This window comes from Pseudoalteromonas sp. 0303 (genome assembly GCF_013349995.1).
Classification (GTDB): Bacteria; Pseudomonadota; Gammaproteobacteria; order Enterobacterales; family Alteromonadaceae; genus Pseudoalteromonas.
In genome coordinates this window covers 1-57,671 of sequence record NZ_JABVXF010000005.1, presented here as the reverse complement: position 1 = coordinate 57,671, position 57,671 = coordinate 1, and the positions used below count along the sequence as shown (strand labels likewise).

The window sequence follows — 57,671 nt, the reverse complement described above, 5'->3', positions numbered from 1 at the left end:
TAATAGTGCCACTACCCCCATAAACAGCCCGGGCGTATGTTCAGCAAATCCTAGTTCTGTAATGCTATAAAGCGGCAGTGCCGATGAATACATAATATTGCCCGTTGAACCAAGCATAATAGCTAAACCCAACAACCAAAATGATAAACTCGCTGCGGCTGCAGGCTCTCTGCCATGTTGTGATTTTTTAGCGCTGTAGTCAGGAATAAACTTAAATGCAAAGATAAGTGCAACCAAGGCACACACCGCAGCAAAGTAAAACGAGCGGCTAAACTCGCCTCCAGCGGCTAACAAATAACCAAGCGGCGGGCCGCCGACCCAAGCAAAGGAAATAGCTGCACGTAAACGGGAATTAAAACTGGTAATGTCGATGTTCTGTTGACGCCCCGCCCATTGTCTTGCCACGGTCATCATTTGCGGAATTGCCGCATTGCCCATCGCAAGAAACAACACGCCTGCGAGCAATACTTGCCAAAATGCAGTGGCATTCGCAAAGGTCACTAACGCACACACCATACCTGATACAGCCACCATAAATAACTTTCGCGCACTGGTGCCTTTATCTGCCATGCCACCTAACCACTGACTAATAACTAACCCAGTAATAGTGACCGCCACCATATAAACACCTAAATACACGGGCGGTGTTTGCAGCCCTTCGACAATGAATAAGCTCATCAATGGGTTAACAAATGCCCCCATTAACCCGGTTAGCATACTTAGAAGAATAAAAATTACACCATGCTGTTTCAGCAATGCTTTCACTCACAACCCCACATTAATACGACACGTGAATAGATATTTAAAGGGCGCAAATTATACACAGTTTTAGCGAAAACTTCATTTTGTAATACAAATTAAATTAAGTATACCAATGATAGCTTTAAACTATCACCCGATAGAAACAATCAGTTTTACCAAATAGGCAACATCTTCATATAATGTCTGCAACAAAACGCCAATACCTTGGTGACTTATGAAGAGGTTTATTATGAAATTTAATCGCACCGGCTTGCTTTACTTACGCAATATAAGAAAGCAAAACAATGAGAAGGCACTGAGTTGAACTTTTTACACAATTCTTCATCGAAATAAATACTTATAGCATTCAGTTAATTAAGTTTTATTTATGAAATGGATTACTTTCTCCAAGTGCGCTTATTCTCTTATTGTTTTAGCCGCACTGATTACCCTAGTCATCACAATTGATAATTTTGACAGTTCAAAAAGTCTGCCAATTGGTTTTGTTTTATGGGGTATTTCGCCTTATTTATTAATAGCGTGGATGGTTGAACATAGTAAAACAAGAGTGACACAAATCGCCACGTTTATTGTCACTATAATGTGTGTCTTATTTGGTACTGTGACCTTAGGTTCAATCTATTTTTCTCATGATGCACAATCAGCACTGGTGTTTCTTTTTGCGCCATTATGGCAATGGCTAGGATTATTAATACTTTGTATTCCTCTGTATTTTATGAATAAATATACTAAACAGTCTCAAGAAACGAAATGAATAAAAAGAACACTATAATATTAAGTATGGACTTAGCCACACTTACCAATAGTTTAAAGTTATATAAGAATATCTGACAAAGCTCAAAGTTTGTCATTAAGTAGTTTGTAAAAACGTGATGTTACGCCGTTCGTCCAACCAAACCCTTGTTGTACTGTGTATTCGCCACCACCTGCACGGCTAACTAATTCACACACATTGTACTTTTCAAGGAGACACTTATCCTCTGCAAAGCGCATTTCGATCATACTCACCCAGTTTTTCATGATCGCCTGTGCCTCGCTGACGAAACCATATTCAATTAAACCTTTTACAGCGAACCATTGCAGAGGCGCCCAGCCGTTAGGGCTATCCCATTGCTGTGATGTGCTACACAATGTTGTCACTAAACCACCGGGTTTTAAAAACTCATTCATCAGTTTTCGCTTCACTTGTTGAGCTTGTTGTACAGATGCAGCGCCTACAAACAAAGGAACAGCCATTGCCATCGAATCGACACTGCTTTGCTGATTGAGTCTAATGTTGTAATCACGATAAACACCCGCCTCAGAATTCCAACAATAGGTATTAATTGCATCTAAGCGCAGTGTAGCCAGCTCAGCAATAGAAGCACTCTTTTGTTCTTCACCAAGTAACCGGTAAAATCGAGATAATGTACGCTCTAAGTTATAAAGTAAGCTATTCAAATCTACCGGTATAATATTGGTTGTTTCAATGCTTTTTAAGTCATTATGATCACAAAGCCAACGGCTACTAAAGTCCCAGCCAGATTCGCATGCAGCACGAATATGTTGAAAATAACTTTGTTGCTGCTCAGTTGTTAGCCCTTCAGCGTCATGTAAATCTTCTTTTAATGATTCTGGACGAGGTGTTGCCGCACTATCCCAATAGCGGTTTAAAATAGCCTTATTAGGCATTTTTACAACACGCCTAATAGCAGGCGTTTCAATGCTAAGGTCGTTACAGCCTTGCATCCAAAATTGATACTCAGCTTCAAGTGCTTTTACCGCGTTTGCCAGCCAAGTTAAATCTGCTTCTTGTTTATATTTAGCGTCCCATAGCATCGCTATCATTAACGCCAAAACAGGTGGTTGCGAGCGAGAGCTATAATAAACTCGGTTACCATTTGGAATACAGCCATTACGCTCTTGTAGGTCTATAAAGTTATTAACCATGGCTTCAATGGTGGCTAGGTCGCCACAATCTTCTAGACCCAAGGCTGTAAAATAACTATCCCAATAATAAATTTCTTGAAAACGACCACCCGGTACAATGTAGTCAAACTGCAAGGGCATTAGTGAACTTGCTAAATCAGTATCTGCATTGCGATGCAAATGCGGCCATAAATCAAGAATATACTGTTTAACCGAAGTGGTATCTAATTTCGCAGTCGGAATAGACTGATCAGCAAACACAAAGTTCGACATAACAAATTCACGCAGCGCATCACCTTTTAAAGGGCCTACAAGTTGATATAACTCACAAGTACGTTGCCAAGATAAGTTTGGCACTGCATCGGCAAACATTTTTGAATCAGCAAACACTTCTGCTAGCTGTACGTCTTTAAATAATTGGCTATTAACGAAGTTCATGACAATCCCTTATTCTGCGCTTGAAGCCGCTTGATACTGTGGTTTTAGGGTAATTTTCTTAAAGATTGAAACGGTGATTAATAGCAAGGCTATTGGCACTAATGTGAGATAAAACGCATGCTGACCGCTAAATTTATCGAATACAAAGCCCGTAATAATTGAGCCTGTTGTTCCACCTAATGCTGAAAAAACCACAATTAAACCTGTCATAGCCGCATGCTTGTGTTTAGCAAGTGAACTCAGCATCACAGAGTTAAGTAACGGGTAAATCGGTGCCATAAAAAAGCCAATCAACGGCAGCATGTATGCTGCAAAAGGCACATCAAACACACTTTTCACTTGACTACCATCTACATCGTGAGTCAAAGGCAGCACCAATAATACGAGCACACCCATAGCGACCAAGCAGCCCATTAATAAACTAAACCAACTAATAAACCTAAGTACTTGCCCTGCTACCAAACGACCAAGCGCTAACGCAGCTGCAAACAAACTAGCAAGTTGGATACTGACATCAACAGGCAATTTTAAAACTTGGTTATTAAAGGTCGGTAGCCAAGTGCCCACGCCTTGCTCTATTAGTACATACATAAATGCACTAACAACAAAAATAAGCACCAAGGGTTGGTAAGTCAGCTTTAACATGTCAATAAAATCATGAAGCTGAGATTGCTGATTAGTTTTTAGTTCTGGCGATTTTATTGGTGCCGCAAGCACAGAAACAAACGCCACCGCAACAATCGCTGCAAGCAAGTAATAAACATTCAACCAGTGGCTACTTTGCGGGTCATCAGCGTCTATAAATAACGCAAAAATCCAATAACCCGACAGCACACCTAGCATAAACCCCCCTTCAATGGTGTTTAATAATGCTGAATGTTTATTAGCATTATCAGTCACTTGACCAATAACAGAGTAAACAGAGATTTTCATTACAGCAAAGCTGCAACCAATTGCGGCAAAGAGCGCTTTTAATACCCAAAAGTCGGCAATGCTCGGAACAACCAAGCACATCACTGCAACCAGTAATAAAGCGCCAAGCATGGCAATTTTATAGCCTATACGAGGGATAAATGACGCCACTAAAAATGACACAATGGCAATACTAAGATCCTTAAATCCTTCAAGAACAGACGCCTGAGTTTTGCTTACATCTAAGCTATTGATTGCTTGTAAAATAACAGTGCCCACACTATTAAGCATAATAGCAAAGACAAAATAGCTGCATGCCAGCGCGATAGTTATTCTTATAGGATTCATTCACTTCAACCTATGATTATTTTTATTCAGTCTAGTTTAGCGCAAAACAAAATGCAAACGTTTGCATTTAAAATTACACATATTGCTAACATTCAATAGGCTTAGCGCTGGCTCGACTGCCTATTTACTAGTTCTATTTCAACAACTTGAGATTCTACCGACTGCCCTGCTAACTGGGCTAACAACTTTTCAACAAGAATAACTGAAGCGCGTTGAGTATTTTGTTTAATACTCGACAAAGAAGGATGACTGATATCCGCCATGGCAATATCATCAAAACCAACGAGTGCAACATCAGTTGGAATACTAATGTAACGCTCTTTCAGAGCTTTCATCGCACCAAAAGCCACCATGTCACTACATGCCATAATGCCATCAAAGTACAGCCCTTTTTCTACCAACAATTGGTTAATTCCTTTATAAGCAGCACTACTAGTAATATCGATAGAAACCACGTGAGGAGTGGCTTTGGCTTCATTAATAGCATCTAAATAACCACGGTGGCGTTCACTAATTTCAGCGTGCCCAGGGTCACCTAAAAACAATATGTTTTTAGCGCCATTTGCCAATAAGTGCTCAGTCGCTAGGCGACCGCCTAAATAATTATCGCTGCCAACAATTGGGTAACTGCTGGGTGTTTTTGGATCGCCCCAGACAACTAAAGGAACACCAGCACTCGCTGCAGCTTCAATATTTGCTTGGCTTTTACCTTGGCCGACCACAATAATGCCATCGGCACGGCGGCTATTAATAAAGTAATTTGCCCAATCATCACTGGCCATAAACGAATTAGAAAGTAATAACTCTAAGCCAAATTTATTTAGCGCTAAATTTATTTCACCAACAATTTTAAGTAAGAAAGGGTCGTTAATAGACTGTTCTGTATCACCATCGAGGTTAATAATAACCGCAACAACATTGGTTTTTTGGGTGCGAAGGCGGCTAGCAGCCGTGTTTAAACTAAAGTTATGTTTTTTTGCTAACTGTTGAAGCTTGTCGCGAGTTTCCTTTTTTATCAATGGGTTATCATTGAGCGCACGGGAAACTGTCGACGTAGAAACACCGGCTAATTTCGCAAGATCAGCTAACTTTAATTTTCTATCATTCATGATACTGAAACACTGCTTTCCTTTAAAACATATGCTGGCAATATACCACCATTTCGACCAAATCGCTGCGCCAAAGAGCATAATATTTTTTCAGTAAGCAAAACAGACCAACTCACCCTGTGGGTAAAAAAAGGACAAAAAATTGAAAAAACAAATTGCAAACGTTTGCATAAATCTTTATGGTTTATAAAAGCAAGGTGTTAACAATTGCAAAATATTCGCTAATACATTGCTTTCAACAACATAAAAAATGGGAACACACAATGACAACTACATACACACGCAGTGCGCTAGCCTCTGCAATTTTGCTAGCTTTGAGTGGCCAAACAGTTATGGCCGAAGAGCAAACTGAGCAACCAGCTAAAGAAAAAGTAGAACGAATTATTGTATCTGGTACACCTGCAGGTATTGGCGTACGTAAAATTGATGCTGGCTATGCAGTAACCAATATAGATGCAGATCAAATTGTTAAATTATCGCCAAAAAGTACAGCTGATTTATTCAAAGCCGTGCCGGGTGTGTGGGTAGAAAGCTCGGGTGGTGAGTCTGGCGCGAACGTATTTGTACGTGGTTTCCCTGGTGGTGGTGATGCACCATTTTTAACATTAAGCCTTGAAGGTTCGCCAATTTACCCTGCGCCTACTTTGTCATTTTTAGAAAACTCGTCGTTATTCCGTTTAGATGAAACTATCGAAACGATGGAAGCATTACGCGGCGGTCCCAACCCTGTTGTATCAAATGGCCAACCAGGTTTAACAACTAACTTCCGCCTTAAACGTGGTAGTGAAGATACCGAAGGTGTATTCAAATACACAACTTCAGATTATGACCTACAACGCATTGACGCTATGGTTAGTGGTGAGATTTCTGATGACTTATTCTTTATGGTGGGTGGTTATGTTAAAAGCTCTCCAGGTATTCGTGATGCAGGTTTCACATCAGAGAAAGGCAGCCAGTTCACAATTAATATCACTAAAGAATTAGAAAACGGCACCATTAACTTATACACACGTCAAACCGACGACCACGGTGCTTGGTACTTACCAACACCACTTAATGTTGACGGTGTTGACGCAAGCTACACGCAGCTGGGTACTTTAAATCGCCAAGCGACTATCTACACAGGCGCAAATAATGACGAGCAACAGATCGACTTAGGTGAAGGCCGTGGTTGGAAAGGTCATGTTTCTGGCGGTAGTATCAAACTTGAATTCGATAACGGTTGGAGCTTCACAGATCGCTTCAACATCACCAAAGGTGATGCAAACACGTATGGCTTAGTCCCGGCAGGCTCTGCAACAACCGTTGGTGCAGTGGCTGATAACGGTGAAACAGCAACAGGTGCAGTAACTGGCACAGAATACGATGCAGACACAGCGGTTCAACAACTTGGCCGTTGGGTGGTATTAAAAGAAATTAGCGCATTCACCAATGATTTAGCATTTGCTAAAAAGCTTGATAATTTATCACTGGCCTTTGGTTATTACACAGCCAGCACATCAGCAAATGACTGGTGGAGCTTAGGTAACACAGCGTATCACGTGCTTGAAGCAGGCGGCGAAATGCTAGACGGCATCGAGTGTAATGCAAGTGTTGATGGTTGTGACTTCAACTACGATATCAACTCTACAGGCGATGCACGCACCAATGCCTTTTACACAACGGCTCAATATAAACTCAACGATGACTTTACACTTGATGCCGGTGTTCGTTTTGAAAACCACGAAGTGGAATACTCGGTTGATGAAGGTCTTGATGGCGTAATCGATAAGTCTGTTCAATATGACGAAAGCAAAACATCGTGGACAACGGGTATCAACTACTCAATTTCCGATGATATGGGTGTATTTGCTCGCGTAAACCGTGGTTACAAAATGCCTTACTTCGATGACTTCCGTGACAACTTTGATGCATACGAAGGTGGCGAAAAGCTAATTAAAGAAGTAACACAAGCCGAGTTTGGTTATAAGCTATTAACTGATAGCACCGATTTCTATGCAACATTCTTCACTAACGAAGTAAAAGGTGACACCTTTGTTCGTCGCCCTGGTGTACCAGCTGAAATCTTAACCAACGAAGCATACGGTATTGAGCTTGATTATAACTACAACCACGAATCTGGTTTCTCAGTTAACTTAAACTCAACGCTTCAAGAAACAGAAATCACAGAAAGCCCAAGCAACGAAGGTAACGAAAGCCAACGTCAGCCAAAATGGCAAGTACGTGTAACACCAAGCTATGACTTTGAAGTAAGCGATATGTATGCAACCTTATACGGCACAATCTCAGCGGTTGATGATCGTTGGGGCGACAACGAAAACACAGTTGTGTTAGAAGGTTACGAAAAAGTAGACATTGGTTTAATTGTTGAGCCTATGGAAGGTATTAAAGTGCAATTAGCGGTTGATAACTTAACTGACGAGCAAGGTATCACTGAAGGTGACCCTCGTAATGCTGATGCACCGAATGGTCGTTACATTATGCCTCGTACTACACGCTTGAGCATTAGCTACGAGTTTTAAACTCTCCTAACTCCCTTGGTTGTTATGCAATCAATACCCAAGCCACAGGGTTTTATAACCTGTGGCTTTTTTGTTTTACAATCAAGAACTGTAAATGCTCTGCTAAAGACTTATGTGATTCAAGAGTAAAATGCACACCTTCTTGCTGGCAAGGCATAGCTATTGCTTTGATATCCAAAAACAGAGTTTGCTGTTTCACACACACTTCAGAAAAAGCCTCAACTAGCTCGCTAGACTTTGCAGCCGCTCCAGCATAAATAGATTGATACGCGCCAACCTCATACACCGCCGGCGGGCTTAGTATCATTATTTTGGGTAATTCGCGGTGCAGATAGTAGTTTTTTATATCTAAAATGAATATTTCGAGGGCTTTGGCAATATCAGCAGCCGACAGTGCAAAACGGCGCTTTAAATCATTCGTGCCGAGCTGAATAACAATCACATCTAAATGATAAGCCGCTAAGTAAGGCTCTAGGTATTTAATGCCCAGTTTATCGCCACTGAAAGGCGGGTCGTTCACCAGTGTACGATTAGGCTGGCCGGCTTCAATAACTTGGTAGCCGGCACCTAATTTAATACCCAGTAAACTAGGCCAGCGCTCATCGGCAGCAAAGCGCTTACCATCGACGGGGGAAATACCATAGGTATTTGAATCACCAAAACATAAGATATTCATTAGAATGGATTCAATGTGTAACCTTGCTGCTGCAACTGTGCATGCGCGGTCATTGCCGATAACGCCATTTGCACACCAGGAATAAGCTGTTGCTGCTTTACCTTCATGTGCGTTGCGGACTGCCCACACACATACACAACGGTATTATGTGCCAACAATTGTGAGATCAATTGCTGATTTTTATTGTCGCTATCAAAGCGCTGTTTATAAAAACTGTTTTCCAGTACATCAACACTTGCGCCACCATGCACAACTAAAGCAAGTTGAATGTTCTCAGGCTTCACACCATGGGCTATATGCATATTAATGAACCGGGCTAATGAGTTCATTTTGTTATTCTGCGCCCCTTTTTCTGCCGCATCAGCTACATCAAACGCCACTTTGAAAACCGTTTGATCAGAGATTGCTGCATGATTTGGCACATCATAATAAAAACCAAAACCTTTAATAGCAGGCTCAGCTTGCTCTGCATGACTAAACGAAGATAATAAGGCTAAAGATAAACCTAACAGTGTTGATTTCATATAAGTTCCTGTTGTTTTTACTCTAGCCTACCTTGTTTAAACCCGTTTAACTAGCATCAATATGTTGGTGCGCAGTAAACTTCATGCCTAAGTAATTAAAGGTGTTTTTAAACATCTCGATAAACGCGTTAGGTGCGTGTGCAGATCCTGCATTTGAGAGCAATGAAAACTGCTTTTCACGCAATGTTCTCAGTTTTGGCCTGAGTGTTTCATCATCCATGTAATCAGTGATCCGGTCTAAAAATGCTTTAAACTGCGGTGTGGTGTTATACCAATACACAGGTGATGCCAGCACCCAGTGTTGATAATTCAACAGCGCTTCAAATACCGCATAAAAGTCATCATTTTTATATTGCTTATTGTAGCAATAAGGCGAGATAACATAGTCATCTAGACATACTACATCGCCGCCATACTGCGCTTTATAATCATTAACTTGTAAGCTCGTGTTGCCCTTTTTTCGCGCACTTGAATAAATAATTACCGTATTTGTTATTGGTTTTTGTTGCATGACTATCACTCCTTTTTTATGATGTGCGCAGCGTAAAACCTCAAGCTAACTTTAGGTCAACACCTTGGAGCAAATTATGTCAGATAAGAAACTTATTGATGCAAACCTAGCGGTTGGCTTTGTGGCAAAACGCAGTGGCGTAAAAGTTTCGACCTTGCATTTTTATGAGTCGAAAGGGCTTATTCGCAGCTGGCGTAATAACGGTAACCAGCGCCGCTATAAACCCGATGTATTGCGCCGAATTGCCGTAATAAAAGCTGCGCAAACCATGGGCATAACTCTTGAAGACATTAAACAAACGTTAAGCACCCTACCCGAGCAACGCACACCCACTAAACAAGATTGGGCAGCCCTTTCAAAGGTCTGGCAAACGCAATTAGATGAACGCATTCAATACATGCAGCGATTGCGCGAGCGCGTTAACGGTTGCATTGGCTGCGGCTGTTTATCAATGGCTAAATGCCCTATCTACAACAAAGATGATTATTTAGGTGAAGAGCACAGCGGCGCTGTGCTGTTAGAAAGAGATTAATACGCGACTGTTTGTGCTCTTAAATTAACTGCAAATAATACAGTGACGACAGTGCACTGCCATTAACAATAATTGTTAACCAAAGTACGGCAATAAAACTGCGTTTTTTAGATTTATGTCTTAACCATTGCTGTGCAATTAATGAACCTGGCCAGCCGCCAATTAACCCTAAAATATGCAGTGTACGCTCAGGTACTCTTATCACATGCTCGCCATGTTGCATCGCTAAACGTTTATCCCAGCCATATACCAAAAAGCTTATTAAGCTGGCTACGCTGTAGGTGCCTGCAATAAAGTAGGTAATATTAAGTTGCCACGATACCAACCATAGCAGCGCTAAAAACAACAATGAAAATGTTATTAATGTTTTCTTAATCAACGAATTATCACCTATACTCTGCAAAACAAATTAATTTTATCGGGGCGCTATTATGGCATACCTAAAATCACTTTTACTATCAATCTGCCTATGTTCGCTTTCTGCTATGGCAGCAGATCAACAACTTGATGACAAGCTAAAAGTGTTTGAGCCTTACTTAGGCACGTGGCAGTCAGACTTTAATGTCGCAGCAGGTAAGCCTGCCGTGCAAGATGTGAGTAGCTGGCAACGCGCGCTAAATGGCACGGCGATTAAAACCATTCACTCTATCAATGAAGGTGAATATGGTGGTGAGTCGATGATTTTTTGGGACAATAAAAAGCAGTCTTTAGTGTTTTATTACTTCACTACGGCAGGTTTTTATACCCAAGGCACTATGAATGTACTTAGCCCTACTCAATTTGTTGCTTATGAAAATGTAACGGGTAATAAAGAAGGGATCACTAAGGTGAAATCGACAAGCGAGTTTAAAGACAACAGCTTTGTGGTGTCGACCTCTTACCTTAAAAAAGGTCAATGGACAAAACCCGATACCCGAACTTACACCCGCAGCGAAAAAACAGTTAAGTTTAAATAAAAGCTTTAAAAAAGGGTAAGGCGTTTATCACCTTACCCTTATATATTAATGTCTAAAGTCTGCCATTAATGCTGGGATCCCTGGCAACATACCCACCATTGCCATCACGCTTGTTAAAATAACAAACATTACTAATGGAATGATCCAGCGGCTCATTGGGGTTAGTTCAGAGCTTCGTTCTTTACAACCAATTAAGCCCAGATTGTCGAGCAACATAGTTAATGACCAGCCAAATGCAGGATTCACTAAAGTAGATGAAAACACCACAATAGCAGCCGATTGCGTAGTTTTACCTTCGCGGGTCATTTCCATACCCGCTTCTAGAAGTGGGATAAACACACCAACTATTAGCGCGACGCATAACACGGGTTGCCAAATAGCTAAATCCATTGGGTAGCCCCAAATACTGGCAATAATACAAAATAATGCCGTTAACACCGCTCCGGCAGGAATTGGGCGTTTAGCGATAGCTGCTGGCACGATGTAGGTCCCCCATGAAGAGGTAAAGTTAGAGCCGCCTAACAAAGAACCAAACGTTTGGCGAATTGAAGCACTGAACATGGTATCGTCAATGTTCATTTGTACTTTTTCTGTGCGTTCTGGGTAACTAATTTTTTGGAATACTTGATGTCCTAAAAAGTCAGGTGACCACATGGCAACCGCAAGCACCGCGAATGGCAATACCACAACAAAGCTCTCTAGGGTCGGTAAACCGAGCATCCAACCAGTGTTTTCACCCCACCAATACATTGGGTTCATATTTGGTAAACCCGGTGCGGTTTTAAACTCAAATGGCGCACCCAGTAAAAAGGCGATTAAACCGCCAAGTAAACAACTTAATGGCACAGCTAACCAACGCTTTTTGTAATGCTCAAGTAAGGCATACAACACGATTGTCGATAAGATCACAATGAAAGCAATATGGGTCATATCAATACCCTCAGCCCATGCAAACAGCTTTTTAACCTGCGAAATAGTGCCAATAAAACCAAGGTAGAGCAGTAAACCACCACACACGCCTCGGCTGGTTAACCCCGCCAGTAAACTTCCGCCTTTACTAAGTGCCAGTAACAGACCAAACGCCCCTATCAGTAAACCGAAGGCCATTGGGTGGCCACCCGCAGCAACCACTATCGGAATCAAAGGAATAAGCGGCCCATGCGTACCCGCTAAGTTTGCTGTTGGTAAAAAGAAGCCTGAAAATAATAAAATGAAGATCGATACAATTAACAGCTCATAGCGCACGTTTTCTAGAATAAAGCCTTCACCTAAGCCTAGTGGCGCTGCAAACGTTGCAGCAATTGCACCCACCATGACCACCTTGCCTATGGTGCCTGCCATGGCAGGGATAGAGTCTTCTAATTCAAACCGATAATCACGAAACGGTAAGTTAGGACGCCAGCGCTTAGGCTGCATAATTTGTAATTCGTGTTCAAGGTATTCGTCACGACTCGAAAATTCACTACTTGGTTTATGAAGTGCTTGATAGCTTTGCTGGTCGGTATGAGTATCCGATCCTTGTTCAGCAGGCGTTGTTGACGCTGATTGCTGCCTCGTATTCATGAGTTCTCCTACTGCCTATCTTGAAAAATTGTGTGAGTTTTTATTATGCAGTTAGGGTAAAGCAGCCAGATACAAAACACGATTAGGCAAAAGGTCGGGTATGAATTTATAAAATAGGTGTTTTTAATAAGTTGAGAGCCTCATAAAACACACTCAACCAATTGATAATTAATGGTTTATTTAGATTTATCGCTTTTAAAGAGTAAGCTTTGGATTGTTTTTTAAGCACATTAACTATTAGTCTAATAAATTGTATGAATAGCAAACAATGAAGCTATTTGCTCGGAGAAAACAAGCATCACGCTTGCTTGGCGCGCGAAACAAGTTTCATGCCTAAGTCTAAGGTTTACCTTTGCGTTGTGATTTATCATTCATGACTAAAGTCATTCCTGCGAGAGATAGAAACGAGGAGCGAGGTACGAGTCTGTAGCTGCGATTTTACATCGCGTTTTTCTCGAACCTAGCCCCTTTACTCTTGTAACTAGCAACTATTTCGTCTTCAACTTATTCAACTCATCATCTTGTTGTGCAACGAGTGCATTGAGGGTTTGGCTACCATCTCCGGCTTGTGTAGATAGCTCAGCTAGTTGCGATGCGGCATCTGAAATTAACGTCAGGTTGCGGTTTATCTCTTCTGTGACTGAGCTTTGCTCTTCTGCAGCCGTTGCAATGTGAGTAATTTGCTGCGTGATTTCATCCACTTTGACGACAACTTCGTGTAATGCATCAAATGCAACGGAGGTTTCATCTACCGCGGTTTGTGCACGCACAACACCTTGTTCAATTACTTTAGAAGCGTTACCTACTTCTAGCTGTAAGCTGTCGATTAGGCCGCTAATGTCATCGGTTGATGAACGTGTTTTTGAAGCAAGCGCCCTTACTTCATCAGCCACCACCGCAAAGCCACGGCCTTGTTCACCGGCCCTTGCCGCTTCAATTGCCGCATTCAGTGCAAGTAAGTTTGTTTGCTCTGCAATTGTTCTGATCACATCTAAAATTTGTGTAATGTCGTTACTGCGTGCCGCAACTTTTTCAACCGCTTGATTGGCCTCTTTGATTTCATCTGACATGGTTTTAACTTGGGTAACCGCAGACGACAAGCTCGATTCACTGCTCACAACAAGGCTGTTTATTTCATCGGCTTGTTGCGCTGACTGCTCTGAGGCTCTTGCTACTTCGAGTGCTGTCGCGCTCATTTCATTCATGGCGGTTACTACGCTCTCAATTTCTTGGAACTGAGCTTGAACGTTGTGTTTAGTATCAACAGCAACACTGGTGGCTAATTGGGCCTGCTCTTTGGTTTGCGTTGATACATTCTTAAGCTCACCAATTAAATCGCGTAATTTAGCAAGAAATGCATTAAAGCCTGTAGCCAGTGCGATTAGCTCAGCGTGGGTATCAACATGCAAGGTTTGAGTTAAGTCACCTTCAGCACTGGCAAGGTTATCAACACGCTGTTGAATTTGCTGTAATGGAGCCACAATGGTACGGATCACTAAGGTCATGATCACAAAGGCGGCACCAGCAATAATAATACCTGTAACCAAGATTAAACCGCCTAGTGTATTGGCATTTTCACTCATGCTATTTGCCAGTGCATGGGGCCCTTCAAGGGCAAGCTCAGCAGGTACTTCAATCAATAAGTTCCACTGTGTTTTTGCAAGCTTTATGCTAATTGGGTAGTTAACTAAATACTGATCACCAACTTTAAATACACCACTTTGTTTTTTTGCTTTAACGTAATTGTCTAAAGTGCTTTTTGCCAACGCCTCTTTTACCGGTCTGCCTAGCTTATCTTTGTAATGGCTACTACCAACCACTAAATCGAGTGAACTTAGCAAGGTGACACGGGCTTTACCGTTATATAGCTCTTTTGAGAGCTTTTCGGTCATGCTTTGAAATACAGGCAGGGTTAAATCAACCCCAGCAACACCAATAAATTCGTTATCACGAAGAATGGGCACAGTTAAAGAGGTCATCATTTCTGAATACCCTGGGGTGATTTCGTATAAGTAGGGCTCCATTATACAAGGCACTTTGGTATCCTTTACACACAAGTACCACTCAGCTTCCCGCTGGCCAAATTCATTGAGCGTATCCACATATTTTTCAGCTACATCGTCAACCACTTGTTGCTCAATTACGCCGTCTCGGCTGCGCGTGAAATAAATTTCTAGTGTGCCAACGCCTGCTACAGAATGATCATACCCGCTGATAAAATTAGCATCACGGCCATCAAACGCATTTGCTTCAAATTGCGAGTAGATAGATGAAAGAATATCATTTTTTTGTAATAGAGAGCGATTCAACTCAACTACAGCATCGCGGGTTAAGGTAGCTGCCGCATCGTTGTCACCTAAGATAGCGGCAAATGAATAAGGCACTCGGTACGCTTCATTAATAAACCCAGCAACTTGTTCACCATATGCGGCGGCATTTGAGGCGAGCTTGTCTTCAACTTCAGCAACAATCAGCTTTTCTGATTGCGCAGCTAGCTGCTGGTTGCTGCTTGACAGCTGCCACCATAAAACACTTGATAAAACAAACACAGTAATAAAAATACTGCCTACCGTAAGCCATAATAATTTTTTCGCTAATGCTAACTGCCGCATCGACATTTCCTGTTTTTATTGTAGGTTTACTAATAGTTTAGACCATTTGCATGACTACACAGAGACAATTAGAAAAAAAGTATGAAGTTTTGCTGTAATTAAGCTGCTTTGTTAAGTTAGCTCAAGTTTTGCTGCCATTCGGTGGGTGACATACCAAACCATAATTTAAAGCGACGACTAAAAATCGACAGCTCCGCATAGCCTAAACGTAGTGCTAAGTCGGTCATATTGATATGCTTTTGTTGTAATAGCCGCATTGCCTCTGACTTTCGTACTTCGTCCAACAATTGTCGATAACTGGTATTATGCTCAGTTAATATTCGCTGCAGCTTTTTGGGGTGTAGCCCTACACTTTTGGCCGTATTTTCTTTATTACACTCACCGGTTGCTAGCAACATTTTCATCGCACTTTCTATTTGCAGCATTTCATCGGGGAGTTTATTAAGGCGTTGTAGCTCAAGTTGGTCGGCTATTAGGGTGTCTAAAATGGCATCATTGAGCTGGGGTTTATAAGATAAAAATGCGCTTGAAAAATAAATCGCATCTACGTCACTGTTAAACTCAACCTCGCAATTAAGCACTTTATTAAATAATGGCCGCTGTTTCACCGCGACAGATTGCCTTAAACACACTTTATCTGCACGCCATTTCGGGCCAACTAATTCTTTTAATATTTTATTGACCAAACACACTGCCAACTGTGATTTTTGCTCAAACTCGTGTTTTTCGTCAGACAATCTGACAAAACGTACCTCACAACTTGTTTGCCCAAACAGGGCAAGGTTTAGCACAATGCCTTCGGCATGCAGGTATATGTATTTTTGGGCAACATTAAGGGCATCAAGAATCGTAGGTTGGCGCGACATGTAAGCACCAATCAAGCCCACAGTACTCATACTTTGTGATGCGCCAAGCTTTAAGCCAAAACATGGCTCGTCACACGCTTGGGCAGCAAGTTCAAGTAACTCAAGATAATGAGCGTAAACAACAAAGCTGTCTGGGTCGCGTAATTGTGCGGGTAAAATACCTGCTTTCTCCAACAAAGTAATTGGATTTACGCCATATTGCCTCACTAAATTCTCAAACCCAGCTAAACTAGAAGAGCGAATTAAACTTTCCACGCAGTGTGCCTTTTGTCCTAAAGAGTCATTTCAGTGTCCTAAAAAGTCAAATCAACTGCAAGTGATTTATTTATGCTAGAACAAACTCTGACAAACAGAACATACAGATGAACATTGCAGCAAAACCAGTAAGCATCGACAACATTTTAATGGCCGACTTAGTCGCGCAGCGCAGCCACGCTAAAGCTGAGGGTATTGAAAGCTACCAGCAAAGACGTGAACACTTACTTGCGTTAAAAGCTATGATCACTGAGAACCAAGCACGTATTATCGAGGCCATTAATCAAGACTATGGGAATCGCTCTCGCCATGAAACCTTACTTGCCGAAATCATTAATGCCTGTGCAGATATCAATAGCACGTTAAAGCACCTTCAAAAGTGGATGAAATTGCAAAAGCGGCATGTTGATCACCGTATGTATTTAGGGGCAAAAAACCGAGTTATTCCCCAGCCGCTAGGTGTTGTAGGGTTAATTGTGCCGTGGAATTTCCCGATAAATTTAGCCTTTAGTCAATTAGCCGCAGCATTTGCAGCAGGTAACAAGGCGATGGTTAAAATGTCTGAAAACTCTCGGCATTTAAGTGCGCTTTTAGGTGAGCTAGTGGGCAATTATTTTAAGCCCGAAAAGCTGCAATTTTACTGTGAGACTGGTGAAGTAGGCATCGCCTTTTCAAAGCTTACCTTTGATCATTTAATGTTCACAGGCTCAGGTGAAACCGGTAAAAAAGTGATGGCTGCCGCAGCGCAAAATCTAACGCCTGTAACCCTTGAGTTAGGTGGTAAATCTCCTGCTGTGATTGCTACTGATTACCCGATGCAAAAAGCTGTAGAGCGCATCATGTATGTAAAGCAAATGAACGCCGGGCAAATTTGTACCAATGTTGATTATGTATTTGTGCATCAGTCTCAACTTGCGCTATTTATCGATACAGCAACTCGCTGGGCGAAGAAACATGTGCCAGATATCCATAGCCAAGATTACACAGCCATTATTGATGACCGCGCATTTAAACGCCTTACAAACTGTATTGAAGAAGCCAAACAACTTGGCGCTGACGTTATTACGCTTAGCGACCAAGTGGCAGATGCCAACACGCGAAAACTGCCACTGACATTAATTTTAAACAGCAATGACAGTATGAGCATTGATACCCGCGAGACATTTGGACCTATTTTAATGGTAAAAACCTATCAAGACTCGCAGCAGGTCGTTGATTATATTGCAGGGCGAGATAGGCCTTTAGCGTTTTATCCGTTTAGCTACAACAAACAGCTTATTAACTTTTATATTGAGCAGGTGATGTCGGGGGGTGTAAGCGTTAACGATGCCCTGTTTCATGTCGGTCAGCACGACTTACCTTTTGGTGGCGTAGGTGCCAGTGGTATGGGGCATTACCATGGCTATGAAGGCTTTTTAACCTTTTCAAAATTACGTCCGGTGTTTTATCAAGCCAAGTTTTCAAGCGTGAAATTTTTAATGCCGCCTTACGGCAGGTTTGCCGATAAGCTTTTAGCCTTTTTGAGTAAATTAAATTCATAACAATAAACACCAACAGGTGATAATAATGCAGCAACACACATTTGATTTTGACCAAATTATTATAGGCTCTGGATTTGGCGGCTCTGTGAGTGCGCTTCGCCTAAGCGAAAAAGGCAACCGAGTTTTAGTACTCGAAAAAGGCCTACGCCGCGACGATAAAGAATTTCCAAAAACCAACCTAGATATCAAAAATTATATGTGGCAGCCAGAAATTGGCCTAAAAGGCTGCATTCAATTTTCGTTTACCAGCAAAGTCACTGTGCTGCATGGTGTGGGTGTGGGTGGTGGCTCACAAATTTATGCCAATGTGCACCTTATTCCTGATGATGAAGTATTTCAATCTCCAGCGTGGACACGCATAAAATCAGACTGGAAAGAAAGCCTAATGCCCTACTATGGCCTTGCACAGCGCATGTTAGGCAGTGCCAAAAATACCTATACCAATGTTGCCGATCACACACTAAAAGAGATTGCAGAGCAGATGGGCCAAGGTGGCTCATTTAAAACCGTGAACACTGGGGTGCTTTTTGCAAAACCCGGCGAAGCCTATAACAAAGAGCTACCCGATCCATACTTTAATGGCGATGGTCCAAGACGAAATACCTGCCATTACTGTGGTAGCTGCATGATTGGTTGTCGCCATAATGCCAAAAACACCTTAATGAAAAACTATCTGTACTTTGCCGAGCGCAATGGCGTAGAGATAAGACCCAGCTCTGAAGTAATCAAAATCACCCCGCTCAATGCAGATGGCAGCGCCGGATACAAAATTAAGATTAAAGATACCAGTCATCGCAATAGCCATATTTATACGCTAACAACACGTGGCGTTGTGCTTAGCGCAGGGGTCATGGGCACCGTGCCTTTGCTTTTAAAAATGCGCGATAAAGACAAAACATTGCCCAATATGTCAGCTTGGCTAGGCCAGCAAATTCGTACTAATTCAGAAACACTCACCACCGCGAATAACACCACCAAAAAAGTTGATGATGGCGTTGCGATCAGCTCATTTATTTCGGTCGACAAAGACACCAATATTGAAATTTGCCGGTTTAGAGAAGGCGCCGATGGCACATGGCTATATTTACCTTACGTTCCTATGGTGACTGGAAAAGGCCTCAAGCGTATTGCTAAGTTTTTACTGAATACACTGCGCCATCCAATAAAAACAGCCAAAGTCTTGCGGCCAAAAGGTAAAGCCCGCAGCTCAATTCTATTTTTGGTGATGCAAAAATCCGAGGCGTTTATTCACCTAGAATGGCGACGTAAATGGTATCGATTATTTAAAAACGGCATTACTGCGGTGCAAAAAGACAATGACACGCCGCTTAGTGTTAGTTTTCCAAAAGCAGAAGAAGCAACCAAACTCTACGCCGAAAAACTGGGTGGCGTGCCGGGGTCTGCCTTATCTGAAGTGCTCTTTGGTGCCCCGATGACGGCGCATATAATGAGTGGAGTCGCCATGGGGACTGATGCTTCTAACGGCGTAGTTGATAGCTCTGGAGAAGTGTTCGGCTATCAAAACCTACGAGTTATTGACGGCTCAATCATACCGGGTAATTTAGGGGTAAACCCATCATTAACCATTACCGCATTGTCTGAATACGCAATGAGCCAAGTGCCGGTATTCGATGCAGCCCGAGCAAGCAAGATAAAGCCAATACAATTTAGTGAACCACGCGAAGGCCAAGTATCAGCGCTTACTGGTTCAGGTGATTTAGCAAAATCGATTGCTGAAAAACAAAAAAGCCGTGCATAAAGCACGGCCTATTTTGATAAATAGCGATTAGATCACTGATAATTCGACAGCAATGTTACCACGCGTTGCGTTTGAGTATGGGCATACTTCGTGCGCTTTATTAACCAGTGCAAGAGCGGTGTCTTTATCCAGATCACCTACCGATACCGCAAGCTTAACAGCAATACCAAAACCACCTTCGATAGGACCAATAGATACTTCAGAGTTAATGTGAGTATCAGCTGGTAATTTAACTTTTGCTTGGCCAGCCACTAACTTTAATGCACCGATAAAACAAGCCGCGTAACCTGCTGCAAATAATTGCTCAGGATTTGTACCTTGACCATCATCACCACCTAACCCCTTAGGAGTTGATAGTGCCACATCTAAACGACCATCATCTGATTTTGCTGTGCCTTCACGGCCACCTGTTGCTGTTGCTTTTGCTGTGTATGCGACGCTTTGTAGTTCTTTCATGATTACTCTCCTAATTGAGTGAAAATATATTTTGCATGCAAAATATATTAGATCAGCTTTTTCGGGATTGCAAATACTTTGTATGCAAATTAAAATACACGTATTGAATTTTGAGGATCGAGCATGAAATACCCACAACTAAAATTAGATAACCAGCTATGCCACCGCTTATATATGGCATCGAATGGGATTGCCCGTGCGTATCGAGATTCTCTCAACCAATTAGATTTAACCTACCCGCAATACGTAGTGATGATGGCGCTGTGGGAAGAAGATCAGATCAGCATTGCTGAATTACTTGAAAAAACCGCCATTGATGGCGGTGCGATGACGCAAATTTTGAAAAAAATGAGCGATAAAGCATTGTTGTCGATCACCAAAGATAGCCAAGATAAACGCAAACGACTCGTGCAGCTCGAAGCCAAAGGCAAGGCGATGCAAGATCAAGCCGCCGATATACCGTCGCAAATTCGTTGTCGCTTCCCAAGCATTAACGAACAACAAGCACTGCAACTGATTGAATTACTCGATTTAGTAAATAGTGATCTTAATTAACAAAAATTATTTGAAAGTGAATTTGGATTACACCGCTTTTTAATAAAACTAGATGCGCTATAGTGTTTAAAACTCATCAATACGGACACCATCATGAAAGCATTTGGATACACAACAGCAACCCCAACGTTATCGGACTCATCACTACAAGCGATTGAATTACCTGATCCCGTTGCGACAGGTCACGACATTCTTGTAGCCGTAGAAGCAATTTCAGTAAACCCCGTTGATACTAAAATTCGCGCTAATGTGTCACCAGACACTGGCTACAAAGTTATTGGCTGGGATGCAGTGGGAACCGTTAAAGCTGTTGGCGACAAAGTTTCGTTATTTAATGTCGGTGACCGTGTGTTTTATGCTGGCGACTTAACGCGCCAAGGTAGTAATGCTGAGCTGCAACTTGTTGATGAACGCATTGTCGGTCTTGCACCAACAAGCCTGAGTAATAGTGAAGCAGCCGCCCTGCCATTAACCAGTATTACTGCGTGGGAGTTATTGTTTGACCGTTTACAGATTGAAAAATCTAAAAACAATAAGCCAGCCTCTGTATTAGTGATAGGTGCCGCAGGTGGTGTAGGCTCAATTTTAGTGCAGCTTGCCAAACAGCTTACCAATTTAACCGTAGTTGGTACCGCCGCACGAGAAGAAAGCGCCAACTGGCTTAAAGACTTAGGTGTTGATCATGTGCTTGATCATAGCAAAAACCTTAACGAGCAACGTCTTGCGGCCGACTTGAAGGAATTTGATTACGTAGTGAGCTTAACGCACACCGATCAACATCTTGATAGCATTATGGAAGTGATCAAGCCACAAGGTAAATTGGCACTGATCGACGACCCTGCAAGCTTTGATATTTTAAAGTTAAAGCGTAAAAGTATTTCGTTGCATTGGGAGTTTATGTATACCCGCTCAATGTTCCAAACCGAGGATATGATTGCCCAGCATCAGCTTCTTTCAGAGCTTGCTAGCTTAGTTGATAACGGCACAATCAAAACAACATTGGGTGAGCATTTAGGTAAGATAAACGTAGCAAACCTTGTTAAAGCCCATGGGATTTTAGAATCTCACAAAGCTCGCGGAAAGCTTGTGTTGGAAGGGTTTGAGTAACGAAGGGAAAGTTACGAGGTACGAGTTGCGAGGGGAAAGTTAGCGAGAGTAAAGTTTCGAAAAACGAGATACGAGCTGCGAGCAGCGATTTCACATCGCGTACTTCCTCGTTCAATAATACAAACACGCATCATTAAAGTGCATTACTGCACTTACCTTTCACTATTTTAGTGCCTGTTTTTAGGGACGCCCTTACCACCTAACATTAACCAATTGATTTTTAATGCATTTAAATTTAATAAAGGTTTGGCACAGATCTTCCAATAGTGAGTATGAACTGGCACTAACAAGGAGACTAACGTGACTAACTTCTTTCACACTCTTTATCTACTTTGGCGATTAGACATCAGCACATGGCATATGCATGAAGCAAACGATCCGCATAATGTTGCTGATTTGGAGCGTCGCTATGTTAAATAATGACCCCGCATTTATTGAAGCACTTAAAAAAATTTCGGTTCACCAACTGACAATCACCGAAGCGTCTGAGCAGTACGACATTCCTAAGCGTGTGTTATACAAAGCCGCACGACAGCAACAAGTTAAACAGAACAAACAAAAAGCGTATTTAATTGCCACTCAGAAGCGCCTTCAACAAAGTCTACGTAATGTAGAAATGGAGTTAGCTAGCTTCAGCTAAATAACTTCTGTATGGTTAAAATACACGCACAATAATGATGGATTAAGTATGCACGCAGTAGAAGTAAACTTTGATGGCTTAGTGGGGCCTACTCACAATTACGCGGGATTATCGTATGGCAATGTCGCTTCACTAAGTCACGCCTCTTCGCATTCAAACCCCAAAGAGGCCGTGCTACAAGGCCTTGAAAAAATGAAGGCGATGCACGAATTAGGCCTAGAACAAGGTATTTTTGCACCCCATGCTCGCCCCGACATTAATGTGCTAAAGCGTTTAGGTTTTACAGGCAGCGATAGCCAGATTATTGAAAAAGCATTTAAAGCCGACCCTATTTTACTGCGAGCTTGTTACAGTGCATCGGCCATGTGGACAGCCAATGCTGGCACTATCTCGCCTTCAGTCGATACGCTTGATGGCAAAGTGCACTTTACGGCTGCTAACTTAAATAACAAATTCCACCGCTCGTTAGAACCCGTTACAACTACGGCTTTATTAAAAGCCATGTTTAACGATGAGCGTTACTTTAGCCATCATATACACTTACCTGATCAAGGCTTTTTTGGTGATGAAGGTGCCGCAAATCATAATCGATTATGCGACAGCCATGCAGATGCAGGGCTTGAGATCTTTGTTTATGGGGCAAGTAGCTTTAATAGCGCCTTACCAAAACCCGTTAAATTTCCTGCAAGACAATCTCTTGAAGCTTCGCAAGCAATTGCTCGTTTACATCAACTAAAGCCAGAAAATAAGTTATTTATTCAACAAAATCCTGATGTGATAGACCAAGGTGTCTTTCATAACGATGTAATCGCTGTGGCCAATGGCAATGTACTTTTATGCCACGAACAAGCGTTTTTGCATCAAGCTGATACGCTAAAACAGATTAAACAAGCTTACCTAGGCAACAAGCCGCTACATATTATTGAAGTGCCAACCAATAAAGTGAGCATTACAGATGCTGTAGGCAGCTATTTATTTAATAGCCAATTAATTACCTTAAGTGATGACAGCATGATGCTGGTTGCACCTAAAGAATGTCAGCGTAATCAAGCTGTTCACGATTACATTCAAGAAATGATTTTGGCAGATAACCCAGTTCAGCAAGTGCGCTTTTTTGACTTGCGCCAAAGCATGCAAAATGGCGGTGGCCCTGCTTGTTTACGCTTGCGTGTAGCGCTCAACACTGACGAACTCGCAGCGGTCAATCCGGGTGTACGATTCAGCGAAGAAAAATATAACCAATTAGTAAGTTGGGCGAATAAGCATTACCGTGACTCTTTAAGTAGTGACGACTTTGCCGATCCAATGCTTTTAACCGAAAGCTATCAAGCACTTGATGAGTTAACCAATTTACTTAATTTAGGCTCTGTGTATCCATTTCAACAAGAATAAGTAATGAAAATTAAAGCTGTACACTCTATTAAAGGGGTGTCTAAATCACTCAATAGTTTACTGATTGATAGCGTTGCCAGTGGCGCATCAATCGGCTTTATTGCCCCGCTATCATTACAGTCAGCACATGACTACTGGCAAGGGGTCGATGGCGATTTAGCAACGCCTTACCGTAGGCTTTATCTGGCCCTTGATGGTGATACGGTGATTGGCTCAGTGCAGCTTTCTTTGTGCGCTAAAGCCAATGGCACTCACCGCGGCGAGGTAGAAAAGCTCATGGTACACAGCGAATATCAAGGCAAAGGAATTGCAAAACAATTGATGAATAGCCTAGAAACCGACGCCCGTATCTTAGGTATTCAATTATTGGTACTTGATACCCGTCAAGGTGACTCTGCTTCATATTTGTATCGCAAACTCGATTATATTGAAGCTGGCACTATTCCTGGTTTTGCGAAAAGTTCATCCGGTGAATTTGACGCAACGGTGTATTTTTATAAGCAGGTCGCCTAGATCTGCTTTTATAGCCCATTGATATAATCATAAAGTCGACTAATAAAAATCTATAAAAGTACTAAACTAGTACTGCGGATTTTTATTAGGAGCGATAAATGGCGCTATCAATACAGCAACGGGTACTTTTTCTAGCCCTACTTCCCCCCCTACTCATTGCAATAATGCTGACACTCTACAATTATGTGCAGTCAAAACACAGTGGTGCGCAAACCGTTGAAAGTTTTGCTACACAAATGGAAAACGACCGAAAGGCCGAAGTCAGTAACTATCAAAAAATTGCCATGAGTTCGATTGCTCATCTCATCGCACAAGATGATGGCTCTAATACTGAACAGCTGCAAAACCAAGCAAAAAGCATATTGCGTAATTTGCGTTTTGATGATGCTGGCGATACAGGCTATGTATTTGTTTATGATGTAAAAGGTGTCAATATTGCCCATGGCGTTAACGCCTCACTTGAGGGTAAAAACCTATATGATTTTAAAGATCCTAATGGGGTTTATCTGATACGAGAGCTGATTGATGCTGCGAAGAAAGGCGGTGGTTATGTGCAGTATTCTTGGAAAAATACCAATGGCAGTGTAAACCCTAAACTCGGTTATGCCGCTTTGGTCCCAAAATGGAACTGGGTGCTCGGAACCGGCTTTTGGATCAGTGGCCTTGAGCAACAAGTTGCAGTAACAGAACAACGGGTTAATGAAGGTATCGATAATGCCTTTATAAACACCGTTATCGCTTCAGTATTTGCAGTTGCAATTACCGCAGCGATTGCAGTGGTAGTATCGCGCAGTATTACTAGCCCTTTGCACACAACCGTACTAGCAATGAACGATATATCACAAGGTGATGGCGATTTAACCCAACGTTTAATGGTGAAACGAGACGATGAACTGGGCAAGCTTGGCAGTTCGTTTAACCGCTTTGCCGATGACGTTGGTAAGATGGTTATTGATATTCGCCAATCATCGCAATCGATGAATCAAGCGTCACACAAACTCAACGAGCTACTTGCCAATATGCATTCTGGTATTAATCGTCAACATGAAGAAAGTGAGCAAGTTGCAACCGCAATAAACGAAATGTCGGCGGCGTCAATGGAAGTTGCCCGCAGCGCCCAAGAGGCCTCAACCGCTGCTGAACATGCCGATCATTTAGTTAAGCAAGCTAACAATCAATTGCTCATTGCCATAAAAGTGATTAATGGCCTTGCCAAACAAGTTGATGAAGGGGCTAATGCGGTGGATCAGCTTAATCAACAATCGAGTCAAATTGGCAGTGTGCTTGATGTGATCAGAAATATTGCCGAGCAAACAAATCTACTGGCACTGAACGCAGCTATTGAATCTGCCCGAGCAGGTGAAGCAGGTCGTGGCTTTGCAGTGGTGGCTGATGAAGTGCGAACTCTTGCAAAACGCACGCAAGATAGTACTCATGAAATAGAGGCAATGATTGAGCAAGTTCAGCAAGGAACAACAACTGTAAATAGCATTATGCAGTCAATTAAATCAGGCAGTGCAACCAGTGTTAATGAGGCGGGCGAAGTCGAAAAAGCGCTTAATGAAGTACTGCTTTCGGTTAATACCATCACATCACAAAATGCACAAATTGCCACCGCCGCTGAAGAGCAAACATCAGTGTCTGAAGCGATTAATCAAAACATGACGACCATTGTCGATATTGCTAACAAAACCGCTAATGATACCGATGTAGCAACGTCATACATGCATGAACTAACAGACACGGCAACGCAGTTAGAACAAAATGTAAGTCGCTATAAAACCTAATACCTGAGCGATGGTTAAGCAGGCAAATACGCCTGCTTAACAAAAATCATTGGTCTTTTGTAAGTTCTTTAGCCAATCAAACAAGTCGTTATCGTAGCGCTTTTCTAAATCAATGACCTTCATTTTTGTTCCTAGATTTTTATTTTTTGCGATGGTGTCAGCAAAATGTGGAAGAAAAATGGATTTGCTTAAAAAGCACGCTAAATTTGCATTTATATTTTGTCGTGGCTTTCAGGTTGTCACATAAAAGGTACAAAGGTGTTAATCGAAACTTATTATTAGCAATTCAAGTTGCATTAAGCTTTAGTGACTAAACTATTAGTAAATTTTTAGAACACAAAGGGAAGAAACGATGAACTTTAAAACTACATTACTTAGCAGCGCTGTTTTATTTGCACTTGTTGGTTGTGGCTCCGATGACGACAAGAACGACTCAGTTGATCCTCAGCCGCAAACTGCACAGTTCACGTTAGGTGTGTCTGATGCACCTGTAACAGGTTTAAAAGCTGTTAATGTTGTGTTTGATTCAATCACATTGAAAACCCAAGGTGGTGAAGAGTTCACTTTCGAGACCCGTAAAGATAATGATGAAACCATGCCTGAAATGGTTAATTTATTAGACTACACAGGTGATGATGTATTTTCTTTATTAGAAGATGAGGAAGTAGCTGCTGGCGATTATCAATGGATCCGTGCAGATGTTATCAATGGTGACACAAACGATTTAACCATGACTTCGCATGTTGTTTACGAAGATGACAGCATTGCACCACTGGTTGTTAAACGTAAAGGCAACGATGGTATCGGTGAAATCCAACTGGATGGTTTTACCCTTAACCAAGCTGGTAACGAGTTTGTTATTGAATTTGACCTTAAAAAGTCACTAGTTGATCCACAAAATAGTGATGAGATCTTCTTAAAACCACGCGGTGTTCGCTTAGAAAACCTTGCTGAATCTGAAGATATCGAAGGCACTGTAAGCGACGTACTTATCGCTAACTGTGAAACAGATAATATCGATATCGCATTGGAAGATGGTTCATTCGGTCATGCTGTTTACTTATATAGCAGCGATGTTGAAATGCCAATGGACAACTATGAAGTTAACGAAGATGAAACACCATTAGATGCACCTCTTGCAACGGCGGATGTTGTTTTCGATAGCGAAGATAACCAATACGAATTTGAACTTGCGTTCATTCAACCTGGTGATTATCAACTTGCTTATACCTGTGCAGCACATATCGATGACGTTGAAACCCAAGACGAAGCATTTACGCTTTATCAAGTAAAACCAATTACAGTAACATCGGGTGAAGACTTAGACGTGTCTTTCACTGTTTCTGAATAATATTGGAATACCCCATTAAAAAGCCCGCACTGTGTGCGGGCTTTTTGTTGTTTAAAGTGTATCGTAACGAATAATCACTTCGGATATCTGATCCACAACTTTATCTGCACCGGTTTTAATGTCTTCCATGATCATGCTGACTTCTTCGACATTTTGCTGAGACTCACCAGACAGTGCTTCTATTTCTTCGATAAGAGCCGTCATTTTTGCTGCGATTTCTTGCGTCTTACCAATTAAGCCTGATATTTCACTGGTCGACACAGAAGTACGTTGCGATAAATTTCTTACTTCATCGGCAACCACAGCAAAACCGCGACCGTGCTCCCCGGCTCTGGCAGCTTCAATCGCTGCATTTAAGGCGAGTAGGTTTGTTTGCTCTGCGATGCTATTAATGGTTGTGACAATTTCACCTATTTGTGATGACTGCTGTGCTAACACATCTGACAGTTCACGGGTTTGATGAACCTGCTCGCTCACTTTTTTTGATGACGCAACACTGCTTAAAATTCGTTGCTGACCATTTGTCACGACTTGCGAGGTTTCTTCAGACGTGTGGCCTGCATTTTCTGCTGCATGTTTCACTTCTTCGGTGCTGTTAACTCTAGCGGTGACATCAGATGCGAACTTAATGATCTGTGTCACTTTACCCTGTTTATTAAAAATAGGGTTATAGGTTGCCTCTAAATAAAGCGGGCTGCCATCACGTTTTTTACGAGAAAATTGCCCAGAAAAAATGCGCCCGTTCGCCAGCTCTTGCCAAAAGTTAGGGTTCTTTTGATAAAAGTCATCATAACAAAACAGTTTATGATGCTGACCTTGGATTTCAGCAAGACTGTAACCTACAACATCTAAGAAATTATCATTCGCAGAAATAATATGACCATCCGGCGTAAAGCGGATCATCGCAGTGCTTTTATTAACGGCATCATAGATTGCCGACATTTCATCAAGTTTTTCGACTTCTTTAGTAATCTCTGAAGCGAACTTAATTGCACAGCGCACCTTGCCATCATCACCGCGAACAGGAAAATAGGTTGCACGCAGCCAAATATTTTCGCCGGCACCATTTATGCGCGAGAAAACCCCTGACTTTGCTTGGCCTTCAGCGATATCTTGCCAAAACGTTTGATATTCTTTTGAGCTGCTATATTCAGGCGCACAAAACTTACGATGATGCTGACCAATAATATCGCCAGCTTGCACTTTCATTGTTTTACAAAACAAATCATTAGCTTCGAGAACAGTTCCATCTGGTGTAAATTCGATATAAGCAATATTTTCTCTGATCCCAGCTAAATATTGCTGACTTCTATCAACATCATGCTGCAAAGCATCAATGAGTTGACCTTTACTTTTACTAAACCACATTGAAACACCAGTTATTAAGGTACTTAGCTAAAGTTTAGCCCAGTAAGAAAAAGATTCACATCAAAAAAGTACCGTTTATTCCTACAGATAGAGCATTAGCTCAGAATAAAACCCGAAACTAACGCTCTTTTGATTTACTCATTAACCACTATTTTTGCAAAGCGAAGACACTTTGTGATATTGATTTAATGAAGCCACTAACTGAGCTATCGTGCCATTATTATTAATAATGGGCTGTGACTCTTTTGACTGTAGCGCGTTTTTAATTTGTAGATAGGGGTTTTTCCACTCTGCAACTCGTTCAATTAAGTGCCTGTTATGCTTAATAAAATCACGCCATTCATCAACTTGAAATTGCAATGAAGTCTCAAGAGATTTAGAACATGTCTGCATATAGTCATCTACACTATAATCAAACTCACGCAGCATTAAGCTTTCAACTGGCAGCACATCTACTAGTTTATCTAGGGGAGCTCCATGGTGATACTCATCACGTAAATAAGCTAGGTGATGCAAGGTGTAATAATGTGCAGGCTCTAAAAATTCACTAAATTTTAATAACTTAGCAATTTCATCTTGAGTTACATTGTCGTCTAACAATGTATTTAACCGCTCATTAAGTTGTTGCTTATGTTTACCGCCATGTAGCAAAGCAAACTTATCCATCACCACTAAGCGACGGTACATATCTCGCTCATCTACTTGCGTTTTTGGCGACCAAAATCGCTCTGCAATAGCATATAAACGAGGCCATAAACGCGTATCTAGACTTTCAGTCGTTAAAAGTTCAGCCCATAACGTTGCTTCACCGCCCAACACCCTGCCGCCTTTATCTTTACCTTGTTCTTCGTGAAGAGCATTATTAAGTGCCCTTAAGCTTGGTTTGTTTTCTGACTTGCTTTTCATCTCGTATGGAGTATTACCAACAAATGCAGCTTGATTACTTGTAGTTTTTCCGACAAAAAGCTTAGTAGGCCCCATCCACGTGTCTATCAATAACTCAAAACCATACTCTGTTTGCAAAACTTGGTCAGTAATGAAACACCCTTTTCCTTCTATGGATACCAAAGCTGCTAACAAAGATTGAGTATCTCTAAATACCGTCACTTTTCCGTTAACGGAACTTCCTTTTAAGCGCGTCAAAGTAAACGTTGAGTGGTTGATCACCTCTTTAGCTGAAAGCGTTTTTGATATTATTGGTTCTGGGTGGTTACGATAGTGATAACTGGTCCATTGTGGTTGATCAATATAAAAGCCACTCGATAATAAACCATCGAACCCCGCTTCTTGAATAGCCGCGAGAGAATGATGGCCACGCCAAGATTGCACTAAGGTTTGTTTGGGTAAGTTGGGGTGAAGCACCTCGTCCCAACCTATCATCTTGCGATTATATTTAGCTAATATATTTGCAACGCGCTGATTGAAATAAGCATGTAAGGCATGGGTATCAGAGAGTTTATGCTTGGCCATAAACAATTGTATTTGAGTATTTTCTTGCCAATCTCTGTCATCTATTTCATCACCACCAATATGTAAATAATGATCAGGAAATAACGCCGTCAATTCTTTAACAACATCTTCAACAAACCGATACACGTTAGGGTTACTTGGATCTAATAAAGGCCTGAATACCCCCCAGCGACGCTCTATACCATCAAGTTTTGTCCCGCTACCAAGCTCAGGATAAGCAAGCACGATGCTACTCGCATGTCCAGGCACATCAAACTCAGGTACAACTCGGATCCCTAAACTTGCGGCATAAGCTACGACATCTTTGATTTCTTCTGCGGTATAAAAAAGTCCGTCGGATGCAACTTGGTGTAATTTCGGGTAGCTTTTAAGGGCAACACGCCAGCCTTGATCATCGGTTAAATGCCAATGAAATACGTTCATCTTTGCCGATGCTAGCCCTCGCAACGTCCGTTTAACATCACTAATAGGTAAAAAATGCCTTACACTATCAAATAGTAACCCTCGCCATGGATAAGTGGGTGCATCGTTGATTGTCATTGCATTAAGTTGATAAGTTGTGTTTGCTGAAAATAGCAATTGATTGAGCGTTGCAAAACCACGCAACATGCCAAATTGTGTTTGGCTTTTAAGTGTTATGGCTTCAGTGCTAATAATCAATTGATAGCTTTCATCGACATCTAATCTAGGGATATCATCCAGCCAATCAGCCACCTCTATTTTTAACTGAGCACTGCGCTTATCTTGCCAAGTAACTGATGAAAAATTTTGTAAAAACGCCGCATTTTCAAATAGTAACTTACTTGAGTTTCTGTACTTTTCATCAAGGTAAACAGATAGATGGCTCGATGTCAGTTGCAGTTGACCATCAAGATTAGTCACACTTACAGGCATAGGCATCAACAAGGGCGGTTTAGCGATGGCAGTACCTGTCACGCATAAAACACACATCAATAAACGTAAAAAATAAGTCATTACTTAACCCTCATTCGCTATTTGGATTGTTGTTGGCACTATCGCTCCTTTTTGAGCGATAACCTGTAGCGCTAATTGTTGTGCGGTACTTATAGCCTGTTGTGTATCATGCGAGTAAAAATATGCAGCTAAAAACCCCGCACTAAAGGCATCACCAGCGGAGGTGGTATCCACCACATGCTCAGCCTTAGGTACAGTAAAGCGTTGTATTCCCTTGTCATTGAGCACTAAAGTATCGGCTACACCTTGCTTAATAATCACCAGTTTATTAGAAAATTGTTGATAAAAGCTGACTATTCCTTTCTCATCACATTGACCAAAAACGCCATGATGATCATCGTCAGTCACAAATAAATAATCAGCAAGGTTGTAAGCGGTTAAATAAAACGGAGTTGCTTGCTCAGATTGCCAAAGAACCGAGCGGTAGTTGCTGTCGAAAATCACTTTGCCACCTGCACGCTTAAAGTCATCTAACGCATCGAGTAATAACTGCCGTTTAGCTGTATCTAAAATAGCGAGACTAATTGCTGATAAATAACAATGGCTAAAGTGTGTAGATCTCAACGACTCTATAAAGTTATGTTGCGTATCTAACTGAAAAAATTGTTTGGCAGCGCTGTCACTTCGTGCATAACAAAATTTTCGCTCACCATGATTGTCAGTTGTAATTCCATAACGGCCTAATGTTTTATCCGTTGACGTTTGCACAAACGAAAGTGATAACCCTTGCTGTCGCCAAAGCGTCTGGGCAGCTTGGCTTATTTCATCAATACCGATAGCACTAACAAAGTGTGCATCTGCCTGTGGTGCTAGGCGTTTAAAGTACACTGCAGTGTTATAAACATCACCACCAAAGCGAAGTACGTGCTCGTCATTTAATTCCTGCATAGCTTCACCAAAAAATGCGATTTTAATCATGATGCATCGCCTCTCTTTGTGCATTTAAAATTGCTAATGCTTGTTCACTATCACATGTTTGTTTTGGAGTAATGAGCGTTACAAATACCGAAAGAAGCATTGAAGCAGTTGTCGCTGGAATAATTGGATTACTCCAATAAGCTTGCCAACTCGGTGTTAAAATGACTGCCATCGATACAAGGAATGACACGAACAAGGCTGTCATTGCTCCTTGCCAGTTGAAGCGAGGCCAAAAATGCCCAAGTAGTACACAAACACATAATCCCGACATCAAAGTGGCAATCATATTGGTTATGTAACCAATCACATCATTGGTAAGTAACGCTAATAACAACGCGGTACCAATAGTTAGCACCAGGCCAATTCGCGAAAGCATTATAACTTCACTTGCATGCGGCATCCGTTTAAATACCAGTATATAAATATCACGTATAAGCACACTAACAGCTGCAATAGCATCTGAGCTGGCACTAGAAATAGTGGCTGAGAGCCCTGCAATAATAACCAACGCAGCTAAGCCAAATGGAAGTAGTTCAAAGGCCATGTAAGGGAAAGAAAATGCGCTGTTTTCAAGTGATGGGTTTAGTTTGTATGCAGCCATACCAATAATCGCTGGCACGATTGCAAAAAGCAGATATAAGCCGCCTGATAAATAAAACGACTGCCGGATACTTTTCACATGCTTGCCAGAATAAATACGTTGACGAAATGAAGGCGCGACTAAAACGCCAACCAACACGGCAAAAAATAACGAAACCCCATGCACTACACCTATTTTATCTAACGATAAAAAGCTTTGATTTAATAAAGGTTGTGCTTGATTTATGGCGACTAAACCATCTGCTTGATACAGCGCGACACCCGCCATCAAGAAAAACCCAATAAACAACACAAGCGCTTGAATAGAGTCAGTCCATACAACGGCTACATAACCACCAATAACGACATAAATACTAAAACCAAGTGCGATAAATAATTTAGCGCTGAGCGGCGATAAACCTGTTAACCAAGCCAAATACATACCACCACCCAATATATGCGCGCCAAGCCAACCGATACTGGCTACAAAAATGAAAATAGCAATCGTATTTTTAACAAGTGGGTTGGCACCGACATAAAACGATACTTCTTCGCTCATTGTCATAAATTCGTGTTTTCTAACCGGCGCAAACAATTTAGCCAGCAACAAAATGCCGCACGCACCTCCTAGCCCATATATCATGCCAGCCCAACCATTGCTGTAGGCAAACCCTACGGCCCCCATCGATGAGCCTGTTCCTACCATAGTTGCAACGGTGGTACCTAAGGTTAAAAAGAGAGGAAGGTTTCGTCCGCCTAAAAGAAAATCGTCACCCGTTTTGCTGTTACGACTAACCCACCAGCCAAACCAGATCATAAAAATCAGATAACCTAAAAAGGCCATTAATAATTGCCACTTCATACGACATCCTGCTTCACCTAAGCCTCATTATTATGATTACTTGCTGTTTGGCTTGGTGCTTATAGTTATAATTTCGTTTCGTGCTTTTTACGTTCAACAGCCTTTGCTGTTGAACGCTTTAATATTTTTTTAAGGTGCTTTATAGCAAGTCACATCAACTTCGACTTTACAGTCAACAACCAGATCTGCCACTGCGCAAATACGTGCCGGCGGATGTTCGCCAAAAAATTCTTTAAATACCTTATTAAACGACTGAAAATAGCGTGAGTCAGTCAAGATCACTTTTACATGCGCCACATGCTCAAGACCATAACCAGCCTCATCCATAATATCGATGCAGTTTTGAATCGCTAAACGCGACTGCTCAATTATCCCACCTTCAACAACTTCACCATCTTTCATTGGTGTCTGCCCCGAAACCATTAACCAACCACCTGCTTCTATCGCTCGAGCAAAAGGTAAATGCTGTCCACCGGTGCCTGTACCACCTTCAATACCAATACGTCTGATCATGTTATTCTCCAACTGATGTTAAAAATTTGCCCGAGTGTGCAGGCACAACTTGGTCATTAAGAAATGTTGCCTGCCCGTTGGTCCATACACGATGGACGCCTGAAGCCGGCAATTCGGAATTAATAAATGTGGCGTTATCGCAAATGGCATCGCTGTCAAAAAGAACCAGATCAGCAAACTTGCCTAAGCCAATTTCACCACGATCGGTTAAACCATAATTACTCGCGCTTAACCCAGTCATTTTATGGATCGCTGTCGCAAGTGAAAAAATACCGTCTTCGCGAGCGTATTTGCCTAACACACGTGGAAAAGAACCCCATAAACGTGGATGTGGGTGAGGGTCACAAGGGAGGCCATCTGAACCAATCATGGTTTTATCAAAAGCGAGTATCATTGCTACGTCTTTTTCGTTCAGGCCATGGTACACAGCGCCCGCTGGTTGCAGCTTTTTAGCGGTATCAATTAATGATAACTGCCAAACATCAGCAATCTCTTGTAGTGAGCGCTCGGCCATTTCTGGATGTGGTTCTGACCACGTGATAAAAATTTCAAAATCACTTGTCACTTGTTTTAAATCTAATGTACTTGAACTAGCTGCATAAGGATAAGCATCACAACTACAACGAGAATGCGCTCCCTGAACTGAAAACCGTTCGATTAACTCAGGCGCGCGTCCCCAGTTATTTTTACCCGCACACTTGAGGTGAGAAATGATCACCTTAATTTCAAACAGCTTTTCCATCGCAAATGCTTCATCCATAGCGTCCAGCACTGCATCAAATTCGGTGCGCAAATGCGTTGTGTACAACGCATTATGTGCTTTTAGCACCGGCCCAAACGCTTGAACTTCATCAGTTGTGGCAAAATTCGCATTTTTATAGGCAAGCCCGGTACTTAACCCCAGCGCGCCAGCATTTAATGCACTTTCAAGCTGCTGACACATTTGGGTAATTTCGCTTTCAGTTGCCGCGCGTAATAAATCATCCATTACATTATTACGAAGTGTTGTGTGACCAACTAAAGCGGCTACATTGACATTCGAAGGTGCGCTTTGAATTGCTGTTATATAATCAGCCATATTGGCAAATTTAAACTCACTGGCTGCGCCAAGTAAGTTCATCGGATCGGGGGCGCATCCTTTAACAATTGCAGGGGCTGCACTGATCCCACAATTTCCTGTGATTACGGTAGTGACACCTTGACTGATTTTTGCAGCCATATTTGGATTGCGTAGTACTTCAAGGTCATCGTGCGTGTGAACATCAATAAACCCTGGAGCAAGGCATAGGCCTTTAGCATCAATAACTTCATTTGCTAATAATGACGTTAATTCGCCAATGGCAACAATACGATCAGCGTTTATAGCTACATCACAAGTACGCGCTTCGTTACCAAGGCCATCAAATACTTTAGCACCTTGAATTAATGTATCAACAGGTTGTGCGACAGTGTACTGCATAGTTAATCTCCTAACGGTGCGCGGTCCGGTCCTTGACGGTATTGATCAAGCTCATGCTTTATGCGGCGTAGTTTTTCGCGAGATTTCTTTTGCGTCAAAATAGCGACTTCACTTGCTAACACATCAACTGCCGCTAACATTGCGTATCGAGCGGTGCTTGGCGTAAAAATATAATCAGATTCGTTAGTTTTGATTGGCAAATGAATCGTGGCTAAATCAGCTAACTCACTTTGCGGGCAGATTGCGATAACCTTAGCGCCATACTCTTTTGCAATACGCGCAGTATCAATCAAGTCACGAGCACAACCAGTCAGAGATAGCATCACAACGACGTCGCTCACATCAACACTTGCCGCCGTCATACGCATCATCACAGGGTCACTGTAGGCATTACTTAAAATATCTAGTCTAAAAAGGCGGTTATGGCATTCCTGTGCAACGACGGAACTCCCACCACCAACACCAAAAATTAAGCTATGGCGGCTATTGGCAATATATTGGGCAGCTTGCTCGACATCGGCTTGTTTAATTAGCCCTGCGTTGATATCTAAAATATCGTGAATTGCTTTGTAAATAGCGGGGATATCTTCTCGCTGCGTAGTATTTTCATTTATAAAACGCTCGCCTACAGCTAAAGATTGCGCTAGTTGTAACTTCATATCACGTACATTGCTACAACCTAGTGCTTTTGCTAAGCGGGTAATCGATGCATGACTAACATTCGCTTTATCTGCTAAATCACTAATACTTGCAGAAGCTGCAAACTGCAGATCCGCCAAAATCAATTGAGCGACGGCTTGTTCTGATTGGCGCAAATGCCCTAAGCGCTCTTTTATTCTTGAAACTATATCCAATCGTCTATCTCCTAAAAATAAGTTTCGACCACATCAACTACGTTATAGCTATCATCAATCACATTGATGTAGCGCCACTTATCAAATGTTAAGCACGGATGTGAAGTAGCAAACGCGACAATATCGCCAACTCGAAGTGTACAATCGAGTGGTACTTTCATCATTGCGTGCTGGTCCATCATTTTCTCTATCTTCCAAGCGGGATCTGCTTTACTTACTTGCCCGATTTGATTGACCTGTAGTGAAGGAATTGGAAATCCCGCATCAAATGCAGCATCTCGCTTACCAAAACCAATAATCACGCGACCTGGTTCAGGTATTGATTGCACATACGCCCAAATTTCTAAGCATGAGGTAAGCTCAGTTTCTAAAGAGCATGCCAATTCATTTCGCGCTAAAATTTGCTGCTGTGCTTGCTCGTAAATACCTTGATCATGAGTGACATAACAGCCAGGACGAAGCACAGCGACCATGTTTTGAGTCAATTTGTCAGGGTGAAATGCCTCACACACTAAGTCATAGAAAGCTGACCCTCCCGCAGTAATCATCACTTGCTGTGTGTCAAATGCGTTATCAGCAATTAATTGCTTACACGTTGCGACTGCATATTCAAGGAACTGACTTACCGCATCTGTTTGCGATAGCACTCCCTCATAAACTTCGATGCCAGCCAATGCAAGCGATTGATAGTTAGCTATTTCTGCAACCAATGATGCCAGTTCTTTACTATCAACAACGCCACAGCGCCCTCCCGGTACACCAAGCTCAATCAGCACATGAATCGTATGCTTAGTGTTAGCAAAGTACTCGCCAAGCATGCGTATATTATCTAGGTTATCAACCAAGCAATAAAAGGTTATGTCGTTAGCAACAAGCAACTCATCTAATTGCTGGCAATTAGCACGGCCCACTAATTGATTTGCCATTAGCACTCGTTTTGCTCCACTCTTTACAGCGGCATGTGATTGGGCAACTGTTGCGACAGTTATTGCGTAAGCCCCTGCCGCTAGTTGTTTTTTAAAAATTGCAGGAGTCATCGTTGTTTTACCATGCGGTGCAAAAAGAACATGGCTTTTTTTTGTATAGTCAGCCATCCACTTAATATTATTTATTAAGCGTGATTCATACAGGCATAAACAAGGCAAACTGACATCTTGCTTAGCGACATTCCAACCTGATGAACATAGCTTTTGGTAATTACCAAGTCCTTTATTAGCTCTATTTACTGTTTCTAGGTTTGCGACACTAAATTTTTTCATTTTGAAAGCCTGCTTACAAATCAACCAGTTAATGGCCGTAGTTTAAAAATCAAACAAAAAATATAACGCTTTTAATGTAATTGTTATTGCAATTTTGTTAAATCTAATGTTAATTAATAACACAGACACAGTCAATACATGTTACAAATTAACAGAAAATAATAATTACCCTAAAATAAACAGGATGAGGAACGTTAAAATGAAATCTCAAACCCGTCGCCAACATAAACTGAGTCGCAGCATCACGGCTAATGCCGTTGCTGCTGTTATTTGCGGTTATACCAGCTTTAATGCGATTGCTGCAGATCAAAACTCTTTAACAAATGAAGAAATCGAAACTATTGAAGTTCGTGGTATTGCAGCCAGTAATAAGCAAGATATAAATAACAAACGCTTTAGTACTGGTGTAATGGATTCAATCACCGCTGAAGACATTGGTAAATTACCCGATGTAACGATCGCAGATACTTTACAACGCATTCCAGGTATTCAAATTCGTCGCTCGGCGGGGGAAGGTTCAACCATCAATGTTCGCGGTATGCCGCAAGTGACAACGCTGTTAAATGGCGAACAGTTTTTAAGTGCGGGTTCAATTACCACTTTACAACCTGACTTCACGGATGTGCCTGCAGCGCTACTTTCAGGTATTGACGTACTTAAATCACCTCAAGCAGATACGCTGGCAGGGGGTATATCGGGCACTTTAGATCTTAAAACACGCCGACCATTCGATTTAGAGCAAGGGACTACTTTCTCATTCACAGGAGAAGCTACACGCGGAAGTTTATCAGAAGAAACAGATCCCAAATTGGTTGCTTTTGCAGGTTATAACAACGATGACTTTGGGATTATTTTTACTGCTGCTTACGATGAAGGAACGCTTGCGAACTACCGAAACGGTACAATTTTGACATCAAGCGAAATTCAAAATGAAACAACTCGCGACTTTAACGGTGATGGTGATTTAAATGATAGCTTCTATAGTCAGCGCTTTTATGGTGTGATGCACCGTGAAACTGAACGTGAACGTTTAGGTTTAAACACTACGGTTCAATATCAAATTTCAGACGCTGTGACGTTTACCGGTGATATTTTCTACACCAACATGGATGATGCAGACAGAAAACAAGGCATGATGATCGATAATGCTCGCGGCGATATTTGGGCATATTCAGATAGCTTCATTCCACGCTTAGACAATGATCAAGGTGGTCAAATTTATACTGTAAATGATGCTACTTTTTTGGCTCGCCGTGTAAGTGCTTACTCAGAGAGCTTAACGAATGATCGCGAATCAACTAATGTCAGCATGTTATTCGAATATCAAGGTGATGGCCCTCTTTCTGGTGAGTTTCGCTATATTCACGGCAGTGCTGAACGAGGTCACACAGAGAACGTTGCTCACGGTTATTTAACCTCTGGTGCACAACATGGTTTGCTTAGAAATGATGGCACAGGTGCAACACCAGTAAACCCTAACGGTGTGGGTCCTGATTCGGTTGCAGTTGATTTTTCTCGTGGCGGTGAGTACATCACGCTTGGATTTGAAGAAGGCTTCGGCAGCGGCATCAATCAATATAACCTAGTATCTACATATTCAGAAAATAACTTTGAAGAAGAAGCAACACTCGATGTAGCGCGCATCGACGGTCGCTATGAATTTTCAACAGAGCACCTCACAAACGTTGATTTTGGTATTCGAGCATCAAAACGTGATGTTGAGCGAGAAACTTATATTCTAGTTGCCCCATTTACAACTGGCGACTTAAGCGCTGACGTTATGTGGAAAGACTCAGGTGCCTCATTAGGCGATACCAATGGTGATGGTGAAAATAGTGTAGCCGGTGGTGACTTAACTATTGGCAATACTAACTTCTTTAGTGATTTACCGGATGGTTGGGTACACCAAGTAAGTGACTTTGGCCCAGGAGGCTCTAATCAAGGCTTTTACTTGATTGATCCAAATGTAATGGATGACCCTATGGCTTTTCAAAATGCCATTTACCCTGGTAATAAACGTTTAGCGAATCCATCACGTACCTACCAAGTAAAAGAGCAAACACAATCAGCATACTTTAAGTTCAATTTTACGGGTGAACTTGGTGATATGAGCTACACCGCGAATCTTGGTGCACAATACATCAAAACTGAACTCGACATGTTACAAAACCAGCTAGGCTCAGCACGTCCGTGCTCACTATGTACTGCTAGCGAGAAAACAGGTGAAAAATGGTTAAATCGTGATTACTCAGATTTTTTACCATCAATGAACTTTAATTTAAATCTGACTGAAGATTTTATTTTACGTGCTGGTTACGGCAAAACAATGACAACGCTGGACATTGGTAAACTTGCTGGGGGTATAAGTGTGGGCCGTACTCGTGCTGGTGATGTTCTTGCCGCTGAACTTGGTGTGAGTCCTGATTTATTAGTTGCGGTTCAGGGTCGCCAAAATGGTAACCCTGACCTAGAGCCTTGGCGCGCTACAAACTATAACTTATCAGCTGAATGGTATTTTAATGAAAGTGGTTTATTAAGTCTCTCAGCATTCTTAATGGATATTGAGTCTTTTGTTGAAAATGGCACTGTGATGATGGGCTTACCTGATATTGATGGTGTAATTCGTCGTGAAGTACCTGTTACTACTGAAATTAATGGTGAAGGTGGTGAAATTAAAGGCTTCGAATTAACGTATCAACAAGCATTTGATTTCTTACCAGCGCCATTTGATGGTTTAGGTACATCACTTAACTTTACTTACGCACCAAGTGATAGCGCTAACGTTGATGTATATGGCAAGAGCTTACCAATCCAAGACAACTCAGAAAAATCAGCAAATGCTGTTCTGTGGTACGAAAAAGGCCCATTACAACTTCGTTTAGCAGCAAACTATCGTAGTGACCGTTTAGATAGTTTAAGTTCAGCGATGGGTGAAGGTGTAATACCATTTTGGACTAAAAGCACCTTGTACTACGACCTCTATGCTGGTTATGAGTTAGCTGAAGATACCAGTATTTATACATCTGTCAGTAATTTAACCGAAGAAAAAGAAGATATTTACGCACAGTGGTCAGATAATGTGATCACTCAAAATATCTTTGAGCGTCGTATTACACTAGGTATTCGTACACGCTTCTAAGGTTGCTCTAATTTGGCTCACTTCTGCCCAAGTGATAAAAGGCCTACTTGGCCTTTTTAAAGAACAACGCACCTCGTTGTTTAGCCAAATACTAAAACCAGCATAGCCTCCCCTTGTAGCTATGCTGGTTTTCTCGTTGTTACTATCTGAATATGTTAATATTATAAGCCTTCCCCAAACAGCCTAGGCTTTGTTATGACATCGCGTATTCTCAAATCGATTTTTTACTCATCTTTTCTATTAGGCTCTGCTGTATTTTTGCAAGGCTGCCAAGAACAACCTCAATCTGATCATATTGCCGTCACTGGCGGACTCATCCAAGGGCAAAAAGAAGGGCGTTTTATTGCCTATAAAGGCATTCCGTATGCAGCAGCTCCGGTAGGAGAGTTACGCTGGCGAGCACCGCAACCTGTGCCTAAGTGGCAAGATGTGAAAGTACTTAACGATTACGCGCCTGACTGCATGCAAAAGCCGTTTGCAGCCGACGCTGCACCGCTTACAACAACCCCTTCGGAAGATTGCCTTTATTTAAATGTGTTTAAACCCACTAAACACAGCGATGCTCCTTATCCCGTTGTGGTATGGATACACGGGGGTGGCTTTGTAAATGGTGGCGCATCACCCGCTGTTTACTCGGGTGAAAGCTTTGCTAAACAAGGGGTTATTTTTGTTAGCTTTAATTATCGTCTAGGCCGATTTGGCTTTTTTGCGCACCCTGCTCTTAGTCGTTTTGAGAACGATGCACTGGGCAATTACGCTTTGATGGATCAAATTGCGGCCCTTGAATGGGTGAAACAAAATATCGCTCAATTTGGTGGTGATGCTGCAAAAGTGACACTAATGGGTGAATCTGCAGGGGGCGCATCGGTACATGCGATGATGCAAACCCCTGCTGCTAATGGCTTATTCCAGCAAGCGATTATTATGTCAGCGGGCGGACGAGAACTATTTAAGCAGTTGCCACTTAATAGTGATGATGACACCGTGTTAAGCGCCGAAAAAATTGGCGAAAACTTTGCCAAACAACACACCATTTTAGGCAGTGATGAAAATGCCCTTGCTGCACTACGTGAGTTATCTGCCGAAGACGTGGTTGATAACCTAAATTTGAGCACATTAAATCGACAAAATAATGATGAGTCTACTTACGTTGGCGGGCCAATTATTGATGGCACTATCATCAATTCGGCGACTGAAGCGCGCTTGAGTAAAGGCACATTTAGCCATGTTGCGACCATGGTTGGCACAACAGATATGGATTTAGGCTTTGCTAATTTTGCTTCTAAAGAGGCGCTATTCGCAAGTTTTGCCCCGCACAGTACACAAGCAAAAATGACTTACGATGCAAGCGGCGAAACGCCATTGCCTTTACTCAATTACCAAGTTGGTCAAGATGCTTTAATGCAAGAGCCTGCAAGGTTCGTTGCAAAACGTGTGACAGATATGGGTAACGATGCCTTTTTGTATCGTTTTGGTTATGTGGCGCAAACCTTAGATAAACCAGGCGCAGAGCACGCCAGCGAAATTCCATACTTTTTTAATACTGTGGCAGCAAAATATGGTCATGTCACCACTGAGCAAGATAAGCAAGCCGCTAAAATAATGCACCGTTATGTGACAAACTTTATTAAATTAGGCACACCAAATGGCCCCGGCTTACCAACTTGGCAAGCATATAAAAATGATGAATCTTTTATACTGCAAATGAGTAAATCAGGGACTGCAGAGTTTTTACCGGACCCCTTACAAGCTCGGTTAAACATCACTGCAACAAAAGCTGAAAAGTAATAATTAAATAAGGCGCTTAATTTAAGCGCCTTATTTTTATCCTTGCTGCTGAACATACTCAAGCGCTGTCATCTTGTGGTATGTCACATTAGGATGAAATACGTGAGTAGGATCTGGGTCAACCACTTCAATTGGCGTGCCTTGGCTGCGTGCAATATCGAGTGCCATTTGCGTTATATTGACGCTAAATGAGGTGCCAATAAAGACGATTTTATCGGCATCAAACATGCGCTGTTGCGCCTCAGAGATTCGATAAAGCTCAGTGTAGTATTCATCAAATAACAACACGTAAGGCTTAAAGGATTCATTAAGCTTGGGGCATTCATTATTAATATTGAACACCTCAAGCAAGGAGTGGTGCAGGTTGTCTTCGTTGACTTTATCCCACGGCGCGTTAAAAGCCATCACATCGTCACCTTGATGGTGAAACAGTGTCATTTGATCTAAGCGACCATGAATAGCAATAAAATCGGTGTTACCTGCTTTGCCATCAAGACCATCGATATTTTGCGTAATGAGATTTTTATCACTCAACCAATGATGTACCTCATTGGGACCGTGATGGCGATAGGTTGCAAAACGATGATAATACCAAGCTAAAAATTCGCGGGGGTTGTTTTCGTACATAGCACGCGTTGCCATTTCCATCGGCGTATAATTTTTGCTACCAATGGTCCAAAAGCCATCTTCGCCACGAAAAGTCGGTATACCGCTAGCGGCACTCACACCCGCACCAGTAATATAGAGTGTATTCATAGAGATAACTTTACCTTGTAAGCAAGTGCATCGGCTGTCACTTGTTGATTATTATCCATACCACCAAGACGATACAAACTTCCTTGGTGCTCTAATAAACCTCGATGATCCATGCTCGCGGTATCGGCTTTTGGCATCACTTGCCACGTGTTTTTATCAACATCAAAGCGCCAAACATGATTACTCGCTGGCGCTGGTTTGCCATCGTATCCCATGCCATTGTAGTTATATGGGTTATCAGAGCCGCCCATCATATAAATGTCGCCATTAAAACTGGTTGCTGCCATACGGTAATGGGCAACACCTGTAGGATGCGGTACCGTACGCCAATCTATCTTTAATGGGTTATCAGCATCAATCGTACCTTTTAAACACTGTGCAACCGCAGCGAAAGAACGGCGTTTATCAGCATTCGCCTGTGTTTTAACGCCATCACACACCAATATAGTGTTTCCACTAATTGCCGCCGCTTGGCCAAACACCGGTTGACCTAAAAATGGCGAAGCCTGTTGCCAAGTATCTGTATGCGTATCATAAACTTGTACAAGGTTAACATTGCCATCGTTATGCCAACCACTGACTAAATAGATATAACGCTGCTGATACGAGAGCGCCACACTGTCATCCACCGGCACAGGCATATTGGCCAGTTGCGTATATGAATTAGAGAGCACATCATAGCGATATACATCGGGTGTAGAGATTTCTTGATGATCAGCGCTAACGGTATACCCACCAAATACATAGGCATGCTGACCCACACCCACAGCGGTACTCGCTAGACGACCAGTAAGGGGCAATGTACTTGGCACGGCTTTAGCCGCTTGCCACGCGTTATCGCCCACTTTAAGGACCCACACTTTATTGTGAACATCGGTATGTGCTTTGCCTGAGCTCAAGCCCATAAAACTTAAAAAGTAGGCTTGTTCATCAATAACAACTTTGGCAACAGCATTGTTCGCGACGGCTTCTGGTAAAGCAGGTATGGTTGCAAGTGCAATAGAAAATAACAGGCTCATAAATTAAATAGGTAACTTAACACATCGCTAAAGAATACCATTTTATGAGCCTGAAGAAAGACTCGCTATTAGTAAGCAATACTAATACGTTGATTTAAATGAGCCGCCGACTGTGCTTCATCAAGCATTGCTTTAGCATAATCAGTAACTGATATTTTGCTTTCGCCGTTTGCATCAGTAAAGAAGCTGTCGCCACCGACACGGTACGGGCCTTCTGACTCACCAGGGTAGATTACCGCTGCTGGTGATACAAAAGTCCAAGCTGTATCTGCTGTTGATGCTCTAAATACATCAAGTGCTTCACCTTGAGCTATGGCTTCTGCTTTGTATTCAGCAGGAAAATCTGGGCTTGATACCAGTGTTACACCGGGTGCGACTTCTAAGCTACCTGCACCGCCCACCCATAGAATGCGTGTGTTAGTACCTGCAAGTGCGTTTAGTAATTGTTTTGCTGTATTTTCCACAATTTCATGGTTACCTAAAGCACGACCACCAATTGCAGCAATAACAACATCACTACCTGCAGCTGCAGTTGCGATATCGTCTTTTGTTAAATCAAATTCAGTCACAGTAACGTTATCTTGGGTTATTTTACTTGCGTCTCTAACTAATGCATTTACTTGATGACCACGTGCGATTGCTTCTGAAGTAATGTGGCTGCCAATCCAACCTGTTGCGCCAATAACTGCTAATTTCATGAGGAATTCTCCGTTGTTTGTTTCAATGATTGCAGTTTACTTGTTCACTAATTGCTGACAAATACACTATATAGATACAAATTGTTTCACTTGAAGATACCAATGGATAAACTCAAATCAATTACTAGCTTTGTCGAGGTTGCCCGTACCGGCAGCTTTACTCAGGCTGCAGAGCATTTAGGTTTAACCCGATTACAAGTTTCTAGACATATTCAAGATATAGAAAAGTGGCTAAATTTAAGGTTGTTTCATCGCACAACACGCAAAGTGAGTTTAACAATTCAAGGCGAAGAAGCCCTTAGCTATTGCCAGCAAATATTAAATCAAGTATCTGATTTACAAAGCCGAGCACACAGCCATAACAATGAATTGGTAGGTACTATTCGCGTTGCCTCACCAATTGGGCTTGGCCAACATAAACTGTTTGATGCCATTGAAGTGTTTACCAAGCGCCATCCACAGACGCGCTTTGAACTGTTACTTTCTGATAGTTTATCGCAGCTGGTTGATGACCGCGTTGATATCGCTTTGCGCTACATCCACCAGCCCGATGAAGGTCTTATTGCCCGTAAGCTAATGTATATCGCAACCGCCGTATGTGCTTCTAACGATTATTTAGCTGCGAACCCACCGATTAATGAGCCGAGTGACTTATCTGTTCACAATTGCCTTGTTCATAACAAACACACTATTTGGCAATTTCAACACGACGACAACACACAAAAAGTAACGGTTAAGGGCAACATTGTTGCCAACGATATGGGGGTGCTTTTAAAAGCAGCAAAACAAGGAATCGGGGTAGCTCACCTACCATGTGATCTCGCCAATGACTATTTGGCATCAGGTGAGCTTGTAAAAGTACTGCCAGAGCACACTACTATGGGCTCTCACTTATGGGCGGTGTATTTATCACGAAACTTCCAACAAAATGTGGTCAGAGCGTTCATCGACTTTTTAGCAGAGCACTGGAAACACGATATCTTATAATCTAAACCTGCTGCAAATACGTATAGGCTATAAAAAGGAGCCGAAATGCAGCACTTAGATCATGAAATATCACGCATCATAGAGATGGCGTGGGAAGACAGAACCCCGTTTGAAGCAATAAACCAACAATTTGGTTTAAACGAAAAAAACGTTATCGCGCTAATGCGTGAGCAATTAACAGGCTCGAGTTTTAAACTTTGGCGAAAACGCGCAGCGGGTAGGCAAACCAAACACTTAAAACTACGCCATCCAGATATATCCCGTGGTTATTGTAAAACCCAATATAAACATAGATAGTTTACACGGCTTAAAACCTGGTATTACATAGATTAGTGATTCAGTTGGTTAGCAAATTGCCCTACTGCATCAACCACTTGCTGGGCACCGTGTTGTATGTCTTCCATCACTTGACCAGACTCATTTGATAAAGACACACCTTGCTCGGCTTTCACCTTGCCTTGTTCAATAACCTTTACCGTATTTTGTGTAAGTGACTGATTGTTATTTACTACTTCAACAATTTCTTCGGTGGCTTTTGAGGTTCTTGACGCAAGCTGCCTGACTTCATCAGCCACCACCGCAAAGCCTCGGCCTTGCTCACCTGCACGAGCAGCCTCAATTGCTGCGTTTAGCGCCAGTAAGTTCGTTTGCTCCGCAATACTACTAATACTTTGCACAATGGCTGCAATTTGTTGTGACTGTTTATCGAGGGCTGAAATCTCTTGAGCTGCTTGCTCCATCTGCTGGGCTAATTCATTCATCACTGTCATGGTGTTTTGTAACACCTCAGCCCCTTGTTGAGCGAGTCTATCAGTCTCAGTTGATGTGCCATACGCAATTTCAGCCGCATGTGAAATAGCATGCTCACGATTAACTTGCTCAGTGATCACAGTGGCAAACTTCATCACTTTGTAAAGCTCACCAAAATCATTTGAAATGGGGTTGTATGAAGCTTCAAGCCACACTTCATTGCCATGACGGTCAACACGTTTAAAGCGATCAACAACAAACTCACCACGTCTCAAGCGCTGCCAAAACTTCTCATACTCAGCTGACTCAGCAAGTTCAGGCTCACAAAACATACTATGGTGCTTTCCAACTATCTCCTCTCTCTTATAACCCATGCTCTCTAAAAACGCTTCATTTGCGTTAATAACCTTACCCTCAAGATCAAACTCAATAACCGCCATCGAGCGATAGATGGCATTTATAGTGTCGCGCTGTTCACGAGAAGTAGAAATAGCATCGGTAAGCACAGTGCCGTAAATAGCAAAGTAATTAAGCTCACCTTGCTCTGTGTGTACCGGGTGAGCAATTAATCGTAGCCACTCAAGCTTGCCGTCATAGCGAGTTATTTGTAAGTGCCCTACTCCATGCTGTTGATTTTCAATGGCGTTTTTTAGCTCTACAAACTGGTCAGTATTTCGAGATTGTTCAGTAATAATATCTTGGAAGGGCGAGTCAATTAGCTGATTGTGAGAGTAGCCTAATTCATCTAAAAAGTTCTGGTTAATATAGGCCATTGTGCCATCAGCACGCAACCTAAGCACCAACATCTCTTCATCAATACCTGAAGTGAGATCTTTTAGCGGATAAAGCTCAGCTTTTAACGCATCAATTTCAGCCTGTAAGGATTTATTAAACCACATAAAAACGCCCTGATTTTTTATTAACGTGTTGTTGTTCATAAAATTGTAGAACAATTAACGCAGGGCGCTACTTTAAAATAAGCAAAAAGAATTAAGAAAATTAATTTAACTAAGAAGCTTGAGAGGTCAATTTAACGTATTTCTCTGCCAGCTCATCTAAAGTTTCACGATGATTTGGATCTGGCTTAATGCAATCAATAGGACACACACTCACACAAGTAGGGTTATCGTAATGCCCAACACACTCAGTGCATTTATTTGGGTCTATTTGATATATCTTCGCGCCCATATAAATAGCCTCATTCGGGCACTCAGGATCACACATATCACAGTTAATACATTTGTTATTGATGAGTAATGCCATGACACACCTTTAAGCACGATGATGGAGTATTGCCTTTAAAAGCTAATCTAGATTTCAAAAAGCAGCGAAAATTGCAGCCGTGTAATATAGATTGCTGCGAATGAAGTTTCTTTGATCTTGATCAAATTTAAAAGTAGTTAAGATTCTCCGAGGGCGGTATTACTGAATTACCGGAATCATTGAACATTTTCCAAACCAAGTTATTCAAGATGGTGTCTTTATGTGAAGAGCAAGCCCTGATAAATCCTAGTATGGGATTTCAAGGCTTATCTATGATGACCTAACTAAACTTTACTTTTTTAAAGGCAACATACGTTTTAAAGTGTCATCAGCCAAAATGTAATGATGGAATAATGCAGCAGCGGCATGCAAGCCTATTAAGTAATAACCTACTTCACCCACAGTCTCGTGTATTTCTTTGATAGTTTTAGCAAGGTCTTTATTTTCACTTGCTAATGGAGGTAGCTCTAAGCCAAAAAATGGCACTGGTTTACCAGCCATACTCAATATCAGCCAACCTGCTATTGGCATTGCAATCATGAAGACATAGAGCGCTAGGTGCACAAGTTTGGCTAATGTATTTTGCCACTTTGCAGGCTCAGGTTTTATTGCAGGCGTTGAGCCTGCCAGCACACGCACCACTAACCTTACAACTACTAGAGCTAAAACAGATAAACCCAACATAAAATGCCACATTTTAAAAGCATCGCGTGTTTCCGTGCCTTTATCAAATAACTCTCGCAATTCAATACTGCCAAAAACAGTGACGATTAGAATAAACATAAGCCAGTGCAATAATATCGAGAACGAACTGTAATGAGTCGTTGTATTTTTAATCTTCATAGTGCCCCTTTCGTAAAACGCGTTGAGATAAGTGCTAAATTTATACGTAATATAGACTCACAATTACGCTATCCTTTGAGCGCTCTTGCTGTAATGATCTAAAACAAAAAATGAGCTATCTTAAATTATCTTGTTTACTTATTAGCGAAACTTTACTGTACTTGTTTAAACTTAAAATAAACTTAAGTCATTTAATTATATAAGCTTACTACTCTTTATAGCCCTCAAGATCCACCTTACATTATCGCAAGCAATACCCAGTTTATTGCCCCCAACTGAAATGCATATTTACGAACAACTCTCACCATCTACTTCTATTTGAGTTCGTAGACTTTGAAATAAAACTTTCTGAACATTACAGTGAAAATTAAAATCCGATTTTTTTCGATTGCAACAATCTTTTTATTCCATTTTAAAGATTAAAAATAATAAGCAATACTAAACTCATCAAATTATGAGAGTTAGGGTATTCAAAATGATTAAGACAGTTACTTTTGCAATGATGCACTTCGCAATCGCTTTTACAGTGACTTACTTTTTAACAGGTAGTTTTTTAATTGGTGGCTTGGTCGCTATTGTTGAGCCAGCTGTGAACACTGTTGCGTTTTACTTCCACGAAAAAGTGTGGCGTAAAGTTGAGAGTCAGAATAACTTTAAACAAGATTCAGATGGGATAATGTTTGCATAAGAATTAACTAGATTGAATTGGCTCACAAACCAACGAATATCCCCACCTTACACCTCGGACTGTAAATTAAGCTTTGCCACTAGAGCCGGTGGCAGAGATTCAGAGCAAAAAAGCTAAAGCTGTTTTTTAATTATTAGCCGAAATTAACGAGCCCTTTTAATTTAGAGCTAATACTCAAATTAGGCTTGCAATTATCAGCTTTCAACTTACACTTGTGCGCCAAGTGAGCGTACACTTGTAAGCTAAAGGCGAAAAATGAGAGCGTTATTAAATTCATTATCAAAACATTTACTGCATCATCAATCATGGGCAGGATACTGGGAGCCGGTGGTTCAGTGCTTTAAACCAGGCTGGCGCGAAGGCTATTTTCGTGCACAAGTAAAGCATGTACAGGTGTTTGCTGAACAAAGCGTTGAGTTGATAATTGAGCCAGAAAAAGCATGGCCAGTTCATCAAGCAGGCCAGCACATTACGTTAACAATCCAAACAAATGGACGATTGCTTACGCGCGTGTTTACCATCGCAAGCGAACCACAATTGGCAAGACAGCAGCGACAAATTCGTTTATTGATCCGCAGCCAAGAATTCGGCGCATTTACATCAAAACTAACAAATTTGAGGCCAGGGCAATGGCTTAATATTTCTGAGCCTAAAGGCCAGTTTGTTATGCCAAATACCGCGCGTTCTTTAATCATGCTTGCCGGTGGCTCAGGCATTACGCCATTTATAGCCATGCTTAAATCTTTACCTGCAGATAGCAAACACACTATAACCCTGCTTTATTATGCAAAGCCGAACAGCCACTGGCTTAAAGATGAACTTGAGCAACTAAAGCAATCACTGAGCAATTTTGATTATCACTTACTAGAGCGCAACAAAGATGGCGATGCGACGACATGGCTGACAACAAATGCGCATAAACACTGGTTAGTGTGCGGCCCAGTTGCTTTGTATAAGCAAGCAGCCGCTTTAGCTAAGCAATTAAATACGCCTATAGACAGTGAGCATTTCAGTGCAGTCCCTGCTGTTTTAGCAACCTCTGATAAGCACGAACTAACACTCACTCATCAGGGCAAAACATTCACTATTGATAACCAACAAACCTTACTGACTCATTTACAAGCGAATAAGCAACCGGTGTCAGTTGGCTGTGGTATGGGAATTTGCCATCAATGCCAATGCGTTAAAAAGCAAGGCATCGTACGTGATATTCGTACCGGTGAGCTCTCTGATAGCTCAGAGCAATTAATTCAACTTTGCATATCGCAACCTGTCAGTGACGTGGAATTATCAGCATGAACAAAACAAAAACAGTCAATTTTGAAAAATTAGCAGCTCAACTCGATAGCGTTAAAACAGATGTAAAATCAAAACTCGGTGAGCAAGATGCAAAATACATTCGCCGCGTTATTGTTTGCCAGCGAGTGTTTGAATGGAGTGGCCGAGTTTTACTAATGCTAGGCTTTATTCAGCCTGTTTTATGGCTCGTGGGTGTGCTTAGTTTAGCCACAGCAAAAATCCTCGATAACATGGAAATTGGCCACAATGTGATGCATGGCCAATACGACTGGATGAATGATAAATACATAAATTCAAAGTCTTACGAGTGGGATATAGCGTGCGATGGGGCTAGCTGGAACCGTGTTCACAACTACGAGCACCACACCTATACCAATATTATTGGTAAAGATCGCGACTTCGGTTATGGATTACTTCGCTTATCGAATGACTTTCGTTGGCGGGTGAAAAACCTGTGGCAATTTGTTACTTACCTATTACTCAGTGTGCTGTTCCAATGGGGAGTGTCATACCATGAAATGGCAGCCGAGCGGGTGTTTTTTGGCAAGAAAAAAGATGACCGCGATTACACGGTATCGCACAGCGAACTGAAAAAGCGCTTTTTTAGTAAAGGTGCGCGCCAGCTAGTGAAAGACTACCTGCTCTTTCCACTCCTTGCTGGGCCTTTATTTTTGTGGGTTTTGGCGGGTAACCTAGCGGCTAATTTATTACGTAACCTATGGACCTCAACCATTATATTTTGCGGGCATTTTACCGGTGAAGTTGAAACATTTAACCAGCAAGACTGCGAAAATGAATCACAAGGCCAGTGGTATTACCGCCAAGCGTTGGGGTCATCAAATATCAAAGGGGGTAACCTGTTTCATGTAATGACTGGGCACTTGAGCTATCAAATAGAGCATCACTTATTCCCAGATTTACCCGCAAAACGTTACCGCGAAATTGCCCCTAAGGTGCAAGCTATCTTTAAAGAGCACGGTATTCACTACAATACCGGCGGCTTCTTTCGCCAGTACTTTTCTGTAGTAAAGCGAATTGTGCGCTACTCTTTTCCGTAATTGATAAACGCCAGTGCATAGCGCTGGCTTTTTTATAAATAATTTTATGGCAAGGAATTAGCTTCGAGAATCAGTTCGTTAATTTCTAACTGTAATTCATCATCTGCTGTTTGTTCCGCGAAAGTTAAAGCTGTATTGGCAAAGTTTAGCGCTTGGGCCTTATCAGCTTTCTCTAGGTAATTCTCTGCAATCGCAAAATTAATCGACGCCAAATAATCCTCTAGTTCGAGTAACATTGCTAACTCTAGCGCTTTGAAATAATAGCTAAGTGCAACCTCTGGCTTTTGATGGGTAAAGTCAGCAAGCGTTTCCCATTGAAACGGATGATCAAGCGGTGTGCCTGCAAACTTGTCGCATATTTCTTTTATTTTATTGTACGCCGCCCACTCTTGTTGTTTATTTGGAGCATTAACAATATCAAGCGCAAGTTGATGAATCGCCTCATAATGAGGTGGCTTTTTAATTGATTCAACCTCTCCAAATTGTGCCTTATGCATTCCCTGCTCTCTCTAAACTAATTAAATCTCATTCGATTCAGACCAAACCCGTAACTCATCGAGAATATGCAGTGCTGAGCGGCCAAAATCAGTAAGTTCATAGGTCACTGCTATCGGGCGCGTGCTAATAACATGACGGGTGATCATCGCTCTACTTTCAAGCTCTTTTAGACGTTGGTCTATCATCTTTTTGCTTGCACCACCCAGCATGCGCGTTAAATCATTAAAACGCACAGGGCCATCTTTTAAATGATAGATAATAGAGCCCGTCCATTTACCGCCAATCAAACGCATGCCTTTTTCAATAGCACACGGCTCCATGCAAGCATTTAAAACTTTTTTTCTACCCTTACTATCTGTTTCTACTGAACTTTCCAAAACATCCTCACATTTTTCAGACTAGTTACAAAAAGGTGACTGGTTGATTAAATAATCTAGGTTACTATTATATACCACAGAATGTATTTTGAACACGATAAAGTAATTAGCAAACGGATACTCAACTATGAAAAACGTATTAATTCTTAACGCACATCACTATTACCCTTTTTCTGAAGGTAAGTTAAATGCTGCTTTAATCGAAAAAGCCGACGCTTTTTTTCAAGCAAAAGGCTATCAAACTCGTGTGGTTAACACACAAGACGAAATTGATGTAGAAACTGAACTTGAGAACCATCAATGAGCAGATATCGTCTTTTTGCAATCACCAATTAATTGGATGGGCATGACTTGGTCATTCAAAAAATACATGGATGAAGTGTACACAGCGGGCATGGGTGGAGCACTTTGCCATGGTGATGGTCGCCATCAAGACAATCCAAAAGCCAATTACGGTAAAGGCGGCACCTTGACTAACACTCAATACATGATGTCGCTGACATTGAATGCACCTACAGAATCATTTGCAGATGCCGCTGACTTTTTTGAGGGTAAAAGTGTTGATGATCTTGTTTTCCCAATGCATATGAACTTTAAATTTTTCGGTATGCAAGGGTTACCTACTTTCGCCTGTTTTGACGTGATGAAAAATGCAGACATCGACAGCGACTTTGCGCGCTTTGAAAAACACTTAAACGATAACTTTTAAGGAACACTCATGAGTAACGAATCTGTTTATAGCAATAAACTCCATCCGGGCAGTGCATTTCCTAGTATTAGTGCTGCACTTTTGAATGGTGAAAAGACTGTTCTTGGTCAACCTCAACACGGTTCAAGCTGGCAGCTTGTTGTTGTTTATCGTGGTAAGCATTGCCCTTTATGTACTCGCTATTTAAACAGCCTCGAGCAGTACAAAGCTGCGCTATTAGAAACGGGTGTTGATGTAATTGCTGTTTCAGGCGATAGCAAAGAGCATTTAGAGCAGTTATCTGTGTCATTTCCACTTGCTTACGGTTTGACTACAGAGCAAATGCAAACATTAGGTACTTACATATCTGATCCCCGTTCACCGCAAGAAACAGATCACCCTTTCGCAGAGCCTGCACTGTTTGTAGTTAACGAGCAAGGTAATGTACATGTGGTTGATTATTCTAATAACCCATTTGTAAGACCTGATTTAGCAACCTTGGTAAGTGGGCTTAACTGGATACGCGATCCAAAAAATAACTACCCAATTCGCGGTATGCATAAGTAGAGAGTAGCCATGAGCAAATTTACAACTTTGCTGATAGGCTTGGTGAGCATAATGATGTGCTCACCACATGCCTTTTCAGCACAACTCCCCCATGCACATATTGCTTCACCTAATCACTATGAAGTATTGCTAGATAACAGTGAAGTACTTGTTTTGCGAATGACTTTAGCACCAGGTGAGCAAGATAATTGGCATAAGCATAATGCTGAAACTGTCTACTTTGAAACAGGTGGTAAGGCAACCATCAGTACAAAAGAGTCACAAACAACACTCGAGATCCCCAATGGCTATGTGATGTGGCATGACGCATGGACTCATCAAGTCAAAAATGAAGGTGAAACCACCATCACTGCAATTATTGTTGAGAGCAAATAGGTAGGAGCAATTATGGCATTAGAAAACCACCCAATGTGGCGCTTACCTAAGCATCACCTAGATTTAAAAAGTTCACATGACCATGTTCATTGGGTTGAATTATTTTATGACCTTATCCATGTGGTAATCATTTTTTTGCTAGGTAATTTTTTAAGCGACCACTTACATTTAAGTGGTTTTCTTACTTTTGCAGGTTTGTTCATCACCGTATGGTTCGCGTGGGCTGACTCCAGCGTTTTTAACTCACTCTATGTCAGTACCGATGTAAAACATCGGCTGATGATGGCCTGCCAAATTGTCACCGCCATGGTTATGGCAGCCTCGATCCCTCATGTACTTGACAAAGGCTGGACATATTTTGCATTGGCCTATGCCGCAAACCGACTTATTACAGCGTATTTATTTCATCGCACCAATCAACTGGGGGTCGAATCAACTAAATTAGCACGCAGTGTGAGCCGTAACTACTTTGCTCTTGCCATTATCTTTGCTACCACAGCTTTTATGCCTGCACCCTATCGTTATTGGGTATTTGGCACTGCGATTGCCGCTATCCAAGTTTTGTATATGGCTCCAAAAATTGGTGTACTTGAAAATAAACGTTTTTTACCACGCCTTGGGCATATGTCTGAGCGCTTTGCCCTTTTACTGCTCATTGTCGTAGGCGAAGGTTTCTTTAAATTAGTGATTACTTTATCAGAAAAAGGAATTTATAAAGTCGACCCCTCTGTACTAGCTAACTTTATGTTTGGCGGTATTGCAGTATTTGTGCAATGCTGGATTTACTTTGACTTTGTTGGCAATGGTAAACCTAAGAATCAGCATAAATGGACACTCGTAAGTTGGTGGTTAGCACACCTATTTTTAATGTTATGTGCCGTTATGGTCGGCGTTGCGCTCGCCGGCGAAGTGAAAGCTGGGTTTTGGCAACCTTACCCACTTAAATATGGTGTCATTGGCTGTGTAGGGTTAGCAGGCTACTTATTGAGTTTATTGTGGATCCAGTTAATGATCGAACACCGTGTAGCCCATCGTTTTGCAACAGCTAAAGTAAGAATGTTTGGCGTTATACTCGCTTTAGTTACCATTCCCATTTTACCCCATGTGCCTTCGCTCATTGGCAACTTACTTTGGGGCACAGCACTGATTTCACAAATTGCCTACCCAGTCACTCGCGCATACTTTACCCTTTCAAAAGAAGAAGCTAATTCATAACGATTAAAACACCTTTGCAAAAACGACAAAGGTGTTTTGTTATCCCTGCTGTTTTTCGCAAAGACTTTCCTAGCAATAATATCGCCATTCAATCGCCCCTCTTTAGGGGTTGAAACAGGCGTCAACGGACTCATCTCAGAACTAAAGGCAATGAGAAATGCCGGTGTGAATCACATTGGCCTGCACTTTAGGCGTAACGAATTACCCATAGAATGGGCATTAAAGCACATCGGCGAACATGTTTTGCCCAAGTTCCATAATTAAGGAGTTATGATGTCACGATCAATTATGCCAAAACTGGGTTTTGGTACATTTAGATTACAAGACGAAGTTGCATATCAAAGTGTGCTAACAGCTATTGAAGAGGGCTTTAGACACATCGACACCGCGCAAATATACGGTAATGAAGAAGCTGTTGGCCGAGCGATTAAAGACAGTGGTGTTGCACGTGGTGAGTTATTTATTACCACCAAAGTATGGAATGATAAGTTAAATAAAACGAACTTTATTAACAGCGTAAAAGAGAGCCTGACTAAACTACAACTAGATTACGTCGACTTACTGCTTATTCATTGGCCAAGCCCTGCCAATGGCGAAAGCATGGATGAGTATTTAACCGAGTTACAATCAGCAAAAGAGCTTGGTTTGACTAAAGAAATTGGTGTTTCAAACTTTACCATTGCACAAATGGAAGAAGCCTTAAGTATTTTGCCAAAAGGCGCGTTATTTACCAATCAAGTAGAAGTACATCCCTACCTAACCAACCAAAAGGTACGTGATTTTTGTACGCAAAACGACATTCTCGTTACCGGCTATATGCCATTTGCGGTAGGTAAAGTACTTAAAGATCCAACCATTAAAGCGATTGCAAACAAACACCAAGTAAGCACTGCTGAAGTGGTCATTGCTTGGGAATTAGCGCATGACATGGTGACGATACCGTCATCGACCAAACGCGAAAATATGGCTACCAACTTAAAAGCCCTTTCGCTTAGCTTAAGCCAAGACGAGATTAATCAAATTGATGCCCTTAGCTGCGGCGACAGGCAAGCAAACCCGGATTTTGCTCCTGACTGGGATCATGATGAAGTAAAAACAACTCACGCTTGGCAATTTCAAGGTGCTGATAAAGCGCTCGCTTTGGAATTAAAAGCTGTACCAGCACTTAAAGCAGGGCAAATTTTAGTCCGTAACCTTGCGATTGGTATCAATCCAGTTGATTGGAAGTTTATTCAAGCTGATCCTATTAATTGGCCAGATAAACACACACCTGGCGTAGACGGTGCTGGGGTTGTTGAGCAGGTAGGCGATGGCGTAGATACCAAACTAATAGGTAAAACAGTCGCTTATCATCATAGCTTAAGTGAAAACGGCAGCTTTGCTAAGCACTCGGTTCTTGATGCTGAACGTGTTATGCAATTACCAAAAGAGTTAGCTGCTAATGTTGCTGCTGCATTGCCTTGCCCACTGCTTACTGCGTGGCAAGCCTTTAGCAAAATACCACTACGCAAAGGCGAAAAAGTATTAGTTACCGGCATGGGAGCTGTTAATAAACTGCTGACGCAAATGCTGAACCACAGTGGCTTTGAAGTTCATGCATTATCAAAAAGCTTAACGGCAGAGCAAGCAGAAAAGCTTGGCGTTAAGTTAGTATTACGCGACGCGCCTTCTGAGGGTGGCTACTTTGCACTCTTTGATGCTAATGGCCCTGAAGAAGCTAAAAAGTTAGTGCCACTTATATGGACTCCTCCTATTGCACAATACCCTTCGTTAATTTTGTCAGACTGCGTGCTTATATGCGGGCTCATAAT

At 41.8% G+C, this 57,671-nt stretch carries 52 protein-coding genes and 2 pseudogenes (1 of these 54 running past the window's edge); 26 read left to right on the top strand and 28 right to left on the bottom strand.

The genetic code is table 11. The annotated features are described in order from the left end of the window. Positions 1 to 765 carry the 5' portion of a sugar efflux transporter gene (locus HUS62_RS05240; protein WP_282658444.1) on the bottom strand. The gene continues 447 nt to the left of window position 1, outside the view, so the window shows 765 of its 1,212 coding nt (coding positions 1-765); its start codon is at positions 763 to 765; the stop codon falls past the left edge of the window. A gap of 364 nt (positions 766 to 1,129) precedes the next feature. On the opposite strand from HUS62_RS05240, the gene HUS62_RS05235 reads away from it, so the two are divergent. Next, positions 1,130 to 1,516: a hypothetical protein gene (locus HUS62_RS05235; protein WP_175078779.1), complete on the top strand. Its 387-nt coding sequence runs from the start codon at positions 1,130 to 1,132 to the stop codon at positions 1,514 to 1,516. A gap of 83 nt (positions 1,517 to 1,599) precedes the next feature. Here the strand turns inward: HUS62_RS05235 and HUS62_RS05230 are convergent, their stop codons facing one another. From HUS62_RS05230 to HUS62_RS05220, 3 genes are all read right to left on the bottom strand, one after another. Next, entirely contained in the window at positions 1,600 to 3,108 is a 1,509-nt protein-coding gene (locus HUS62_RS05230) for a trehalase family glycosidase (RefSeq protein WP_175078778.1), read from the bottom strand. A 9-nt stretch (positions 3,109 to 3,117) separates the two neighbouring features. After that, positions 3,118 to 4,368, bottom strand: a complete 1,251-nt coding sequence (locus HUS62_RS05225; protein WP_175078777.1) for a sugar MFS transporter — start codon at positions 4,366 to 4,368, stop codon at positions 3,118 to 3,120. Between the two features lie 101 nt (positions 4,369 to 4,469). Beyond that, entirely contained in the window at positions 4,470 to 5,477 is a 1,008-nt protein-coding gene (locus HUS62_RS05220; RefSeq protein ID WP_175078776.1) for a LacI family DNA-binding transcriptional regulator, read from the bottom strand. Between the two features lie 263 nt (positions 5,478 to 5,740). Between HUS62_RS05220 and HUS62_RS05215 the strand changes: the two genes are divergently transcribed. Then, the gene (locus HUS62_RS05215) at positions 5,741 to 7,999 is read left to right on the top strand and encodes a TonB-dependent receptor (RefSeq protein WP_175078775.1); all 2,259 of its coding nucleotides are present in this window, start codon (positions 5,741 to 5,743) and stop codon (positions 7,997 to 7,999) included. A 52-nt stretch (positions 8,000 to 8,051) separates the two neighbouring features. Here HUS62_RS05215 and HUS62_RS05210 read toward each other — a convergent pair whose 3' ends face one another. From HUS62_RS05210 to HUS62_RS05200, 3 genes are read right to left on the bottom strand one after another with little or no spacing between them, the layout of a single operon-like run. Then, entirely contained in the window at positions 8,052 to 8,675 is a 624-nt protein-coding gene (locus HUS62_RS05210) for an SGNH/GDSL hydrolase family protein (protein ID WP_175078774.1), read from the bottom strand. Beyond that, the gene (locus tag HUS62_RS05205; protein WP_175078773.1) at positions 8,675 to 9,199 is read right to left on the bottom strand and encodes a DsrE family protein; all 525 of its coding nucleotides are present in this window, start codon (positions 9,197 to 9,199) and stop codon (positions 8,675 to 8,677) included. The genes HUS62_RS05210 and HUS62_RS05205 overlap by 1 nt, the downstream gene beginning before the upstream one ends. Before the next feature lie 46 nt (positions 9,200 to 9,245). Beyond that, positions 9,246 to 9,710, bottom strand: coding sequence for a flavodoxin family protein (locus tag HUS62_RS05200; protein WP_175078772.1), 465 nt, complete (start codon positions 9,708 to 9,710; stop codon positions 9,246 to 9,248). Between the two features lie 76 nt (positions 9,711 to 9,786). Here HUS62_RS05200 and soxR point away from each other — a divergent pair, with 76 nt between their 5' ends. Next, complete coding sequence (gene soxR / locus HUS62_RS05195; protein ID WP_054562542.1) at positions 9,787 to 10,242, top strand: redox-sensitive transcriptional activator SoxR; 456 nt, start codon at positions 9,787 to 9,789, stop codon at positions 10,240 to 10,242. A gap of 19 nt (positions 10,243 to 10,261) precedes the next feature. On the opposite strand, the gene HUS62_RS05190 is transcribed toward soxR, so the two are convergent. Beyond that, positions 10,262 to 10,621, bottom strand: coding sequence for a DUF1294 domain-containing protein (locus HUS62_RS05190; protein WP_063704408.1), 360 nt, complete (start codon positions 10,619 to 10,621; stop codon positions 10,262 to 10,264). A gap of 52 nt (positions 10,622 to 10,673) precedes the next feature. Here HUS62_RS05190 and HUS62_RS05185 point away from each other — a divergent pair, with 52 nt between their 5' ends. After that, positions 10,674 to 11,198, top strand: coding sequence for a hypothetical protein (locus HUS62_RS05185; RefSeq protein ID WP_175078771.1), 525 nt, complete (start codon positions 10,674 to 10,676; stop codon positions 11,196 to 11,198). A gap of 45 nt (positions 11,199 to 11,243) precedes the next feature. Here the strand turns inward: HUS62_RS05185 and HUS62_RS05180 are convergent, their stop codons facing one another. From HUS62_RS05180 to HUS62_RS23345, 3 genes are all read right to left on the bottom strand, one after another. Continuing rightward, on the bottom strand, positions 11,244 to 12,761 hold the full coding sequence (locus tag HUS62_RS05180; RefSeq protein WP_175078770.1) for a DUF3360 family protein: 1,518 nt from the start codon (positions 12,759 to 12,761) through the stop codon (positions 11,244 to 11,246). A 488-nt stretch (positions 12,762 to 13,249) separates the two neighbouring features. Further along, entirely contained in the window at positions 13,250 to 15,373 is a 2,124-nt protein-coding gene (locus HUS62_RS05175; RefSeq protein WP_175078769.1) for a methyl-accepting chemotaxis protein, read from the bottom strand. A 116-nt stretch (positions 15,374 to 15,489) separates the two neighbouring features. Then, positions 15,490 to 16,494, bottom strand: a complete 1,005-nt coding sequence (locus HUS62_RS23345) for an AraC family transcriptional regulator (RefSeq protein WP_175078768.1) — start codon at positions 16,492 to 16,494, stop codon at positions 15,490 to 15,492. 107 nt (positions 16,495 to 16,601) lie between these two features. Here HUS62_RS23345 and HUS62_RS05165 point away from each other — a divergent pair, with 107 nt between their 5' ends. Together HUS62_RS05165 and HUS62_RS05160 are read left to right on the top strand one after the other, a co-directional pair. After that, the gene (locus tag HUS62_RS05165; protein ID WP_175078767.1) at positions 16,602 to 18,035 is read left to right on the top strand and encodes a coniferyl aldehyde dehydrogenase; all 1,434 of its coding nucleotides are present in this window, start codon (positions 16,602 to 16,604) and stop codon (positions 18,033 to 18,035) included. A gap of 25 nt (positions 18,036 to 18,060) precedes the next feature. Beyond that, the gene (locus HUS62_RS05160) at positions 18,061 to 19,794 is read left to right on the top strand and encodes a GMC family oxidoreductase (RefSeq protein ID WP_175078766.1); all 1,734 of its coding nucleotides are present in this window, start codon (positions 18,061 to 18,063) and stop codon (positions 19,792 to 19,794) included. Positions 19,795 to 19,821: 27 nt separating this feature from the next. Here the strand turns inward: HUS62_RS05160 and HUS62_RS05155 are convergent, their stop codons facing one another. Continuing rightward, on the bottom strand, positions 19,822 to 20,250 hold the full coding sequence (locus HUS62_RS05155; protein ID WP_054562552.1) for an organic hydroperoxide resistance protein: 429 nt from the start codon (positions 20,248 to 20,250) through the stop codon (positions 19,822 to 19,824). 123 nt (positions 20,251 to 20,373) lie between these two features. On the opposite strand from HUS62_RS05155, the gene HUS62_RS05150 reads away from it, so the two are divergent. From HUS62_RS05150 to HUS62_RS05120, 7 genes are all read left to right on the top strand, one after another. Beyond that, on the top strand, positions 20,374 to 20,805 hold the full coding sequence (locus HUS62_RS05150; RefSeq protein WP_063529322.1) for a MarR family winged helix-turn-helix transcriptional regulator: 432 nt from the start codon (positions 20,374 to 20,376) through the stop codon (positions 20,803 to 20,805). A gap of 93 nt (positions 20,806 to 20,898) precedes the next feature. Then, positions 20,899 to 21,912 (top strand): zinc-binding alcohol dehydrogenase family protein, encoded by a 1,014-nt coding sequence (locus HUS62_RS05145; protein ID WP_175078765.1) that lies wholly within the window; start codon positions 20,899 to 20,901, stop codon positions 21,910 to 21,912. 409 nt (positions 21,913 to 22,321) lie between these two features. Beyond that, positions 22,322 to 22,552, top strand: a complete 231-nt coding sequence (locus tag HUS62_RS05140; protein WP_054562555.1) for a helix-turn-helix domain-containing protein — start codon at positions 22,322 to 22,324, stop codon at positions 22,550 to 22,552. A 48-nt stretch (positions 22,553 to 22,600) separates the two neighbouring features. Then, the gene (astB, locus tag HUS62_RS05135; RefSeq protein WP_175078764.1) at positions 22,601 to 23,944 is read left to right on the top strand and encodes an N-succinylarginine dihydrolase; all 1,344 of its coding nucleotides are present in this window, start codon (positions 22,601 to 22,603) and stop codon (positions 23,942 to 23,944) included. A gap of 3 nt (positions 23,945 to 23,947) precedes the next feature. Then, positions 23,948 to 24,457 (top strand): GNAT family N-acetyltransferase, encoded by a 510-nt coding sequence (locus HUS62_RS05130; RefSeq protein WP_175078763.1) that lies wholly within the window; start codon positions 23,948 to 23,950, stop codon positions 24,455 to 24,457. A gap of 98 nt (positions 24,458 to 24,555) precedes the next feature. Beyond that, positions 24,556 to 26,244, top strand: a complete 1,689-nt coding sequence (locus HUS62_RS05125; protein WP_175078762.1) for a methyl-accepting chemotaxis protein — start codon at positions 24,556 to 24,558, stop codon at positions 26,242 to 26,244. Between the two features lie 352 nt (positions 26,245 to 26,596). Further along, positions 26,597 to 27,595 carry a DUF4382 domain-containing protein gene (locus HUS62_RS05120; RefSeq protein ID WP_175078761.1) on the top strand — a complete coding sequence of 333 codons (999 nt, stop codon included), beginning with the start codon at positions 26,597 to 26,599 and terminating at the stop codon, positions 27,593 to 27,595. A 51-nt stretch (positions 27,596 to 27,646) separates the two neighbouring features. On the opposite strand, the gene HUS62_RS23340 is transcribed toward HUS62_RS05120, so the two are convergent. The 8 genes from HUS62_RS23340 to HUS62_RS05080 form a co-directional block, all read right to left on the bottom strand. Then, positions 27,647 to 28,963, bottom strand: a complete 1,317-nt coding sequence (locus HUS62_RS23340; protein ID WP_175078760.1) for a PAS domain-containing methyl-accepting chemotaxis protein — start codon at positions 28,961 to 28,963, stop codon at positions 27,647 to 27,649. 141 nt (positions 28,964 to 29,104) lie between these two features. Next, positions 29,105 to 31,408 carry a family 20 glycosylhydrolase gene (locus HUS62_RS05110; RefSeq protein WP_175078759.1) on the bottom strand — a complete coding sequence of 768 codons (2,304 nt, stop codon included), beginning with the start codon at positions 31,406 to 31,408 and terminating at the stop codon, positions 29,105 to 29,107. Positions 31,409 to 31,411: 3 nt separating this feature from the next. Then, complete coding sequence (locus HUS62_RS05105; RefSeq protein ID WP_175078758.1) at positions 31,412 to 32,326, bottom strand: sugar kinase; 915 nt, start codon at positions 32,324 to 32,326, stop codon at positions 31,412 to 31,414. Next, positions 32,319 to 33,767 (bottom strand): sodium:solute symporter family protein, encoded by a 1,449-nt coding sequence (locus tag HUS62_RS05100; RefSeq protein WP_175078757.1) that lies wholly within the window; start codon positions 33,765 to 33,767, stop codon positions 32,319 to 32,321. Before HUS62_RS05100 ends, HUS62_RS05105 begins: the two co-directional genes overlap by 8 nt. A 129-nt stretch (positions 33,768 to 33,896) precedes the next feature. Further along, positions 33,897 to 34,280: a RidA family protein gene (locus HUS62_RS05095; protein WP_130052824.1), complete on the bottom strand. Its 384-nt coding sequence runs from the start codon at positions 34,278 to 34,280 to the stop codon at positions 33,897 to 33,899. 1 nt (position 34,281) lies between these two features. Beyond that, positions 34,282 to 35,739: an amidohydrolase family protein gene (locus HUS62_RS05090; RefSeq protein ID WP_175078756.1), complete on the bottom strand. Its 1,458-nt coding sequence runs from the start codon at positions 35,737 to 35,739 to the stop codon at positions 34,282 to 34,284. Positions 35,740 to 35,741: 2 nt separating this feature from the next. Beyond that, a complete protein-coding gene (locus HUS62_RS05085; protein ID WP_175078755.1) occupies positions 35,742 to 36,593 on the bottom strand; it encodes a MurR/RpiR family transcriptional regulator in 852 nt (283 codons plus the stop codon). Positions 36,594 to 36,604: 11 nt separating this feature from the next. Next, the gene (locus HUS62_RS05080; RefSeq protein ID WP_175078754.1) at positions 36,605 to 37,852 is read right to left on the bottom strand and encodes an amino acid deaminase; all 1,248 of its coding nucleotides are present in this window, start codon (positions 37,850 to 37,852) and stop codon (positions 36,605 to 36,607) included. Between the two features lie 199 nt (positions 37,853 to 38,051). On the opposite strand from HUS62_RS05080, the gene HUS62_RS05075 reads away from it, so the two are divergent. Next, the gene (locus HUS62_RS05075; RefSeq protein WP_175078753.1) at positions 38,052 to 40,991 is read left to right on the top strand and encodes a TonB-dependent receptor; all 2,940 of its coding nucleotides are present in this window, start codon (positions 38,052 to 38,054) and stop codon (positions 40,989 to 40,991) included. A 195-nt stretch (positions 40,992 to 41,186) separates the two neighbouring features. Continuing rightward, positions 41,187 to 42,779 (top strand): carboxylesterase/lipase family protein, encoded by a 1,593-nt coding sequence (locus HUS62_RS05070; protein WP_175078752.1) that lies wholly within the window; start codon positions 41,187 to 41,189, stop codon positions 42,777 to 42,779. A gap of 36 nt (positions 42,780 to 42,815) precedes the next feature. Here the strand turns inward: HUS62_RS05070 and HUS62_RS05065 are convergent, their stop codons facing one another. From HUS62_RS05065 to HUS62_RS05055, 3 genes are all read right to left on the bottom strand, one after another. After that, positions 42,816 to 43,535 (bottom strand): Sir2 family NAD-dependent protein deacetylase, encoded by a 720-nt coding sequence (locus HUS62_RS05065; protein ID WP_175078751.1) that lies wholly within the window; start codon positions 43,533 to 43,535, stop codon positions 42,816 to 42,818. Next, positions 43,532 to 44,554, bottom strand: a complete 1,023-nt coding sequence (locus HUS62_RS05060) for a kelch repeat-containing protein (protein ID WP_175078750.1) — start codon at positions 44,552 to 44,554, stop codon at positions 43,532 to 43,534. Before HUS62_RS05060 ends, HUS62_RS05065 begins: the two co-directional genes overlap by 4 nt. Positions 44,555 to 44,622: 68 nt before the next feature. Next, positions 44,623 to 45,252 (bottom strand): NAD(P)-dependent oxidoreductase, encoded by a 630-nt coding sequence (locus HUS62_RS05055; RefSeq protein ID WP_175078749.1) that lies wholly within the window; start codon positions 45,250 to 45,252, stop codon positions 44,623 to 44,625. A 102-nt stretch (positions 45,253 to 45,354) separates the two neighbouring features. Between HUS62_RS05055 and HUS62_RS05050 the strand changes: the two genes are divergently transcribed. Together HUS62_RS05050 and HUS62_RS05045 are read left to right on the top strand one after the other, a co-directional pair. Beyond that, positions 45,355 to 46,239, top strand: a complete 885-nt coding sequence (locus HUS62_RS05050) for a LysR family transcriptional regulator (protein ID WP_175078748.1) — start codon at positions 45,355 to 45,357, stop codon at positions 46,237 to 46,239. Between the two features lie 45 nt (positions 46,240 to 46,284). Beyond that, positions 46,285 to 46,536 (top strand): TIGR03643 family protein, encoded by a 252-nt coding sequence (locus HUS62_RS05045; protein ID WP_175078747.1) that lies wholly within the window; start codon positions 46,285 to 46,287, stop codon positions 46,534 to 46,536. Positions 46,537 to 46,568: 32 nt separating this feature from the next. Here HUS62_RS05045 and HUS62_RS23490 read toward each other — a convergent pair whose 3' ends face one another. From HUS62_RS23490 to HUS62_RS05030, 3 genes are all read right to left on the bottom strand, one after another. Then, a complete protein-coding gene (locus HUS62_RS23490) occupies positions 46,569 to 47,888 on the bottom strand; it encodes a PAS domain-containing methyl-accepting chemotaxis protein (RefSeq protein ID WP_175078746.1) in 1,320 nt (439 codons plus the stop codon). A 109-nt stretch (positions 47,889 to 47,997) separates the two neighbouring features. Further along, a complete protein-coding gene (locus tag HUS62_RS05035; RefSeq protein ID WP_054562570.1) occupies positions 47,998 to 48,252 on the bottom strand; it encodes a YfhL family 4Fe-4S dicluster ferredoxin in 255 nt (84 codons plus the stop codon). Between the two features lie 291 nt (positions 48,253 to 48,543). Beyond that, positions 48,544 to 49,095: a cytochrome b gene (locus HUS62_RS05030; protein WP_175078745.1), complete on the bottom strand. Its 552-nt coding sequence runs from the start codon at positions 49,093 to 49,095 to the stop codon at positions 48,544 to 48,546. A gap of 475 nt (positions 49,096 to 49,570) precedes the next feature. On the opposite strand from HUS62_RS05030, the gene HUS62_RS05025 reads away from it, so the two are divergent. The 3 genes from HUS62_RS05025 to HUS62_RS05015 all read left to right on the top strand — a co-directional run bounded on the left by HUS62_RS05025 (position 49,571) and on the right by HUS62_RS05015 (position 52,140). After that, positions 49,571 to 49,783 (top strand): DUF2061 domain-containing protein, encoded by a 213-nt coding sequence (locus HUS62_RS05025; RefSeq protein ID WP_175078744.1) that lies wholly within the window; start codon positions 49,571 to 49,573, stop codon positions 49,781 to 49,783. Between the two features lie 255 nt (positions 49,784 to 50,038). Beyond that, positions 50,039 to 51,082: a flavin reductase family protein gene (locus tag HUS62_RS05020; RefSeq protein ID WP_175078743.1), complete on the top strand. Its 1,044-nt coding sequence runs from the start codon at positions 50,039 to 50,041 to the stop codon at positions 51,080 to 51,082. Next, on the top strand, positions 51,079 to 52,140 hold the full coding sequence (locus tag HUS62_RS05015; protein WP_175078742.1) for an acyl-CoA desaturase: 1,062 nt from the start codon (positions 51,079 to 51,081) through the stop codon (positions 52,138 to 52,140). The genes HUS62_RS05020 and HUS62_RS05015 overlap by 4 nt, the downstream gene beginning before the upstream one ends. Before the next feature lie 44 nt (positions 52,141 to 52,184). On the opposite strand, the gene HUS62_RS05010 is transcribed toward HUS62_RS05015, so the two are convergent. Both HUS62_RS05010 and HUS62_RS05005 read right to left on the bottom strand, forming a co-directional pair. Further along, on the bottom strand, positions 52,185 to 52,637 hold the full coding sequence (locus tag HUS62_RS05010) for a tetratricopeptide repeat protein (protein ID WP_175078741.1): 453 nt from the start codon (positions 52,635 to 52,637) through the stop codon (positions 52,185 to 52,187). A 21-nt stretch (positions 52,638 to 52,658) separates the two neighbouring features. Further along, on the bottom strand, positions 52,659 to 53,015 hold the full coding sequence (locus HUS62_RS05005; protein ID WP_054553546.1) for a helix-turn-helix domain-containing protein: 357 nt from the start codon (positions 53,013 to 53,015) through the stop codon (positions 52,659 to 52,661). Between the two features lie 127 nt (positions 53,016 to 53,142). On the opposite strand from HUS62_RS05005, the pseudogene HUS62_RS05000 reads away from it, so the two are divergent. From HUS62_RS05000 to HUS62_RS22870, 6 genes and pseudogenes are all read left to right on the top strand, one after another. Then, positions 53,143 to 53,724: pseudogene (locus HUS62_RS05000) on the top strand (NAD(P)H-dependent oxidoreductase). Positions 53,725 to 53,733: 9 nt separating this feature from the next. Further along, positions 53,734 to 54,270, top strand: a complete 537-nt coding sequence (locus tag HUS62_RS04995; protein ID WP_175078740.1) for a redoxin domain-containing protein — start codon at positions 53,734 to 53,736, stop codon at positions 54,268 to 54,270. Positions 54,271 to 54,279: 9 nt separating this feature from the next. Beyond that, positions 54,280 to 54,645, top strand: coding sequence for a hypothetical protein (locus tag HUS62_RS04990; RefSeq protein ID WP_062565843.1), 366 nt, complete (start codon positions 54,280 to 54,282; stop codon positions 54,643 to 54,645). Positions 54,646 to 54,657: 12 nt separating this feature from the next. Further along, positions 54,658 to 55,860 carry a low temperature requirement protein A gene (locus HUS62_RS04985; protein ID WP_175078739.1) on the top strand — a complete coding sequence of 401 codons (1,203 nt, stop codon included), beginning with the start codon at positions 54,658 to 54,660 and terminating at the stop codon, positions 55,858 to 55,860. Positions 55,861 to 56,130: 270 nt separating this feature from the next. Beyond that, positions 56,131 to 56,940, top strand: a pseudogene (dkgB, locus tag HUS62_RS23025) (2,5-didehydrogluconate reductase DkgB); the annotation flags it as partial. A gap of 60 nt (positions 56,941 to 57,000) precedes the next feature. Continuing rightward, positions 57,001 to 57,671: alcohol dehydrogenase catalytic domain-containing protein (locus tag HUS62_RS22870; RefSeq protein ID WP_258536721.1), on the top strand; the 671-nt coding region annotated here is incomplete at its 3' end.

Excerpts from the sequence above, each read along its gene's own strand:
- HUS62_RS05050 (WP_175078748.1), top strand. The coding sequence starts at position 45,355 with ATGGATAAACTCAAATCAATTACTAGCTTTGTCGAGGTTGCCCGTACC.
- HUS62_RS05175 (WP_175078769.1), bottom strand. The coding sequence starts at position 15,373 with ATGCGGCAGTTAGCATTAGCGAAAAAATTATTATGGCTTACGGTAGGC.
- HUS62_RS04990 (WP_062565843.1), top strand. The coding sequence starts at position 54,280 with ATGAGCAAATTTACAACTTTGCTGATAGGCTTGGTGAGCATAATGATG.
- HUS62_RS05155 (WP_054562552.1), bottom strand. The coding sequence starts at position 20,250 with ATGAAAGAACTACAAAGCGTCGCATACACAGCAAAAGCAACAGCAACA.
- HUS62_RS05100 (WP_175078757.1), bottom strand. The coding sequence starts at position 33,767 with ATGAAGTGGCAATTATTAATGGCCTTTTTAGGTTATCTGATTTTTATG.
- HUS62_RS05225 (WP_175078777.1), bottom strand. The coding sequence starts at position 4,368 with ATGAATCCTATAAGAATAACTATCGCGCTGGCATGCAGCTATTTTGTC.
- HUS62_RS05165 (WP_175078767.1), top strand. The coding sequence starts at position 16,602 with ATGAACATTGCAGCAAAACCAGTAAGCATCGACAACATTTTAATGGCC.
- HUS62_RS05180 (WP_175078770.1), bottom strand. The coding sequence starts at position 12,761 with ATGAATACGAGGCAGCAATCAGCGTCAACAACGCCTGCTGAACAAGGA.
- HUS62_RS05020 (WP_175078743.1), top strand. The coding sequence starts at position 50,039 with ATGAGAGCGTTATTAAATTCATTATCAAAACATTTACTGCATCATCAA.
- HUS62_RS05045 (WP_175078747.1), top strand. The coding sequence starts at position 46,285 with ATGCAGCACTTAGATCATGAAATATCACGCATCATAGAGATGGCGTGG.
- HUS62_RS05145 (WP_175078765.1), top strand. The coding sequence starts at position 20,899 with ATGAAAGCATTTGGATACACAACAGCAACCCCAACGTTATCGGACTCA.
- HUS62_RS04995 (WP_175078740.1), top strand. The coding sequence starts at position 53,734 with ATGAGTAACGAATCTGTTTATAGCAATAAACTCCATCCGGGCAGTGCA.
- HUS62_RS05205 (WP_175078773.1), bottom strand. The coding sequence starts at position 9,199 with ATGAAATCAACACTGTTAGGTTTATCTTTAGCCTTATTATCTTCGTTT.
- HUS62_RS05080 (WP_175078754.1), bottom strand. The coding sequence starts at position 37,852 with ATGAAAAAATTTAGTGTCGCAAACCTAGAAACAGTAAATAGAGCTAAT.
- HUS62_RS05140 (WP_054562555.1), top strand. The coding sequence starts at position 22,322 with ATGTTAAATAATGACCCCGCATTTATTGAAGCACTTAAAAAAATTTCG.
- HUS62_RS23490 (WP_175078746.1), bottom strand. The coding sequence starts at position 47,888 with ATGTGGTTTAATAAATCCTTACAGGCTGAAATTGATGCGTTAAAAGCT.
- HUS62_RS05185 (WP_175078771.1), top strand. The coding sequence starts at position 10,674 with ATGGCATACCTAAAATCACTTTTACTATCAATCTGCCTATGTTCGCTT.
- HUS62_RS05035 (WP_054562570.1), bottom strand. The coding sequence starts at position 48,252 with ATGGCATTACTCATCAATAACAAATGTATTAACTGTGATATGTGTGAT.
- HUS62_RS05200 (WP_175078772.1), bottom strand. The coding sequence starts at position 9,710 with ATGCAACAAAAACCAATAACAAATACGGTAATTATTTATTCAAGTGCG.
- HUS62_RS05110 (WP_175078759.1), bottom strand. The coding sequence starts at position 31,408 with ATGACTTATTTTTTACGTTTATTGATGTGTGTTTTATGCGTGACAGGT.
- HUS62_RS05230 (WP_175078778.1), bottom strand. The coding sequence starts at position 3,108 with ATGAACTTCGTTAATAGCCAATTATTTAAAGACGTACAGCTAGCAGAA.
- HUS62_RS05055 (WP_175078749.1), bottom strand. The coding sequence starts at position 45,252 with ATGAAATTAGCAGTTATTGGCGCAACAGGTTGGATTGGCAGCCACATT.
- HUS62_RS05025 (WP_175078744.1), top strand. The coding sequence starts at position 49,571 with ATGATTAAGACAGTTACTTTTGCAATGATGCACTTCGCAATCGCTTTT.
- HUS62_RS05210 (WP_175078774.1), bottom strand. The coding sequence starts at position 8,675 with ATGAATATCTTATGTTTTGGTGATTCAAATACCTATGGTATTTCCCCC.
- HUS62_RS05130 (WP_175078763.1), top strand. The coding sequence starts at position 23,948 with ATGAAAATTAAAGCTGTACACTCTATTAAAGGGGTGTCTAAATCACTC.
- HUS62_RS05120 (WP_175078761.1), top strand. The coding sequence starts at position 26,597 with ATGAACTTTAAAACTACATTACTTAGCAGCGCTGTTTTATTTGCACTT.
- HUS62_RS05010 (WP_175078741.1), bottom strand. The coding sequence starts at position 52,637 with ATGCATAAGGCACAATTTGGAGAGGTTGAATCAATTAAAAAGCCACCT.
- HUS62_RS23340 (WP_175078760.1), bottom strand. The coding sequence starts at position 28,963 with ATGTGGTTTAGTAAAAGTAAAGGTCAACTCATTGATGCTTTGCAGCAT.
- HUS62_RS05075 (WP_175078753.1), top strand. The coding sequence starts at position 38,052 with ATGAAATCTCAAACCCGTCGCCAACATAAACTGAGTCGCAGCATCACG.
- HUS62_RS05070 (WP_175078752.1), top strand. The coding sequence starts at position 41,187 with ATGACATCGCGTATTCTCAAATCGATTTTTTACTCATCTTTTCTATTA.
- HUS62_RS05125 (WP_175078762.1), top strand. The coding sequence starts at position 24,556 with ATGGCGCTATCAATACAGCAACGGGTACTTTTTCTAGCCCTACTTCCC.
- soxR (WP_054562542.1), top strand. The coding sequence starts at position 9,787 with ATGTCAGATAAGAAACTTATTGATGCAAACCTAGCGGTTGGCTTTGTG.
- HUS62_RS05015 (WP_175078742.1), top strand. The coding sequence starts at position 51,079 with ATGAACAAAACAAAAACAGTCAATTTTGAAAAATTAGCAGCTCAACTC.
- HUS62_RS05095 (WP_130052824.1), bottom strand. The coding sequence starts at position 34,280 with ATGATCAGACGTATTGGTATTGAAGGTGGTACAGGCACCGGTGGACAG.
- HUS62_RS05220 (WP_175078776.1), bottom strand. The coding sequence starts at position 5,477 with ATGAATGATAGAAAATTAAAGTTAGCTGATCTTGCGAAATTAGCCGGT.
- HUS62_RS05235 (WP_175078779.1), top strand. The coding sequence starts at position 1,130 with ATGAAATGGATTACTTTCTCCAAGTGCGCTTATTCTCTTATTGTTTTA.
- HUS62_RS05215 (WP_175078775.1), top strand. The coding sequence starts at position 5,741 with ATGACAACTACATACACACGCAGTGCGCTAGCCTCTGCAATTTTGCTA.
- HUS62_RS05105 (WP_175078758.1), bottom strand. The coding sequence starts at position 32,326 with ATGATTAAAATCGCATTTTTTGGTGAAGCTATGCAGGAATTAAATGAC.
- HUS62_RS05160 (WP_175078766.1), top strand. The coding sequence starts at position 18,061 with ATGCAGCAACACACATTTGATTTTGACCAAATTATTATAGGCTCTGGA.
- HUS62_RS05060 (WP_175078750.1), bottom strand. The coding sequence starts at position 44,554 with ATGAGCCTGTTATTTTCTATTGCACTTGCAACCATACCTGCTTTACCA.
- astB (WP_175078764.1), top strand. The coding sequence starts at position 22,601 with ATGCACGCAGTAGAAGTAAACTTTGATGGCTTAGTGGGGCCTACTCAC.
- HUS62_RS05090 (WP_175078756.1), bottom strand. The coding sequence starts at position 35,739 with ATGCAGTACACTGTCGCACAACCTGTTGATACATTAATTCAAGGTGCT.
- HUS62_RS05150 (WP_063529322.1), top strand. The coding sequence starts at position 20,374 with ATGAAATACCCACAACTAAAATTAGATAACCAGCTATGCCACCGCTTA.
- HUS62_RS04985 (WP_175078739.1), top strand. The coding sequence starts at position 54,658 with ATGGCATTAGAAAACCACCCAATGTGGCGCTTACCTAAGCATCACCTA.
- HUS62_RS05030 (WP_175078745.1), bottom strand. The coding sequence starts at position 49,095 with ATGAAGATTAAAAATACAACGACTCATTACAGTTCGTTCTCGATATTA.
- HUS62_RS05065 (WP_175078751.1), bottom strand. The coding sequence starts at position 43,535 with ATGAATACACTCTATATTACTGGTGCGGGTGTGAGTGCCGCTAGCGGT.